The organism is Polaribacter sp. R2A056_3_33 (assembly GCF_019278485.1).
In the GTDB taxonomy this organism is placed as follows: Bacteria; Bacteroidota; Bacteroidia; order Flavobacteriales; family Flavobacteriaceae; genus Polaribacter.
Map to the genome: position 1 here is coordinate 3,948,086 of NZ_CP058984.1, position 57,671 is coordinate 4,005,756.

General features: G+C 30.5%; 46 protein-coding genes (2 of these 46 running past the window's edge). 19 read left to right on the top strand and 27 right to left on the bottom strand.

The features are described 5' to 3' along the window. Positions 1-645 carry the 3' end of a S41 family peptidase gene (locus tag H0I29_RS16680; protein ID WP_218753477.1) on the top strand. The gene continues 2,610 nt to the left of window position 1, outside the view, so only the last 645 of its 3,255 coding nucleotides appear in the window; its start codon lies beyond the left edge, outside the window; the stop codon is at positions 643-645. A 54-nt stretch (positions 646-699) separates the two neighbouring features. Here the strand turns inward: H0I29_RS16680 and H0I29_RS16685 are convergent, their stop codons facing one another. The 3 genes from H0I29_RS16685 to H0I29_RS16695 all read right to left on the bottom strand — a co-directional run bounded on the left by H0I29_RS16685 (position 700) and on the right by H0I29_RS16695 (position 2,943). Beyond that, positions 700-1,320 carry a trimeric intracellular cation channel family protein gene (locus H0I29_RS16685; RefSeq protein ID WP_218730652.1) on the bottom strand — a complete coding sequence of 207 codons (621 nt, stop codon included), beginning with the start codon at positions 1,318-1,320 and terminating at the stop codon, positions 700-702. Between the two features lie 75 nt (positions 1,321-1,395). Continuing rightward, on the bottom strand, positions 1,396-2,517 hold the full coding sequence (locus H0I29_RS16690) for a DEAD/DEAH box helicase (protein ID WP_218753479.1): 1,122 nt from the start codon (positions 2,515-2,517) through the stop codon (positions 1,396-1,398). 30 nt (positions 2,518-2,547) lie between these two features. Continuing rightward, positions 2,548-2,943, bottom strand: a complete 396-nt coding sequence (locus H0I29_RS16695; RefSeq protein ID WP_218753480.1) for a thioesterase family protein — start codon at positions 2,941-2,943, stop codon at positions 2,548-2,550. Positions 2,944-3,048: 105 nt separating this feature from the next. Here H0I29_RS16695 and H0I29_RS16700 point away from each other — a divergent pair, with 105 nt between their 5' ends. Next, positions 3,049-4,389 (top strand): MATE family efflux transporter, encoded by a 1,341-nt coding sequence (locus tag H0I29_RS16700; protein WP_218730655.1) that lies wholly within the window; start codon positions 3,049-3,051, stop codon positions 4,387-4,389. A 178-nt stretch (positions 4,390-4,567) separates the two neighbouring features. On the opposite strand, the gene H0I29_RS16705 is transcribed toward H0I29_RS16700, so the two are convergent. Next, the gene (locus H0I29_RS16705) at positions 4,568-5,239 is read right to left on the bottom strand and encodes a DUF2461 domain-containing protein (RefSeq protein WP_218753482.1); all 672 of its coding nucleotides are present in this window, start codon (positions 5,237-5,239) and stop codon (positions 4,568-4,570) included. A gap of 254 nt (positions 5,240-5,493) precedes the next feature. Between H0I29_RS16705 and H0I29_RS16710 the strand changes: the two genes are divergently transcribed. Next, on the top strand, positions 5,494-6,306 hold the full coding sequence (locus H0I29_RS16710) for a DUF1853 family protein (RefSeq protein WP_218753484.1): 813 nt from the start codon (positions 5,494-5,496) through the stop codon (positions 6,304-6,306). A gap of 1 nt (position 6,307) precedes the next feature. Here H0I29_RS16710 and H0I29_RS16715 read toward each other — a convergent pair whose 3' ends face one another. Beyond that, a complete protein-coding gene (locus H0I29_RS16715; protein WP_218753486.1) occupies positions 6,308-7,042 on the bottom strand; it encodes a head GIN domain-containing protein in 735 nt (244 codons plus the stop codon). 75 nt (positions 7,043-7,117) lie between these two features. Next, positions 7,118-8,071, bottom strand: coding sequence for a hypothetical protein (locus H0I29_RS16720; protein WP_218753488.1), 954 nt, complete (start codon positions 8,069-8,071; stop codon positions 7,118-7,120). A 59-nt stretch (positions 8,072-8,130) separates the two neighbouring features. On the opposite strand from H0I29_RS16720, the gene H0I29_RS16725 reads away from it, so the two are divergent. Beyond that, on the top strand, positions 8,131-8,802 hold the full coding sequence (locus H0I29_RS16725) for a class I SAM-dependent methyltransferase (protein ID WP_254712654.1): 672 nt from the start codon (positions 8,131-8,133) through the stop codon (positions 8,800-8,802). Here the strand turns inward: H0I29_RS16725 and H0I29_RS16730 are convergent. Beyond that, positions 8,792-9,166: a DUF2200 domain-containing protein gene (locus H0I29_RS16730; RefSeq protein WP_218753490.1), complete on the bottom strand. Its 375-nt coding sequence runs from the start codon at positions 9,164-9,166 to the stop codon at positions 8,792-8,794. The two genes, H0I29_RS16725 and H0I29_RS16730, sit on opposite strands and share 11 nt — an antisense overlap. 229 nt (positions 9,167-9,395) lie before the next feature. On the opposite strand from H0I29_RS16730, the gene lon reads away from it, so the two are divergent. Both lon and H0I29_RS16740 read left to right on the top strand, forming a co-directional pair. Continuing rightward, a complete protein-coding gene (lon, locus tag H0I29_RS16735; protein ID WP_218753492.1) occupies positions 9,396-11,849 on the top strand; it encodes an endopeptidase La in 2,454 nt (817 codons plus the stop codon). A gap of 322 nt (positions 11,850-12,171) precedes the next feature. Further along, positions 12,172-12,963 carry a sugar phosphate nucleotidyltransferase gene (locus H0I29_RS16740; protein ID WP_218753505.1) on the top strand — a complete coding sequence of 264 codons (792 nt, stop codon included), beginning with the start codon at positions 12,172-12,174 and terminating at the stop codon, positions 12,961-12,963. A 301-nt stretch (positions 12,964-13,264) separates the two neighbouring features. Here the strand turns inward: H0I29_RS16740 and H0I29_RS16745 are convergent, their stop codons facing one another. The 7 genes from H0I29_RS16745 to H0I29_RS16775 all read right to left on the bottom strand — a co-directional run bounded on the left by H0I29_RS16745 (position 13,265) and on the right by H0I29_RS16775 (position 21,135). Beyond that, positions 13,265-13,945 (bottom strand): hypothetical protein, encoded by a 681-nt coding sequence (locus H0I29_RS16745; RefSeq protein ID WP_218753507.1) that lies wholly within the window; start codon positions 13,943-13,945, stop codon positions 13,265-13,267. 172 nt (positions 13,946-14,117) lie between these two features. Continuing rightward, positions 14,118-15,392 (bottom strand): APC family permease, encoded by a 1,275-nt coding sequence (locus tag H0I29_RS16750; RefSeq protein WP_218753509.1) that lies wholly within the window; start codon positions 15,390-15,392, stop codon positions 14,118-14,120. A gap of 157 nt (positions 15,393-15,549) precedes the next feature. After that, on the bottom strand, positions 15,550-15,762 hold the full coding sequence (locus H0I29_RS16755; RefSeq protein ID WP_218753511.1) for a heavy-metal-associated domain-containing protein: 213 nt from the start codon (positions 15,760-15,762) through the stop codon (positions 15,550-15,552). A 12-nt stretch (positions 15,763-15,774) separates the two neighbouring features. Beyond that, complete coding sequence (locus H0I29_RS16760) at positions 15,775-17,988, bottom strand: cation-translocating P-type ATPase (RefSeq protein WP_218753513.1); 2,214 nt, start codon at positions 17,986-17,988, stop codon at positions 15,775-15,777. Positions 17,989-18,090: 102 nt separating this feature from the next. Continuing rightward, positions 18,091-18,660, bottom strand: coding sequence for an AraC family transcriptional regulator (locus H0I29_RS16765; protein ID WP_218753515.1), 570 nt, complete (start codon positions 18,658-18,660; stop codon positions 18,091-18,093). A 38-nt stretch (positions 18,661-18,698) separates the two neighbouring features. After that, positions 18,699-19,382, bottom strand: a complete 684-nt coding sequence (locus tag H0I29_RS16770; protein ID WP_218730667.1) for a TrkA family potassium uptake protein — start codon at positions 19,380-19,382, stop codon at positions 18,699-18,701. Positions 19,383-19,386: 4 nt separating this feature from the next. Next, positions 19,387-21,135 (bottom strand): TrkH family potassium uptake protein, encoded by a 1,749-nt coding sequence (locus H0I29_RS16775; protein WP_218753517.1) that lies wholly within the window; start codon positions 21,133-21,135, stop codon positions 19,387-19,389. Positions 21,136-21,685: 550 nt separating this feature from the next. Here H0I29_RS16775 and priA point away from each other — a divergent pair. Then, entirely contained in the window at positions 21,686-24,130 is a 2,445-nt protein-coding gene (gene priA, locus H0I29_RS16780; RefSeq protein ID WP_218753519.1) for a primosomal protein N', read from the top strand. Positions 24,131-24,278: 148 nt separating this feature from the next. Here the strand turns inward: priA and H0I29_RS16785 are convergent, their stop codons facing one another. Next, positions 24,279-25,454, bottom strand: coding sequence for a GlmU family protein (locus H0I29_RS16785; protein WP_218753521.1), 1,176 nt, complete (start codon positions 25,452-25,454; stop codon positions 24,279-24,281). 500 nt (positions 25,455-25,954) lie between these two features. On the opposite strand from H0I29_RS16785, the gene H0I29_RS16790 reads away from it, so the two are divergent. Continuing rightward, positions 25,955-26,503: an acyl-CoA thioesterase gene (locus tag H0I29_RS16790; protein WP_218730671.1), complete on the top strand. Its 549-nt coding sequence runs from the start codon at positions 25,955-25,957 to the stop codon at positions 26,501-26,503. Positions 26,504-26,649: 146 nt separating this feature from the next. Here H0I29_RS16790 and guaB read toward each other — a convergent pair whose 3' ends face one another. After that, positions 26,650-28,125: an IMP dehydrogenase gene (gene guaB, locus H0I29_RS16795; protein WP_218730672.1), complete on the bottom strand. Its 1,476-nt coding sequence runs from the start codon at positions 28,123-28,125 to the stop codon at positions 26,650-26,652. A 209-nt stretch (positions 28,126-28,334) separates the two neighbouring features. Between guaB and H0I29_RS16800 the strand changes: the two genes are divergently transcribed. From H0I29_RS16800 to H0I29_RS16810, 3 genes are all read left to right on the top strand, one after another. Then, the gene (locus H0I29_RS16800; RefSeq protein ID WP_218753523.1) at positions 28,335-29,552 is read left to right on the top strand and encodes an imelysin family protein; all 1,218 of its coding nucleotides are present in this window, start codon (positions 28,335-28,337) and stop codon (positions 29,550-29,552) included. An 85-nt stretch (positions 29,553-29,637) separates the two neighbouring features. Continuing rightward, the gene (locus tag H0I29_RS16805) at positions 29,638-31,047 is read left to right on the top strand and encodes a di-heme oxidoredictase family protein (protein ID WP_218753524.1); all 1,410 of its coding nucleotides are present in this window, start codon (positions 29,638-29,640) and stop codon (positions 31,045-31,047) included. 2 nt (positions 31,048-31,049) lie between these two features. Further along, on the top strand, positions 31,050-32,117 hold the full coding sequence (locus H0I29_RS16810) for an imelysin family protein (protein ID WP_218753526.1): 1,068 nt from the start codon (positions 31,050-31,052) through the stop codon (positions 32,115-32,117). Between the two features lie 122 nt (positions 32,118-32,239). Here the strand turns inward: H0I29_RS16810 and H0I29_RS16815 are convergent, their stop codons facing one another. The 6 genes from H0I29_RS16815 to H0I29_RS16840 form a co-directional block, all read right to left on the bottom strand. After that, a complete protein-coding gene (locus H0I29_RS16815) occupies positions 32,240-34,639 on the bottom strand; it encodes a TonB-dependent receptor plug domain-containing protein (RefSeq protein WP_218753528.1) in 2,400 nt (799 codons plus the stop codon). 4 nt (positions 34,640-34,643) lie between these two features. Next, entirely contained in the window at positions 34,644-36,047 is a 1,404-nt protein-coding gene (locus tag H0I29_RS16820) for an HTTM domain-containing protein (RefSeq protein ID WP_218753530.1), read from the bottom strand. Between the two features lie 71 nt (positions 36,048-36,118). After that, positions 36,119-37,228: an imelysin family protein gene (locus H0I29_RS16825; RefSeq protein ID WP_218753532.1), complete on the bottom strand. Its 1,110-nt coding sequence runs from the start codon at positions 37,226-37,228 to the stop codon at positions 36,119-36,121. A gap of 93 nt (positions 37,229-37,321) precedes the next feature. Next, a complete protein-coding gene (locus tag H0I29_RS16830; RefSeq protein ID WP_218730679.1) occupies positions 37,322-38,503 on the bottom strand; it encodes a DUF4856 domain-containing protein in 1,182 nt (393 codons plus the stop codon). Between the two features lie 123 nt (positions 38,504-38,626). Further along, a complete protein-coding gene (locus H0I29_RS16835) occupies positions 38,627-40,132 on the bottom strand; it encodes a bifunctional UDP-sugar hydrolase/5'-nucleotidase (protein ID WP_218753534.1) in 1,506 nt (501 codons plus the stop codon). A 109-nt stretch (positions 40,133-40,241) separates the two neighbouring features. Next, a complete protein-coding gene (locus H0I29_RS16840) occupies positions 40,242-41,099 on the bottom strand; it encodes a hydroxymethylglutaryl-CoA lyase (RefSeq protein WP_218753536.1) in 858 nt (285 codons plus the stop codon). Between the two features lie 86 nt (positions 41,100-41,185). Between H0I29_RS16840 and H0I29_RS16845 the strand changes: the two genes are divergently transcribed. Further along, positions 41,186-42,361 (top strand): MFS transporter, encoded by a 1,176-nt coding sequence (locus H0I29_RS16845; protein ID WP_218730682.1) that lies wholly within the window; start codon positions 41,186-41,188, stop codon positions 42,359-42,361. Positions 42,362-42,666: 305 nt separating this feature from the next. Here H0I29_RS16845 and H0I29_RS16850 read toward each other — a convergent pair whose 3' ends face one another. Beyond that, positions 42,667-43,734, bottom strand: a complete 1,068-nt coding sequence (locus tag H0I29_RS16850) for a Rossmann-like fold-containing protein (protein ID WP_218753538.1) — start codon at positions 43,732-43,734, stop codon at positions 42,667-42,669. 331 nt (positions 43,735-44,065) lie between these two features. On the opposite strand from H0I29_RS16850, the gene H0I29_RS16855 reads away from it, so the two are divergent. Continuing rightward, positions 44,066-46,963, top strand: coding sequence for an FAD-binding and (Fe-S)-binding domain-containing protein (locus tag H0I29_RS16855; RefSeq protein ID WP_218753540.1), 2,898 nt, complete (start codon positions 44,066-44,068; stop codon positions 46,961-46,963). A gap of 111 nt (positions 46,964-47,074) precedes the next feature. Further along, on the top strand, positions 47,075-48,073 hold the full coding sequence (locus H0I29_RS16860; RefSeq protein ID WP_218753542.1) for an aldo/keto reductase: 999 nt from the start codon (positions 47,075-47,077) through the stop codon (positions 48,071-48,073). A 177-nt stretch (positions 48,074-48,250) separates the two neighbouring features. Here H0I29_RS16860 and H0I29_RS16865 read toward each other — a convergent pair whose 3' ends face one another. Together H0I29_RS16865 and H0I29_RS16870 are read right to left on the bottom strand one after the other, a co-directional pair. After that, complete coding sequence (locus H0I29_RS16865) at positions 48,251-49,117, bottom strand: OmpA family protein (protein WP_218730686.1); 867 nt, start codon at positions 49,115-49,117, stop codon at positions 48,251-48,253. Between the two features lie 183 nt (positions 49,118-49,300). After that, positions 49,301-51,937, bottom strand: coding sequence for a valine--tRNA ligase (locus tag H0I29_RS16870; RefSeq protein WP_218753544.1), 2,637 nt, complete (start codon positions 51,935-51,937; stop codon positions 49,301-49,303). A gap of 123 nt (positions 51,938-52,060) precedes the next feature. Here H0I29_RS16870 and H0I29_RS16875 point away from each other — a divergent pair, with 123 nt between their 5' ends. Beyond that, a complete protein-coding gene (locus tag H0I29_RS16875) occupies positions 52,061-52,465 on the top strand; it encodes a DUF1573 domain-containing protein (protein WP_218753546.1) in 405 nt (134 codons plus the stop codon). A gap of 1 nt (position 52,466) precedes the next feature. Here H0I29_RS16875 and H0I29_RS16880 read toward each other — a convergent pair whose 3' ends face one another. After that, positions 52,467-53,687, bottom strand: a complete 1,221-nt coding sequence (locus H0I29_RS16880; RefSeq protein ID WP_254712655.1) for an aspartyl protease family protein — start codon at positions 53,685-53,687, stop codon at positions 52,467-52,469. 302 nt (positions 53,688-53,989) lie between these two features. Between H0I29_RS16880 and H0I29_RS16885 the strand changes: the two genes are divergently transcribed. Further along, positions 53,990-55,180, top strand: coding sequence for a pyridoxal phosphate-dependent aminotransferase (locus H0I29_RS16885; RefSeq protein WP_218730690.1), 1,191 nt, complete (start codon positions 53,990-53,992; stop codon positions 55,178-55,180). Positions 55,181-55,256: 76 nt separating this feature from the next. Here the strand turns inward: H0I29_RS16885 and H0I29_RS16890 are convergent, their stop codons facing one another. After that, a complete protein-coding gene (locus H0I29_RS16890) occupies positions 55,257-55,640 on the bottom strand; it encodes a Fur family transcriptional regulator (protein ID WP_218753550.1) in 384 nt (127 codons plus the stop codon). Positions 55,641-55,692: 52 nt separating this feature from the next. Here H0I29_RS16890 and H0I29_RS16895 point away from each other — a divergent pair, with 52 nt between their 5' ends. The 3 genes from H0I29_RS16895 to H0I29_RS16905 all read left to right on the top strand — a co-directional run. Next, the gene (locus H0I29_RS16895) at positions 55,693-56,718 is read left to right on the top strand and encodes an NAD(P)/FAD-dependent oxidoreductase (protein WP_368384543.1); all 1,026 of its coding nucleotides are present in this window, start codon (positions 55,693-55,695) and stop codon (positions 56,716-56,718) included. Between the two features lie 276 nt (positions 56,719-56,994). After that, entirely contained in the window at positions 56,995-57,501 is a 507-nt protein-coding gene (locus H0I29_RS16900) for a DUF421 domain-containing protein (protein ID WP_218753552.1), read from the top strand. Positions 57,502-57,625: 124 nt separating this feature from the next. After that, a protein-coding gene (locus H0I29_RS16905; RefSeq protein ID WP_218753554.1) for a PLD nuclease N-terminal domain-containing protein crosses the window boundary here: on the top strand, positions 57,626-57,671 show its beginning. It continues 182 nt past the right edge of the window; only the first 46 of its 228 coding nucleotides appear in the window; the start codon lies at positions 57,626-57,628; the stop codon falls past the right edge of the window.

Sequence of the window (57,671 nt, forward strand, 5' to 3'; positions counted from 1 at the left end):
ACCGTAAAACCAATTTCGTTAGGCTCAGAAAATAGATTGTTATATGACAGATGGGTAAAAATAAACGAAAAAGAAGTAGAAAAAGAAAGTAACGGAACTTTAGGTTATGTACACATTCCAGGAATGAGTGATGGGCCCTACAGAAGTATTTACCAAGATATGATGGGTAAATATTCTGATAAAAAAGGTGTTATTGTAGATACTCGTTTTAATGGTGGTGGAGATTTAGTAGCAGATTTAGCCATGTTTTTTACAGGAGAACCTTTTATAACTTATGCTACAGAAGCTAAAGTTGTTGGCGGAGAACCAACATCTCGTTGGACAAAACCAACTTTATCTATTTTTAATGAAAGTATGTATTCTGACGGACATTGTTATGCTTCTGGTTATACAGATTTAAAAATAGGTAAAACAGTAGGAATGCCAGTTCCTGGAACTTGTAGTTTTGCTGGTTGGGAAGGATTATCTAACGGAGCTAGATGGGGAGTTGTACCAATTAGTGCTAAAAATAAAGCTGGAGAATGGATGGAAAATAATCAAACAGAACCAACCATTATAGTGAAAAATATGCCAGGTTTAATTGACAACGGAAAAGATCAACAATTAATAAGATCTATACAAGAATTATTAAAAGATGTAAATTAAAAAATATATAATTTTAATAAAAAAAGCGAAACAAATGTTTCGCTTTTTTTATGTTTATTTTCCAAAAATATCTTCTTTAATCTTAGGCAATTCTAATTGATACCTCACGGAAACTACTCTAATAATAACAATTACAGATGCAGAAATTACAAATATGATATTTTCTGGAACATTAAATTGACTTATAGTTAAATACACAATTCCACCCGCTAAACAAGCAGAAGCATAAATTTCTTTTTCGAAAATTAATGGAATTCTATTAGTTAAAACATCACGTAAAACGCCTCCAAAAACGGCAGAAATCATTCCCATTATTAAAGCAATAATAGGATGTAAATTGAAAGACAACCCTTTTTTTAAACCTAATAAAGTAAAAACGCCAATACCAATGGTGTCAAACAAAAACATTGTTTTGCCTAAATAGTTTATTTTACTTTTAAAAAGAAAGGTAAAAATAACGGCTGCAAAAATGGTGTATAAATAATTTAAATCACCAATCCAATTTATTGGATGTGCGTCTATTAAAACATCACGCAACATACCACCACCAACAGCAGTAACAAACGCAATAATTAAAATTCCAAATAAATCTAATTTTTTATCATAAGCCACCAAAGCACCACTAATTGCAAAAGCAAAGGTTCCTAATATATCTAAAACATAAATAAGCTCCATCTATATCAATTTAATTACAATGATTAGTATTAAAACCGAAGTTTTTCTACTAAAAAAGCCTCGGTTTAGATAATGTTATACAGTTACTTCAGAAAACTTAATATTTAATTCTTTCTGAATTTCATGAATTCTCACGATTTCTGAAGGTAAAATAAAAGCAATGGAAACTCCTGTTTTTCCTGCTCTTGCAGTTCTTCCACTTCTATGGGTGTAGTATTCTAATTGTTCTGGTAATTGATGGTGAATTACAAATTCTAAACCACTAACATCAATTCCACGTGCAGAAACATCTGTAGAAACCAAATATTGTAAGTTTTCTTTCTTAAAAGCACGCATTACTTTATCGCGTTCTTTTTGTTGCATATCTCCTTCTAAAGCTGCTGTAGAAAAACCTTCTTCGATTAGAAGTGCCGCTAAATTCTGCGCACCTGCTTTTGTTCTACAAAAAATAATACCTCTTTGGTCTTGTCTCTTTTCTAAGAAAGTTACAATGTCTGCCGCTTTTTCTTTTAAAGTAGTTTTAGCAAAGTGATGACGAATATTTGCATTTACCAAAGAACTTCTATTAATTTCTACTCTAGGCGCATTAGCATCCATGTAGGTCTTAACAATTCTCTTAATTTCTTCTGGCATAGTTGCAGAAAACAACCATGTTTTACGATCGCCTTCGGTTGTAAACTTTAAGATTCTATTTAAATCTTGTTTAAAACCCATGCTTAACATTTCATCAGCTTCATCTAAAACAACTGTTTTAACATGACTGATATCTATGTTACCTCTTTCTATTAAATCGATTAATCTACCAGGAGTTGCTACAACAATATGTGTAGTTCTCTTAAGATTATTCATTTGTCTGTCAATTTTTTCTCCACCAAAAACAGCTTCTACAAAAATTTTATCTTCACTAAACTTCGTGAATTTAAATAATTGTTTTTTTATTTGCTGTACCAACTCTCTAGTAGGCGATAAAATTAACGCTTGTATATTGTCTGAACTTGCATCTATATGATGTAGAATTGGCAAGCCAAAAGCTGCCGTTTTACCTGTACCTGTTTGTGCTAAACCAATAAAGTCTGTATGCGAATCCAATAAAATAGGAATCGCTTTCTCTTGAATTTCTGAAGGCGTAGATATCCCTAATTCTTTAATTGCTTGTATATAATCTTTGGTAATTCCTAAGGAAGAAAAAGTTGCCATTTTGTGTCTTAATTTTGTGCAAAGATACTTTTATTTAGGAGGTTGTAATACTTTTAAAACATTTTCTCTAATTCTTGCAGGTTTAAAGGTTTTAGAATCTAACATTGCCCAAATTGTTTTGGCTTTAACCAATAGAATTTTCTCTTTATAAAACTCCATAAAACGGACAGAAGTAATCCCTCTTGTTTCTCCTACCCAAGTTTTTACAGTAATCACATCTCCTAAACTAGCTTGCTTTAAATAATCTATTTCGTGTCTCATTACCACCCAAACATACTGCGGTAGCGGGTGATCTTTGGTTAAGTGACTCCAATGAGTAGTTGCTATTTTGTCCATCCATTTTACATAGACCAAATTATTAACATGATCTAAATTGTCTATATCTTCGGATGATACTGTAATGGTTAATGTAAAAACGTTGTCCACTTTTATCAATTTTAGCAAACATAAAAATTTTAAGATATATATAACAATTATTGATCTGTAGATTTAGTCAAAACTTGGTCTTTATATCGATATTTGCAGAATATTATGACAGAATTAGCAAACAACCTAGGAACACAAAAAATTAGTACCTTATTAATAAAACAAGCAGCTCCAGCTACTATAGGAATACTTGTGATGTCTTTAAATATGATTGTCGATACAATTTTTGTTGGACAATGGATTGGAGTTTTAGCAATTGCAGCAATTACAGTGGTACTACCAATTGTTTTTCTAATATCTTCTATTGGTATGGGAATAGGAATTGGAGGAAGTTCTATTATATCTAGAGCATTGGGTGCAGAAAATTCTGAGAAAGCATTTTTAACTTTTGGTAATCAGGTTGCGCTAACTGTTATTTTAGCGATTATTTTTGTAATTATCGGAAACTTTTTTAGTGTACCTATCCTAAATTTATTTGGCGCCAAAGGCGATATTTTACCCATTGCATCTGAATATTTTAAAGTTGTAATCTACGGAGTTCCTTTTTTAGCCTTTGCAATGATGGGAAACCCAACGATTAGAGCTGAAGGAAAACCAAAATTTGCGATGTATGCAATGATGGTTCCCGCCGTTTTAAACATTGTTTTAGATATTATCTTTATCAAGTTTTTTAATTGGGGAATGTGGGGAGCAGGTTTAGCGACAACCATTTCTTTTATGAGTTCTGGTTCATATATTTTATATTTCTTTTTATCTTCTAAAAGTGAATTAAAAATTATTCCTAAAAACTTTAAATTAGATGGCAAAATTGTTAGAGAAATTATAGAGTTGGGAGGCGTTTCTATTGTAAGACAAGGCGCAATAAGTATCTTAATGATTGTATTAAATTACTCTCTTTTTAAATATGGTGGAGAAATATCTATAGCTGTTTACGGAATTATTAACCGAGTGATGATGTTTTCTCTTTCTCCGGTGATGGGAGTCTCGCAAGGTTTTTTACCTGTAGCAGGATATAATATTGGTGCAAATAAAAATGACAGAGTAAAAGAAACCATCAAAAAAGCGCTTTTATATGGATCTGTTTTAGGAACTCTTATTTTTATAGCAATCTTATTTTTTAAGGAAGAAGTAATTGGAATTTTTACCACTGATACAACTTTGTTGACAGAAACGCCAAATGCAATGTTAATTGTCTTTTTAGCAACTCCAGTAATTACCATGCAATTAATTGGATCAGCATATTTTCAAGCCGCAGGAAAAGCGTTACCTGCTTTGTTTTTAACTCTTTTAAAACAAGGAATTTTCTTAATTCCGTTAGCCTATTTTTTACCGAAGTATTACGGAATTAGTGGTATTTGGTGGTCTTTCCCTATTGCAGATGTTTTATCTACCATAATTACAGTTATAGTTTTAAAACGTGAGGTTGACAAGAATTTGAAGCATTAAAATTTCCATGTTATTCAGAATGACGTAGGAAGAGGAATCATAATTTTAGAAGCTCAGTGATTTATCAATCACCTAAAAAGGCTCATTTCGAAATGACATTCGTTCTTGAAACTTTAAACAAAAAAACTCAGCGAACCTCTGTAATTCCTCCGCGTAACAACAAGCTCAATCTCAACTCTTAAATAATACTCTCTCCATTTAAATTTGTCGTTAAAACATCACTAAACAAATTAAAAAACGGTCGTAAAGCTTTAAAACTTTTATCTACTTCTTCTAAAAAGTTAGGTGCTAAAACTTCTTCATCTGTAAAATTTCTAGTAGCAACAAATCCTTTTTTACGCAATAAGTCAATATCTTTATGTTCTTTGTCAAAACCTCTTGGAGCAGATTTTAATTCATCACCGCCAAATTTACCTCCAAAGTATTTTACAAAAGTTTCATCTTCTAAAATTTCTCTAAATTCTGTAGAGTCTTGTTCAATTTCTTTTCTTAATCGGTATAAATCGTCTTTTTCTGGTTGCCAAAATCCACCACCTAATAAATTTTCACCTGGTTTAATTTGTAAATAATAACTACCACGTAACTGTTTTCCTAATCTAGAAAACGAAACAGCAAATCTTGGATTATAAGGTGTTTTATCTTTAGAAAAACGAACATCTCTATAAATACGATAAATTTTCATTTTATCAATTTCATCATGCTTTTCTAAATTCGATTGCATTTTTAAAAATAATTCTTTTAGATTTTTTTGATGCTTTACAAAAGTAGGTTTATGCTCTGTAAACCATTCTCTATTGTTGTTATTTTGTAAATCTTTTAAAAATTGAAAGCTCGATTTTTCGAATTGCATTTTGATGAAAATTTTAGAGGTTAAACTTACGAAGTTTTTAGATATTATTGATGTGGATTTCACGAAGATTCAAAGAAACGTTTTTTCTCGTAAAGTCGAAAAGGTTGAATGTTCTTAAGTTTAGATTTAGGTAAGAAAATTGTTTTAAAATGAGCTTAGAAATTACAAAAATGATAAAATCGCTTTTTCTTTGTGTCCTTTGCAAAAAACTTAGTGAACTTAGCATTTAATTAATTTAAATTTGTTTCTCATATATGCATCCAAAAACAAAAGACATTCAAAAAAGGTATGAGGGATTTTTGCAAACACATTGTTTGTGGAAAGGAAATACTATTTATGGGTTACATCAATTTGAAATTGAGTCGAAATCGACAAAAATTGATATCGCAATTAATGAAAAACTACGTTTAGGAAAATATATAGAACGTTTTGTTTCTTATCAATTAACACATGAAAAATCGATTTCTATTATTTGTGAGAATATTCAAATTCAGAAAGAAAAAATTACGCTAGGTGAATTAGATTGTATTTTGTTAAGGGATGAACAACCGATTCATTTAGAAGTTATTTATAAATTTTATTTGTATGATCCTTCAGTAGGAAAAACAGAAGTAGAACATTTTATTGGTCCGAATAGAAAAGATTCTTTAGTGGAAAAATTAGATAAATTGAAAGGCAAACAACTGCCTCTTCTCTACTCTAATGAATGTGTTTCTTATTTAAAAACCATCAATTTACAAGCTTCAGAAATTGAACAACAAGTTTATTTTAAAGGACAATTATTTATTCCTTTCTCTAATAAAAATCTTCAGTTATCAACTTTAAACCCAAATTGTATTGTTGGGTTTTACATCAACAAAAAAGAATTAGAACAATTTAAAGATTGTAAGTTTTTTATACCGATTAAAAAAGATTGGATAACTATTCCACATAAAAATGTAGCCTGGTTAAATTTTAATGATTTTAGCCTTATTGCAGAGGAGTATATGCAAAGAAAATTCTCACCACTTTGCTGGTTGAAAAAACAAAACGGTGAACTTGTAAAAATATTTTTTGTTTGGTGGTAAGTTAATTTTTATCTACCACATCGCCAGAACCAACCGATTTACTATCAACCTTAGAAGGGTTTCCTTTATAATATACACTACCAGAACCAACTAATTTTGCTTTAATCTTAGATTTTACAGTTGTTTTTACACCTCCAGAACCCGCTATATTTACATAAATTTCATTGGTTTCTAAACCATAAGAATTAATGATTCCAGAACCAGCAATAGAGCAAGTGAATTCATTAGATTTTCCTTCTAAATTAATATTTCCAGAACCTCCAATAGAAGCTTTTATAGCGTCTGAATCTACTTTTAATGTAATGTTTCCAGAACCTCCTAAATTCACATTAAAATCGTTTGCTTCTATTAAACTTTCACTTAAAATATTTCCAGAACCTCCCAAAGCAATACTTTCTATATGCTCATAAGGCACTGTAACTGTTAGTTTTTTAGTAGTGCTAATATTTGTGTTGTTCTTAAATTTTACTTTTAAAAGACCATCAGAAACTTCAGTTTCTATAAAAGGAAGTATATTTTCTTCCCCTTCTAAAGTTATTTTACCTTCTTTTCCTTTTACAAGAACTACATCAAAAGATCCACCTATTGAAACTCCTTCATAACTCGAAGTAGATCTTGTTACAGTTACCACATTTCCATCTCCTTTTATTTTTTTACTATTCCCAAACCAACTTTGGGAATTTACAGCAAAAGTAATGGTTAAAATTAAGCTCGTTAAAAGTACTTTTTTGTTCATAATAGCTGTTTTTATTTGGGTTTTCTATAATTATAATTTACATTTTGTAATTTTAATTCAAGATTCTAAAAAACTTTATACATCTAAAGTATGTAAAATCTCTTTTAATTCACTGTAATTCTTAACTTTTTGTAAACTCCAACTTAAATTATATGTGATTTTTTCTCCGATTGACAACTTTCTTTCAGGACTCAAGCACTCTAATTCTGTAAACAAATGATTTCCAAAAATAGTTACAGATGTTCCGTTATCCGGATACGTCGCTTTTTCATCATACGTAAATTTCTCTATAAATAACGTGTCATTTAAATACCCTGCAACCCATTTTTTAGCATCTAAACCTATCTTTTGAGGAAATTCATCGGAAGACTTTAAGGATAAAATAGTGTTTTTTACAGATGCATTTTCTTCGGCATAATTTTTTGCATCTGGCCATTTAGAAATCGTAAATCCATTTTCAAAAATGCTGTTCTCTGAAATGAATGAAAAACTAACATTTGGTGTTTTAATTTTTGATAAACTCCAAATCGTTAAAGGGATATTTTCTAGTACAGTATTTTTTGCCTCTTGAATTTTCACCAATTCTTGCTGAATATCAACTCCCGCCCCAACTTCAGCAATTGTAATGGTTCTTTTTATTTGAATTCCTAAAATAGCACTAATCGGACTTTTTAAAACAACTCCGTTAACTAAAAATTCAACCGAATAACAACTAGCGTTTATAAAAGGATCTGGAATGTGTCTAGAACCTGTAATTAAATGATGATACTCTTCTGAACAAGGTAAAACTCTATTTCCACCAATATTTGGTGCTTTTTTCTCCTTATTTTCGGTAAAATATTCTCCAACTTTAAATTCAACTCCTTCTAATGCTTTATTTTCATAAAATAAATTTTCTCCATTTAAAAATCCGAAGTAAATAATTCTTCCTGTTTCTGGAATTACAATCAATTTAATTTCTAAATTTGAAATTTCAACAGCATTTTTCCAACCATTATAAGTAATTGTTTTAATTTGTATTGCTGACATCTATTTTATTTTAATACAAAAATGGCGAAAAAAACTGAAGTAGTTAAATATTAATCCATTTGAAAAACACGAATATCAAAAAGAACAAAAAACCTTGGCCTACAAAAGATGCTATGGATCAGGTTTATAAAATGAACCTTTGGGGAAGTAACAATACTGAGTTTTATTCTGGTTCAGGCTCTCATCAACCAGAAATAATTGAACCATATATAGAAACTATTAGCTCTTTTTTAACTTCTTTTAAAAACCCAATTACGGTTTTAGATTTAGGATGTGGAGATTTTAATATTGGTAAAAATTTCGTGAAACTTACTCAAAAATATACAGCTATAGACATTGTATCAGCATTGATAAAATACAATCAAGAAAATTTTAAAGCAGAAAATTTAAACTTCAAATGTGTAGATATTGCTAAGGATGATTTACCAAAAGCAGATTGTATTATTTTAAGGCAAGTATTGCAACATTTATCTAATGCAGAAGTACAAAGTGTTTTAGAAAAATTACCTAATTACAAATATGTTATTCTTACAGAACATCTTCCTTTAGGTGATTTTACCCCTAATAAAGATATTATTTCCGGACAAGGAATCCGAATTAAAAAGAAAAGCGGAATTGACTTATTAGCGACACCTTTTAATATGAAGGTTAAAGAAGAAAAAAAATTATTGTCTTATACTTTAGATGACGGAAAAGGGAATATTGTAACTACACTTTATACTATTTTTTAGGCGCTTTCCTTAGTATATTTTCCATCTTTTTCCCTTTAGCTAACTCATCGACTAATTTATCTAAATAACGCACTTGTTGTGTTAAAGAATTCTCTATTTCTTCTACTCTATAACCACAAATTACGCCCTTTATCAAATATACATTTGGATGTAATGTAGCATTTTTAAAAAAAGTTTCAAAAGTAACCTGTGTATCGATAAGTTCATTTAATTTACTTTCATTATACCCCGTTAACCATTCAATAACTTCTAATAGTTCAGCGATACTTCTTCCCTTTTTTTCCACTTTTGTTACGTAATGTGGGTACACAGAGAAAAACTTCATATTTGCAATACGCTCATCATGATGACTTGTATCTTTCATAATTGGAAATTAACTGTTTTATTCAATCAAATTTACTAAAATTATAATAAGTTAAATACTTTAAAAGGAATCTAAACTATTTTAACCTTGGCACAACAATTGTTTTTATATATTAGACATTAACAAAATAGAACTCTATTTTATTGATTACTAGTAAACTAAAAATAACGAATTGATGTTGATTTTACACTTTTTAAGAATCAATGTCAGTATGACAGAGATATAACACATGAGCAAACCAAAAATAATGCATTTAGACAATATGTCGCTACAAAATATGTTGAATGAAGATTCTGAATTAATTCCGTTAATGACCCCAGAAGATGAGGAAATTATTAACAAAGAAAGTGTTCCAGAAGTTTTAGCAATTTTACCATTAAGAAACACCGTATTGTTTCCGGGTGTTGTAATTCCTATTACAGCCGGTAGAGATGCTTCTATTCAATTAATAAAAGATGCAAACAAAGGCGATAAAGTAATTGGAGTTGTTGCACAAAGAAATGAAGACGAAGAGGAGCCAACTTTAAAAGACATACACACAACAGGTGTGGTTGCACAGATTTTACGTGTTTTAAAAATGCCTGATGGTAACACAACCGTTATCATACAAGGTAAAAAACGTTTCGAAATTGATGCCATTGTACAAGACAAACCGTATTTAAAAGCAACGGTAAAAGAAGCACTAGAAGACAGAAGTGTGGATGATGAAAAAGAATTTGAAGCAATTATAGAGTCTATTAAAGAACAAGCTTTAGAGGTAATTAAGGAAAACCCAATGTTACCAAGTGAAGCTTCTTTTGCAATTAAAAACATAAAATCAGATTCGTTTTTGGTGAATTTTATTTCATCTAACATGGATTTATCTGTAGCTCAAAAACAAGTAATTTTAGAAAAAGACAATCTAAAAGAACGTGCCTTATTAGCGTTAAAAAACTTAAACAAAGAGCTTCAGAAATTAAAATTGCGTAATGATATTCAGTCTAAAACTCGTGAAGATTTAGACCAACAACAACGTGAATATTATTTAAACCAACAATTAAAAACCATTCAGGATGAACTTGGAGGTGTTTCTAATGACGAAGAGTTAGAGGAAATGCGTAAGCAGGCTAAAACTAAAAAATGGAGTAAAGAAGTTGGTGAAACGTTTGAAAAAGAAATCAATCGTTTAAAAAGAATGAATCCACAAGCGGCTGAATATGGTGTTCAGAGAAGCTATTTAGAATTATTACTAGAATTACCTTGGGGAATTTACTCGAAAGATAAATTCGACTTAAAATTTGCGACTAAGGTTTTAGATAGAGATCATTTTGGTTTAGAAGAAGTAAAAGATAGAATTATAGAACACTTAGCGGTTTTAAAGTTAAGAGGAGATATGAAATCGCCAATTATCTGTTTATACGGACCTCCAGGAGTTGGTAAAACATCTTTAGGAAAATCTGTTGCAGAAGCATTAGGCCGTAAATACATCCGTATGTCTCTAGGTGGTTTGCGTGATGAAGCAGAAATTAGAGGACACAGAAAAACCTATATTGGTGCTATGCCAGGGCGTTTAATTCAGAACTTAAAAAAAGCTGGAACATCGAATCCTGTTTTTGTTTTAGATGAAATAGACAAACTAAGTAATAGCCATCAAGGAGATCCTTCTTCTGCAATGTTAGAAGTTTTAGATCCAGAACAAAATGAATCTTTTTACGATAACTATTTAGAAGTTGGATACGATTTATCTAAAATACTTTTTATTGCTACAGCAAATAACTTAGGTCAAATTCCTTGGGCTTTGCGTGATAGAATGGAAATTATAAATGTTACTGGATATACTATTGAAGAGAAAATAGAAATTGCTAAAAGACATTTATTACCAAAACAATTAAAAGAGCATGGTTTAACAACTACGCACTTAAAGTTAGGTAAAAAACAATTAGAGCAAATTGTAGAAGGATATACAAGAGAATCTGGCGTACGTGGTTTAGAAAAGAAAATTGCAAAAGTGGTTCGTTTCGCAGCAAAATCTATCGCTTTAGAAGAAGAGTACGACATTGCAATTTCTTCAGAAAAAATAGAAAAAATCTTAGGAACACCTAGGTTTAGAGATAAATTCGAAAATAATGAAGTTGCTGGTGTAGTTACAGGTTTAGCTTGGACAAGTGTTGGTGGAGATATTTTATTTATAGAATCTATTTTATCTAAAGGAAAAGGAAATCTTTCTATTACTGGTAATTTAGGGAACGTAATGAAAGAATCTGCAACGATAGCTTTACAATACATAAAATCAAATGCAGAAGAATTAGGTATTAAGCAAGAAATTCTAGAAAAATACAATGTACACATTCACGTACCAGAAGGCGCAACGCCAAAAGATGGACCAAGTGCAGGTATTACCATGTTAACTTCTTTAGTTTCTTCTTTTACACAACGTAAAATAAAAAACAAATTAGCCATGACAGGTGAGATTACTTTACGTGGAAAAGTATTACCAGTAGGCGGAATTAAAGAAAAAATATTAGCAGCTAAAAGAGCAAATATTAAAGAAATTATTCTGTGTAAAGAAAACGAAAAAGATATTTTAGAAATCAAAGAAAGCTACTTAAAAGGTATGACTTTCCATTATGTTTCTGAAATGAAAGAAGTAATAGAAATTGCACTTACAAAGCAAAAAGTAAAGAATGCTAAGAAATTAGTATAATTAAATATTTAGTTTAAACAAACCTCTATTTTACTGATATTCAATTGGTAATTAGAGGTTTTTTTATGCTTTCTTGCGAACACTTTTTATAGCTAATAAATTGTTAAATATAAATAGTACATTCCACCTTAGCATAGTAAATTTGCAAAAAATGGATTTTAAGGAACTATTTTTACAAGCCAATTATTACATTAACAGCTTTTATAAACGTTCTTTAAATTATCCATAAATAACATATTAAAAACATTCAATTTAGTAAACATAAAAGCTCTTAAAATTGCTTTTATGTTTTTTTTTGATAGAGCCCCCAAATTAATATTACATGACCATTACTTCAGAAAAACATACACATAACAATAGAATTACTACTGCATTATTATTGGCTGCCGGAACCGGAAGTCGTCTTTTTCCAATCACAAAAGATGCTCCTAAATGCTTAACTTTAGTCAGTAAAAAATCTATGTTAGCGCGTCTTGTAACCAATTTAAAAGAACAAGGTTTTACACGCCTTGTAATTGTAACAGGTTATAAACAAGAATGTATTGTAGATTTTTTAGGCAACCAAACAGACGGCTTAAGCATCGAGTATGTACACAGTCCGTTATACAAAACCACCAACAATATTTACTCACTTTGGATGGCAAGAAATAGTATAAAAGAACCTTTTGTACTTATAGAAAGCGACTTGGTTTTAGACACCTCTTTACTAAGCAATATGGTGTATCCAGATAGAATGGCAGTGGCAAAAATGCAACCTTGGCTCAACGGAACTACCGTAACGATTAACGCTCAAAATAAAGTGATGCAGTTTCAACCAGGCACCACAGAACCGAATACAGAAACGCGCTATAAAACCGTAAATATTTATAGTTTCTCTCTAGAATCTTGGCAAGAAGTCACCAAAAAACTGAATCAATATATTGAAGCCGGAAACGTAAACGCCTATTACGAAACTGTTTTTACAACCTTAGTAGCCGAAAAAACAATAGCATTCGATGCTGTTTCTTTCGATGAAAAACCTTGGTACGAAATAGATACCATTTTAGACTTGGCCGAAGCGGAAAAATTATTTCCAGTAGCTGCTGAAGAAGAAGTTACCTATGCTCTTTATTAATTTTTATTAGAAGCTATTTCCTGCTTTTCACTGTATCTTTTTTATTTCATTTCTTGCGAATGCAAAAATGAAAGAAAAAAGGATGCCGTTTCAATCAGGGCTAGACTTGTTTGTTTGAGTTATTGAGAAAATAAAGACTCTTCTCTTAATTGTAAAAAAAAATTATATAATTTGAATGAAATTAAGTTTATATAAGGTTTTCTCTTATAATTGATTTATTTGTAAATAAATCAGATACTTTCAATTTATCTTAAAAAAATAATTTTAAAGAATCTATTGTGATAGACTATATACTTTTCTCTTAAATATTTAGAATATTAATTAATACTTCAAATGTATCTGTTGACTTATAATCACCTCCTGGATCCATTCCAAAAACATTACCAGCATAATACTCATTTAACAAACCTAGTTTTGCTAATTTCGATAATGAAAAAATTATTTCAGAATTTGATAAATTAGTTCTTTCTTGAAAACATTTAACCGTAATTAAATCATAAATATTCTCTGTTTTTTCTGAAGCTTGTTTCTCATAAATAAAATCACTATTTATTTTTTCAATCTCTTTTATAATTAAAATATCTCGAGGGATTAACTCACTAATTATATAGGTAAAATCATCTGCTTCAAATTGACTAGAAAAATCTTTAGAAATTTTCGATTTTAAAAGTTTACTAAATAACTTAACTCTTTCTACATGTCTTGTTTTTACGCTATTTTCAATTAAAGAAATTATTAAGTCAAAAAACTCAGGCGTTTCCAAAAAATCTTTATTTATCTTATTTTCTTCAATAGAATCAAATTCCTCGTATGCGTATTCAATAAAAGTTTCAATTCTTGACTTATAATAAGATGAAGCTTTTCCGGTAAAGACATTATCAATACTGGAGCCTATAAATGGAATATTTGAAATTAAAGCTCTTTGAGCAATATCGTGTGTATAAGCTTCACTTGCTAATATTAATTCATTCTCAATATTCATAGTTTTTAATTTACTGCAGACATTATTAATGACACAACATCGAAACAATTAGCTAAGTTAGTTTTTTAACCATAAAAAATCAATTATTAAAGAACTGTTTATCAACATTTAAATAACACTTTTTTTAGGTAAATATATCGTTTTTACGAAGAAGTCTTTTTATCTTCCTTTATTATTTTTCCGTTTTTTTATAAATCCATTCTGCTATAAAACAAAACGCTATAATTGAAATAGAAATGAGTACGCCCAATAGGTTTGTTTCGTACTGTTGGTTTATTAAAATAATGGTAGCAACCATGCATAAAACAAAACCAACTAACGGAATTACTTTATTGCTTCCTGTGTTTTTAGACAATCTAAAACCAACAAAATTTACAATACCGAAAATAAGTAAAAACCCAACACTACCAGCTGTAGAGATACTTTCTAAATCTAGAATATTTACAAGAATTAAAGTAGCAATGGCGGTCACCATTAATCCTATAGGTTGGTTCCATAATTTTGCTAAAAAATGATGATCGAGCTCGTCATCTTCTGCAATTTCATAATTTACACGACCAGCACCTAATAAAGAAGCATTGATTGCCGAAAAGGTAGAAATTAAAGCTGCCACTGTAATTATAGAAAAACCAATTTGTCCTAACATTGGTTTTGCGGCTTCTGCCAAAACATAATCTTCTGCCGTAGCAATTTTTGAAAAAGGAAGTGAACCCACCGTAACAATGGCTATAATAATGTACAAAATAATGACAAAAATAACCGAAATGTAATAAGCTCTAGAAATATTTTTTTCTGGATTGATAATATCAGGCGCTGCATTTGCAATTAACTCAAATCCTTCATAAGCCACAAAAATAACCATTCCGCCAGCAAATAATTTAATAGGAGCTTCCCAATTAGTAACTGCCAATTGCGTTAGTTCTGGATTCCCTATTAATCCGTAACCTCCTATAAAAATAAAGGCAATTAAAATGATCAGTTTAATAACAACAGCATAAGCTTCTATTTTACCAACTACAGCAACACTATAATAATTTATTACAGTTGCCAAAACAATGATACCACTGGCATAAATATGAAAATCTATGGTTTTATGATGTGTTATTTCTAATAAATTAGGCGCATAAGAACCAAACGCAGAAGCATAAAGAGAAAGCATTATAATATAACTTACCCATAAAAGATTACTAATTGCACCACTAAACACCGTTTTACCAAACCCTTGGTTGATAAACTTTACCGTTCCTCCCCTATTTGGGTACGCTATTGAAAGTTTTACGTAACTGTAAGAGGTTATTAAAGCCAAAATTCCTGCCAATAAAAAAGCAATAGGTGTTCCGCCTTTTGCAAGTGATACCGCAAGACCAAGAACTGCAAAAATTCCACCACCTACCATTCCGCCTACGCCAATAGATATTGCTTCTTTTAATCCTATTTTTTTGTTCATTTATGGTGATTTAAAGTATAAAGGTAAATTTTATTAAAGGATTCTGTCTTAAGAATTCGTTATAAAAAATAAAAGCTCAAAACAACGTAATTGTGTTTTGAGCCTTTATGCTTCTTTGTACTATAAAAAGAACTTACTTGTTCTTCTTTTTAATTTATTATTGAATTTCTTCAATTTCGAAACCTGCACTTTTAACAGCCTCTACTACACTGTTTTTATCTTCATCATCTAAAGTTACTTCTAAAATTTTATCATTGTGCTCTAAATCTACTTTCCATAAATCTATATTGTCTAAATTGTTTAACACAGGCGTTACAGATTTAATGCAACTTCCACAATGGATATTTGTTTTGTATTTTACGGTTGTCATATTTTTTTATTTTTAATTAATGTTTTTATTTTTTAATCTTAAACTATTAGAGAGTACAGATATAGAACTCATAGACATTGCTGTCCCAGCAATCATTGGGTTTAATAAAAATCCGTTGATGGGATACAATGCTCCTGCTGCAATAGGAATGGCAATAAGGTTGTAAATAAATGCCCAGAATAAATTCTGTTTAATAGTTTTCATCGTCGCCTTAGATAATTGAATCGCTTTAGAAATCTGTTTTAAATCGGAATGCATTAACGTGATTCCTGCACTTTCCATAGCAATATCTGTTCCGCTTCCCATAGCAATACCAACATCTGCTTGTGCCAAAGCATGCGAATCATTAATTCCGTCTCCTGCCATCGCAACCACTTTTCCTTCTGCTTGTAGTTTTTTAACAAAAGCACCTTTATCTGCAGGCATTACATTGGCTTGATAGTTTTTTATCCCAACTTTGTTGGCAATTGCTTTTGCAGTTTGCTCATTATCGCCAGTTAACATATGTATTTCGATACCCATTTGTTGTAGTTTCTCAATCGCAGCAAGCGTTGTTTCTTTTACTTTATCGGCTACTGCAATAAGACCAACTACGGTATTTTTATGCGCTACATACACCACTGTTTTTGCTTCTGATTTTAAACTATTTGCTTTCGTACTCAATTCAGTAGGAATTGTAATTTCCTTTTGAATCATTAGACTCTCATTCCCTATTCGATACAATTCATTTTTAAAGGTTGCTTCCGCACCTAAACCGGTAATACTTGTAAAAGAATCGATGGGTACGCTTTCTGTATCTATCGTTTTTAAATGTGCTACAATTGCTTCTGCAATAGGATGCTCTGATTCTGATTCTATGGCAAATACTACTTTTTCTAGTTCGGTAGAAACTGTATTTTTATTCCAAATTAAATCGGTTACTTTTGGTTTTCCTTCGGTGATGGTTCCTGTTTTATCTAATATTAAAGTATCAATTTTATAAGCCGTTTCTAATGCTTGCGCGTCTTTAATTAAAATTCCTTGTTGTGCTCCTTTACCAATACCAACCATTAAAGCGGTTGGAGTTGCCAAACCTAATGCACACGGACAAGCAATAATTAAAACAGTAATTGGTGTTAATAATGCGTATGTTATAGAAGGATCTGGCCCTAAGAAATACCATAAAACAAAAGTTACAACCGCTAAACTAATTACAATAGGCACAAATATACCTGCAATTTTATCTGCCAATTTCTGAATAGCAGGTTTGCTAGATTGTGCTTCTTCTACCAATTTAATAATTTGAGATAGTAAAGTTTCATCGCCAATTTTAGTAGCAATAATTCTTAAAGAGCCTTTTTGATTAATGGTACCTGCAAAAACTTTACTTCCCTTCATTTTTTCAACCGGAATCGGTTCTCCAGAAATCATACTTTCATCTATAAAAGAAGTTCCTTTTTTTACTTTTCCGTCTACAGGAATTTTATCCCCAGGTTTTAAGATGATGAGTTCTCCTTTTAGAATTTCATCATAAGAGATTACTTTTTCTTCGCCATTTCTAATTGCCGTTACTTTTTTAGGTTTTAAACCCATTAATTTCTTAATAGCAGAAGAGGTTTTACTTTTTGCTTTTTCTTCAAAAAAACGTCCTAATAAAATTAAAGTAATAATAATTACTGCCGATTCGAAATACACATGAGGTACCAAACCTTTGCTTAAAAAATACTGCGGATTTACGGTATTAAACACACTAAATAAAAAGGCAATTCCGGTACTTAATGCCACCAATGTGTCCATATTTGTAGAAAAATTCTTTAACCTTTTCCACGCAATGGTATAAAACTCTGCACCACTATAAAATAGAACAGGTAGTGCAAGCGCCATCATAATCCAATTTTCATAAGGTATTTTACCCATTAAAAACATAGACATGATAAAAATAGGCACCGAAAAGATTGCCGCGAAAATCAACTTCTTTTTAAGGGTTGCTAATCTTTTTTCTTCTAAGGCTTCAAACTCTTTTTTAGTATCTTCTTTTGTACCTAAAATCAATTTAAAACCTATTTCTTTAACTTTATTCCCAATAGTTTCCAACGGAATAATATTCTCGTCATATGAGATGGTCACCGATTGATTTGGGTAATTTACAGCAACGTCAATAACTCCTTCTTGTGGTTTTAAATAAGATTCTATACTGATAGCACATGATGCACACGTCATACCAGCAACTTTATATTCTTCTTTCATGATATTACTTTTATTGTACTACAAAAGTACAGCGACTGTATATCTAATTTGTTACAGAATTATGAGTATCATTTGTATAATTCTGATTTAATGCTTTTTTACTTAAAGCGAATCTAATGGTTGATGCTTGGGATCTTTCATCTTTTTAAACTGAGAAGGAGACATACCTGTTTCTTTTTTAAATTGAGCAGAAAGGTGTGCTACACTGCTATAATTCATCTGAATAGCAATTTCTGAAAGCGAATATTCTTTGTAAAAAAGGAGTTCTTTTACATGCTCTATTTTCTGTTTTAAAATGAAACGTTCTATAGTAATCCCTTCTACAGAAGAAAAAAGCCTACTAAGAGAAGCATAATCATGATGCAATTCATCAGAAATATAATCTGAAAAATTGATGTTTAAAGATTCTTTAGAATGATGTACTTGTGCAATTATTAACGCTTTAATCTGCGTTATTATTTTTTGATTTTTATCCTCTAGCAGCTCAAAACCTCTTTCTTTTAAACGGCTACCCAATTCCAATTTTAAAGCATCATTTACTACGGTAGTACTTTCTAACTTCCCTAATTGAAGATGTTGAATAGAGATCTGTAAATCTTCACAAATTTCTTTTACCACATCCACACAACGCGGGCAAACCATGTTTTTTATATAGATTGTATTTGTGTCCATTTTTAGAATTTAAAAGAGCAATTAACGCTTCTTTTGGGTTATTTATTGGTGAATTTTCTTAAATCTTTATTAGCACCATAGATTACTAAAATATCATTTTCATTTAAAACAGTATTTGGTGCGATTACACCTTGTACTTGTTCTTCGTTTCTAGATTTACCAACAAGAGATTTTACTTTTGTTTTTTTAATGGTGGTTAGCGCTAAGATATTGTATTTTCTACGAAGCTGAATTTCCTTAATGGTACTTCCAATATATCTTTCGGGAATATTTACCTCAATAATGCTATAATCTGCACTTAACTCAAACGAATCTACCACATTTGTTAAACACAATTTTTTAGCCCAACGCTCTGCCGATTCTTCTTCTGGATGTACAATTTCTTCAATACCAATGGCGTTTAAAACCTTTTCATGTAAAGGATTTATCGCCCTACTAATTAATCGTTTTACTTGAAAATTTTTAAACAATGCAGTAGTCATTACATTAGCTCCTTGGTCTTGCCCAAAGGCGATAATAACCACATCGGTATCACTTAAAGGCAATCCAGAAACAGTAGATTCATCCGTAGCATCCATACAAATAGTATGAGAAATTCTTTCTTTATACAATTCTACTTTTGCCATATTGCTATCTATCCCAATAACTTCATTTCCTTGCGTAGTTAGTTTTTCTGCCAATGGACCTCCAAAATTTCCGAGTCCTACAATAATATATTTCATAATATTAGTTTATGGTTATTTCTTCGCTTGGGTAGCGATAATTTTTATGTTTAATTTTTCTAAAAACGGCTACCATTATAGAAAGCATACTTACTCTTCCTATAAACATAATAGCAATTACAACCAACTTACTTGCCGTCCCAAGACTAGACGTAATACCTAAACTTAAACCAACAGTACTGTAGGCAGAAAAACTTTCGAAAGCGATTTTTAACAGTCCTAGTTCAGGGTTAAATATGGTAATCAGCATAATACCAAAACCAATTACAATTAACGAAAGTGCTATGGTGGCAAATGCTCTTTTTACAGAAATATCTGCAACTTCTCTTCGGTATACTTCTATTCTATTTTTTCCTTTTGCCAAACTTAGTATGTTTAAAGTGGCAATAGCAAAAGTACTGGTTTTTATACCACCTCCGGTGGATGCTGGCGAAGCTCCAATCCACATTAATAAAAAGGTAATCATGATTGTGGGTAATGATAAAGCAGTCATATCTACCGAATTAAAACCTGCTGTTCTTGGTGTAGTTGCAATAAATAAAGCATTGACCATTTTACCAAAAAGGGAATGTTCTTCTAAAGTATTATGGTATTCTATAATAAAGAAAAGTATAAAAGCAATACCTGTAAGAGACAAAGTAGTTACTAAATTAATTCGACTGTTAATTTTTAATACCCAAGGTTTATAGGTTTTTCTATAAGATTGAAACTTAAAAAAATTGAGAATAACATGTTTTAAATATTTTAAGAGGTTTACTACAATAGGAAACCCTAAACTCCCAAGAAAAAATGTAGCAATAATTACCAGTTGTAAAGGATAATTAAAACGAAAACCAACCTCATAAATACTATTACTTAACGTAGAAAAACCTGCATTGCAAAAAGCAGATATAGCATGAAAAATAGAGAAAAATACTTTATCAAAAAAGCTCGTAACTAGCTTATCATCTAAAGAAACATAAATAAGTATGGCTGCAATTAACTCTACCGTTGCAGTAATTACAATAATATTTTTTAAGGTATTAAAAACCCCTCCAATTCTTTGTGAATTGGTCATTTCACTCAACGTTAATTGATTCTCATACGTGCTACCACCTTTAAAGAAATAACTAAAATAGCTCGCAAAAGTTAAAATTCCCAAACCACCAATTTGAATTAGAATTAAAAGTATAGATTGCCCAAAAACGGTAAAATAAGTCCCCGTATCTACTACAGCTAATCCTGTAACACAAACGGCACTTGCAGACGTAAACAAAGCATCTATAAAAGACAAACCGTTATACGTAGCTTTTGGCATCATCAATAATAAAGAACCTAAAAAGATGATGGTTAAAAAACTTAAAATAAATAACTGAGCAGGATTAAAATAAATTCTATTTAGGTTTAATTTCAGTTCAGAAAACTCTCTTATAAATGATAAAATAACCGCAAAAACCAACCACAACGGATTCTCTAAAACTAAATCTGTCTGAAAGGATTCACCAACAAACAAATACATATAAATAATACCTAATAAATATCCGATAGAAAGGAGATCAAAAACAACAACATTTCTTTTTAAAAGATGCGGATTTTTATAATACCGCACAAAAGTAGACGTTAAGCCTAATGCAATTACTATAAAGTAAAAGCCATCTATAAGCTGCTGAACAAAAATAGATTGCTCAAAACCAAAATGAAATATAAAAGCAAACAGTCCTAAAACACTTGCCCAAAATGCAGTTTTATATATTTTTTTAAAAACAATATTCATTTGGTAAAAGTAGTCTTCATAATTAGTATTCTTATTCAGTTATTAATATTTGCCTTCATTGGCAGAAGTTAATGTAGTAGTAAATTATAACCAATAAATCTATCTGATTATATTGATGAATAGAAAGCTGTTAAAATAAGTAATTTCTATATTTACTTTTAACAAGAGCCTTTTTTAAACTTTAGTTTTTTTTAATGCTAACAGAGATTAAATTTAGGTATTAATTTGAAATAAGTATCAAAGTTACCTCTTTAATAAAATCGTTTTTATGATAAACCTCAGTAATAAAAAAATAAGCTTAAAAAGAGCTACAAAGTTATCTTTTTAAAGCTCAGAAAAAAACTAGAACCTCAACAGAAATAAAGATTTATCATTCTAACAATTCTAAAATAGAACTTTAGCTATTTATCAAAAAAATGTATTAAATTTTATGTAATTTTGATTATTAATGTCTTTCCGAAATAAGAATAACGAGAGATCTAGATGTCTTTTATCAAAATTTAAAGACTTCATTTAACAAGAGAATTACAAATACCTAAAAATAAGTCAATTGCTACATTTTATAGACGTCATACTACCCATTCCTATACAGAAAACATTCACGTATTCTGTTACTGAAGACGAAGCTAATTTTCTAAAAAAAGGAATGCGTGTTGCGGTTTCTTTTGGAAAATCGAAAATGTATTCTGCCTTGGTTTTAAACATCCATCAAACAAAACCGGTTTTGTACGAAGCCAAAGATATTCATCAAATTTTAGATGAAGTTCCATTGGTAAATGAATTACAACTAAAACATTGGCAATGGATTTCTAGTTATTATATGTGTTCTTTGGGTGATGTATACAGAGCTGCATTGCCTTCTGCCTTTTTGTTAGAAAGCGAAACCATTATCAATAAAAATGAAGATTTTACTGATGATGCGATTTTAGCAGATGATGAATTTTTAATTTTTGAAGCATTACAACATCAATCTCAACTAACCATTCATCAAGTAATTGCTATTTTAGGAAAGCAAAAAGTAATGCCTATTATAAACTCTTTAATTAAAAAAGAAGCAATTATAATTAAGGAAGAAATTTACGAACAATACAAACCAAAATTGGTTAAATATGTTCGCTTGCATGCAGATTATTCTTCGGATGATTCTTTAGGGAAATTATTAGAAGAATTATCTAGAGCCAAAAAACAACGGGAAGCCGTTTTAGGATTTTTTCAACTATCAACTTCTAAAAAACCTATAAAAGCAAAAGATCTAGAAGAAAAAGCAAGTGTTTCTGCTTCCATTTTAAAGTCTTTGGTCGATAAAAACATTTTTGAATTTTATCACATTCAAACAGATAGAATTGAGTTTAATGGAGATACTAATGATTTAAAAGTGCTGAATGAGTTTCAAGAAAAAGCACTTACAGAAATTAAAGAAACCTTTAAAGAAAAAGACGTTACGCTTTTACACGGAATTACAAGTTCTGGAAAAACAGAAGTCTATACAAAATTAATTCAAGAAGTATTAGACCAAGGGAAACAAGTAGTATTCTTGTTGCCAGAAATTGCATTAACCACACAAATAATAACGCGTTTACAGTTTTATTTTGGAGAACAAATTTCTGTTTTTCACTCTAAATATTCTATGAATGAGCGTGTAGAAGTTTGGAATAACGTCTTAGAAAACAAACCGAAAGCACGCATTATTTTAGGTGCTCGTTCTTCTATATTTTTACCTTTTTCTAATTTAGGTTTAATTGTAGTTGATGAAGAACACGAAACTTCTTACAAACAGTTTGAACCTTCACCAAGGTACAATGCAAGAGATTGCGCTATTGTTTTAGCGAAACTTCATAATGCTAAAATATTATTGGGTTCTGCTACTCCATCCTTAGAAACCTATTTTAATGCACAACAAAATAAATATGGTTTTGTAGCATTAAATCGTCGTCATGGAAATGTGCAACTGCCAAAAATTGAATTGATAGACGTAAAGGAAAAGCAGCGAAAAAAGGAAATGAAAGGTCATTTTTCTGATAGATTACTGAAACTGATTCAGGAAGCTTTAGACTTAAAAGAGCAAGTAATCTTGTTTCAAAATAGACGTGGATTTTCGCCAGTTGTAGAATGTAATACATGTGGAGTATCACCAGAATGTCCAAATTGTGATGTTAGTTTAACCTACCATAAATTCAGGAACGAATTGCGTTGCCATTATTGCAACTATCAAAGATCCATGCCAAATAGCTGTGGTGCTTGCGGAAGCAATACTTTAGACAATAAAGGTTTTGGAACTGAACAGATTGAATTAGAGTTGACCACGTTATTTCCAGATTTTAAGATCGGAAGAATGGATTTAGATACTACTCGTGGAAAATATGGATATCAAAAAATAATTGGTGCTTTTGAAGCTAAAGAAATAGACGTACTAGTAGGAACGCAAATGCTTTCTAAAGGTTTAGATTTTGAAAATGTAACTTTGGTAGGAATCATAAATGCAGATTCTATGCTAAATTTTCCAGATTTTAGAGCACATGAGCGTGCATATGATATGATGGTACAGGTTTCAGGAAGAGCAGGAAGAAGTAAAAAACAAGGAAATGTAGCCATTCAAACCTATAATCCGCATCATCAAATATTACAACAAGTTTCTACCACAAATTACGCAGAAATGTATAAAGAACAATTGCAGGAACGTTGGCAATATAAATACCCACCTTATTATAGATTGATAAAAATTACGCTAAAGCACAAAGATTACAACAAAGTTGATAGTGGTGTAAATTGGCTATTTAAAGCTTTGTATAGTTCTTTTGGTGAAAATGTTTTAGGTCCAACTGCACCAGCTGTTTCTAGAGTTAGAAATCAATATATTAAAAATATTGTCATTAAAATTCCGCCAAAACAAAATTTAGCACAAACAAAAAAACAACTTCAAAAGATTAAAGATACTTTTGAAGCTGTTAAAGATTTTAGACCAATCCGATTTATTACAGATGTGGATGCGTATTAAATACTAGACAGTATTCAGTCTCTATTTTCAATTAGAAAACAACTCATATTCGAGAGTGAGAGCATCCCGAACGTAAAAAAAACAAGCAATAAGTATAATTTTTCAATATAAACTAACTGCTTGCTATTACTGAAAACTGTAATTTTTTTTAATAATTTCTATATTGTTTCGTTTCTTCAAAAACGTGCTCTAGAATTCTTTTATCGATTTCTTCAAAAAATAAATCTTTACGTTTCATAACAACTTCTGCTACTTCAAAAACTTTATCGGTTTTATATTCCGTAAATCCAGAAGCTCCTCCCCAACTAAAAGACGGAATAAAATTCCTTGGAAATCCGCTTCCAAAAATATTGGCACTTACACCAACTACGGTACCAGTGTTAAACATGGTATTAATTCCGCATTTAGAGTGATCTCCCATCATTAAACCACAAAACTGTAAGCCTGTTTTTGCGAAACGACCTGTTTCATAATTCCATAATTTTACTTGAGCGTAATTGTTTTTAAGGTTAGAGTTATTTGTATCTGCTCCTAAATTACACCATTCTCCTATTACAGAATTTCCTAAATAACCATCGTGACCTTTGCTTGAATATCCAAATAAAACAGCATTGCTTATCTCACCTCCTACTTTACAGTAAGGTCCTAAGGTAGTAGCTCCAAATATTTTAGTCCCTAATTTTACAACGGCATTTTCACACATTGCAAAAGGACCTCTAATTGCAGAGTTTTCCATAATAACAGCATCTTTACCAATATAAATTGGTCCTGTAGATGCATTTAATGTTGCAAATGTAATTTCTGCTCCTTCTTCTATAAAAATATTTTCTTTATTCAAATACCTTGTTCCTTCTGGTATTGGTTCAGACTCTCTTCCTTCTGTAATTAAATCGAAATCTTGCTGAATAGCTTTTTCATTTAGAGAAAAAATATCCCATGTGTTTTTAACTTGTATCAAATCTTCATCAAATTCAATTTGAGTGTATTCATCAAAGTTTACTTCTTCTTGAGAATCTGAAGTAAAAAAAGCAATGACATCATCACCTTTAAAAATAGCTTCATTTTTTGATAAATTCTTTACTTTTTCAATTAAATTTTCTGTAGGACAAAAAGAAGCATTGATTAATATATTCTCTTCCATTTCTACCATCGGATATTTTTCTTCTAAATATTCCTGTGTAATAGTCGTGGTTGTTAAACCTAAATATTTTTCCCATTTTTCTCGAATGGTTAATATTCCTATTCTAATGTCTGCAACTGGTTTTGTATATGTAAAAGGTAATAGAGCGTCTCTAACATCTCCATCAAATAGAATATAATTCATTTTTTCTTTTTAAAAGTGCTACAAATTTAATTTAAAATGAGCATAAAAAATACGAATTTTATTAATTACAATTCGTTTTTATCAAGTCTCAAATAAAACAGCACTTTTTTTATACTATTCTAAAACTTTATTTCTTCGGACATTAACATATCATAAAATTTAGATGCTGATTTTTTATATAATTCTATAAATTCAAGTAAATTTTAACTTCAAAATCAGTTTTCTCAGCATTTTTTATCAAAAATAACTTAAATACGGATTTCTAAAGTTCTTTAAAATTATCATGACACAACAAGTTATTGTATAATTTTATATATTTGAAATAAATAATCCGTAATAATTATTCAATTTCACTAAGAAATACCTAATAATATATAATAAGTAGTCTTTTTTATTTAATAGCGTAAATAAAATGATAATTTCGCTTTCATAAATAAAAATGGGTTACGATAATATTTAAGTTATAAAAAACCTATTACTGATAAGCATAAAACTAGATTATGATTAAACAATTTAAACATATTAAGGAATCACAAGTAAAAATTATGGAGTTGATGAAACCATCCAACTCTAATTTTAGCGGTAAAATTCATGGAGGTTATATTTTAAATTTGATGGATCAAATAGCATTTGCTTGTGCTTCTAAACATTCTGGAAATTACTGTGTTACGGCTTCTGTAAATAAGGTTGATTTTTTAAACCCTATTGAAGTTGGCGAATTAGTAACCATGAAAGCTTCTATTAATTTTACAGGAAGAACCTCTATGGTTGTAGGTTTACGTGTAGATTCTGAAAATATTAGAACTGGAGAAACAAAGCATTGTAACTCTTCTTATTTTACAATGGTTGCAAAAGATGATGATGGAAAAAGTACACCTGTACCCGGAATTGTACTAACAACTAAAGACGAAGTTAGACGTTTTGCAAGAAGTATTACTAGACAAAGTGAAGGAAGAAATAGAACTTCTCGTTTTCATAGCAAAGTTTTTAAAGTAGATGAGTATATTCACTTACTAGAGGAAAGCAATGCTAAAATTGACTTAAAATAAGATTTACATAAAGGAATAAGACCTTCTCAAATACCTAAATTTAAGCGTTAAGAAAACTATATAAAACCTACGTTGTACTATTAAAAAATAAAAAAAACCGAGTAAAATTAATTTTACTCGGTTTTTTAATATTTTAAAATGTCTAATTATCTTCTACTGTAATTAGGAGACTCTTTAGTAATTGCTACATCATGCGGATGACTTTCATTAATTCCACTTGCCGTAATTCTTACAAATCTACCCGTTTCTTTTAATGTTTCTACATCTTTTGCGCCACAATATCCCATTCCAGCTCGTAAACCTCCAATAAATTGGTGAATACTTTCTGCAAGCTCTCCTTTATAAGGAACACGACCTACAATACCTTCGGGTACTAGTTTTTTAATATCATCTTCTACATCTTGAAAGTATCTATCTTTAGAGCCTTGTTTCATAGCTTCTACAGATCCCATACCTCTATAAGATTTAAATTTTCTTCCTTCGTAAATAATAGTTTCTCCTGGAGATTCTTTTGTACCCGCTAAAAGAGAACCTAACATTACAGAATCTGCTCCTGCTGCAATAGCTTTAGGTATATCTCCTGTATAACGAATTCCTCCATCTGCAATTACTGGCACTCCACTACCTTTAATAGCTGCTGCAACTTCTAAAACTGCAGAAAACTGAGGAAAACCAACTCCTGCAACTACTCTGGTAGTACAAATAGAACCTGGTCCAATACCTACTTTTACAGCATCTGCTCCTGCTTCTACCAAATATTTAGCCGCAGCTCCTGTTGCTATATTACCAACCACTACATCTAATTCTGGAAACTTTGCTTTTACAGCTTTTAAAACTGCAACTACACCTTTGGTATGTCCGTGAGCTGTATCTATAATTACAGCATCTACACCAGCATTTACTAATGCTTCTGCTCTATCTACTGCATCTCCTGTAACTCCTAATGCCGCTGCAACTCTTAATCTACCAAAAGAATCTTTGTTAGCAATTGGTTTCTGAGTTACTTTAGTGATATCTCTAAAAGTAATTAATCCTTTTAATTTATAATTTTCATCAACAATTAAAAGTTTTTCTATTTTATAATTCTGAAGAATTTTTTCTGCATCACTTAAAGAAGTTCCAACATCTCCAGTTACTAGATTTTCGCTAGTCATTACTTCTACAATAGGTCTTTGGCTATCATGCTCAAAACGTAAATCTCTATTAGTAACAATTCCTTTTAAGATGCCATTGTCATCTACAATAGGAATCCCTCCAATACCATGTTCTTTCATGTTTGCTTTTGCTTCAGCAACCACAGCCGTTAAAGGCAATGTAACAGGGTCTAAAATCATTCCGCTTTCTGCACGTTTTACTTTTCTAACTTCTTTAGCTTGTTGCTCAATAGTCATATTTTTATGTAAAACACCAATACCACCTTCTCTTGCAATAGCAATTGCTAAAGCAGATTCTGTAACGGTATCCATAGCAGCAGATGCAATTGGAACGTTGATTGTAATGTTTCTAGTAAATTTTGTTTGAATACTTACTTCTCTTGGAAGTACATCGGAAAAGGCTGGGACTAAAAGAACGTCGTCATATGTTAATCCTTCTCCTAAAATTTTGTTGTCGTGTGCTGTCATGTTGCAATTAAGGTATAATTGCGTGCAAATTTACAAATAATATATGAATTTTATACTATCAAGAACCTAGTATCTATAATGATAACAATTAGTTTACATTTTAAGTTATTTTTATTTATTCTAAATAAGATTTGCGTAATTACAATTGAATTGTATATTTGCGACGTAAAAACACACTATTTTAAATCAATCTAAATAAATTTAACAAAATGAAATTTAACTTTACAAAACTACCTTTACTATTATTAACAAGTATTTTAGCTATTTCTTGCTCTAATAATAATGAAGATGAAATACCAACAGAACAAATATCTAAAGCGGATTTTATAGAAAACTATGCAACAATAGCATCTACAAATTATTCAGACACATACAATACTGCTGTAGCAATGCAAACCAAAATTAATGCTTTTATTGCAGCACCTACAGAAACTACTTTAGCAGAAGCAAGAACTTCTTGGTTATATGCTAGAGATTTTTATGGACAAACAGAAGCGTATAGAGAAGCGAACGGACCAATTGATAACGAAGATTTATTAGCAACCGAAGGACAAATTAACGCATGGCCTTTAGATGAAGGGTATATTGATTATGTTTTTAATAGTACTGGAGGAACTGTACAAAATGGCTTAATTGGTGATACTACTGTTGAATTAACAGCAGCAAATCTTATAGCTAAAAATGAAGATGGTGGTGCAGACAATATTGCTACAGGATGGCACGCTATTGAGTTTTTACTTTGGGGGCAAGATTTAAACTACGACCCTATTAACCATACCACAGATAATTATGCTGTTTCTGGAGATAGACCTTACACAGATTATACAACGGCAGACTTTGCTGATAGAAGAGCTACTTATTTACAAGTTGTTACAGATTTATTAATTAATGACTTAAATGATTTGAATACTACTTGGGCAGTTGGCGGTACCTATAGAACAACTTTTGAAGCATTAGAGGAAGATGTTGCCTTAACAAATATCTTAAATGGTATTGGTTTTATTTCTAATGGAGAAATTGCTTTAGAGCGTTTAGACCCAGCAATTGATGAAGGTCAAGAAAATGAACATTCTTGTTTTTCTGACAATACAAACCAAGATATGTGGGCAAATGTACATGGATTAAATAATATTATTATCGGTAGTTATACAACAGAAAGTGGAGCAATTATTTCTGGGGTTTCATTAATAGAATTAGTAAACCAAAGTAATATCACTATTGGTTCTACCTTAAATACAAAAGCTTCTGAAACAATTTCTAAATTAAATACTTTGTTAGGTTTAGGTAAAACTTTTGATGAAATTATTAGTGAAGAAACTTTAGGTTCTAATGGTCCTGCCGGACAATTATCTTCTGCTTTAAAAGCACAAGGAACTGCTATTTCTGATGCTGCAAGTACTTTAGGAGTTAATATTACAATTAACTAAACTAGTTTAAAAAAACTATTATTTTTAATAAAACTGAAGGCTTTTTATAGTCTTCAGTTTTCTCTATTTTATAAATAAAAAGTAAATGAAGTATTTTTATTACGTTTTAATTTTTTTCCTTTTTTCTTGTACTACTAATGAGTTTTCTGAAGAAGAATATATTGACATGAATTACGAACCTGACGAAGAAAATCTAGTATCAGGTTTATCTGTAGAAGCTTTTACAGCAGAAAAAGCTTTTGGTAGAGGAATTCCTGGTTTATCTGATTTAGAATTATCTTTTTTTGGTGTTGGTAATGCCATGTTTGAGCAAAGTTGGGTTTCTGCTCCGGCAACAACCACTTCTAGAGATGGTTTAGGCCCTATATTTAACGCTAGAGCTTGTGCTACTTGTCATTCTAATGATGGTAGAGGAACTCCTTTATTAGAAAACGGTGCCGTTTCCGAAGGATTTTTAATCCGTTTAAGTTCTGGAAACGATTTAATTACAGGCCCAATTGGTATTGCTAATTATGGAGGTCAATTACAAGACAATTCTAATTTAGGTATAACTAAAGAAGCAACAATTAATGTGCATTTCGAAACAATTACAGGTACTTATCCTGATGGAGAAACTTATGAGTTAAGAAAACCAATTTACACAATTGTAAATGAAAATTATGGTTCTTTAAATAATGCCAAACAATCTCCACGCGTTGGCCCGCAAGTAATTGGTTTAGGTTTTATAGATGCTTTAAGCGAAGCTAGTATTTTAGCAAACGAAGATATTAATGATATTGACGGAGACGGAATTTCGGGAAAAGCAAATTATGTTTGGAATGTTAGAGCGTCTAAATCTACCATTGGTAAATTTGGATGGAAAGCCAATCAACCAACACTAGAACAACAAGTTGCTGGTGCTTTTAATGGAGATATGGGTTTAACTTCTTCTTTATTTCCGGATGAAAATTGTCCGCATGGTGTAGATTGTAGCAAATTAAATAATGGTAATAATGTTAATGAAACAGTAGAAGTACCAGATACTCAAATGAGTAGAATAATGGTATACCAAGCAGCTATTTCTGTACCAAAAAGAAGAGATTTTAAAACGGTAGATGTCTTAGAAGGGAAACAGTTATTTAATGATTTAGCTTGTGTTACTTGCCATGTAAACAATTTTACAACAGGCAATGACTACTCATTATTAACGCAACTAGAAAATATAACTATTAGACCTTATTCAGATTTTTTATTGCATGATATGGGTGATGAATTAGCAGATAATAGTGCCGATTTTTTAGCTGATGGAAACGAATGGAGAACACAACCTCTTTGGGGTTTAGGCTTAATCGAAGAAGTTAATAAACATACTTTTTTATTACACGATGGTAGAGCAAGAAATATCGAAGAAGCTATTTTATGGCATGGTGGCGAAGCAGAAAATGCTAAGAATAATTTCAAAAATTTATCAAAAGAAAAACGCGAACAACTACTTAAATTTTTAAATTCATTATAATCATGAAAAAGCATATTTTATTTTTTCTATCTGCAATAATATTCCTTTCTTCTTGTAGTAAAGAAAACTCAAATTCATCATCTGCAATAGCTCTTTTTCACGAAGAATATTACAGCGTAAATATATTGCCGTCTTTAAACAATTTTAAGGCAGCTATAGAGAAACAAATAACACTTACAGAAGATTTTAAAACCAATACAACGCAAGAAAACTTTACTTTATTACAAACACAATGGGTAAATTGTGCAAGTTCTTTTTCTAAAACGCGTGTGTATAATGTAGTAGATGTAAAGTCTTTGTATTATGATATTATAATTTATAATTTCCCTGTAAATCCAAGTCTTATAGAAAATAATATTTTAGAAAAAACAACTTTTAATACCGATTATATTAGCAATAGCAGTACGGTTTCTAAAGGATTGGCAGCAATGGAATATTTACTTTATAATGAAAATGGCTCAGAAAACAGCCTTACTCTTTTGCAAGAGGATACCTTTAGGGTAAATTATTTATTAGCCATTACAAAAGAAAATTTAAGGCAAATAAACCTATTAATCGATTTTTGGGAACAAGGTTACAAAGACACTTTTAAGAGCTACAAAAGCTTGTCTTGTATAGAAAACGCACGTTGTTTGGCATTTAATCAACTTATAAATATTATAGATATTATTAGAGTTACCAAAATAGGAAAGCCAGCAGGATTAGAAAAAACACCTAATACAGATGTAGAACTTTTAGAAGCATATAGAAGTAAAAGTTCTTTAAAATTGATACAAAGTACTTTAGAGGAAATACAAAATGCCTATGCTTTAAGTAGCGTTAATTTTGCCAATATTGTTGATGAAATATCAGATTCATCAGAAATATCTTCGGAGATAAATAATAGTTTCAATACCGTTTACAATAATATAGATGCTATTGATACCGATTTGTATACGGCTATTCTTAATGGAGATCAAAGTGTAGCAACTTTACATACATCTTTACTAACTTTATTACAATATTTCTCTGTAGACGGAGCAAGTATTTTATCTGTAAATGTTTTACCTACGGATAATGATGGAGATTAAGAACAATCATTCTTTAAAATAAGTAATACAAACTCCATTGTATTTCAACAAAAAAAAAATCAACCTATATGTAAAGTATAGGTTGATTTTTTATATAAATAAGTTACATCAATCTAAGCATCTTAAAACTTAAACTCTAAAGTAACATAGTAGTTTCTTGGTGCAGAAGGTATAATTCCTGGTCCTGGATAACCAGTTGCTCTACGTGTAAAATAACTGTTATCTAAAAGGTTGTTTACACCGGTTTCTATCTTCATAAACTTGTATTTATAAGAAGCAGAAAAATCTAAAATATCATAGGCAGGTATTTCTCCTGTAACTCCGCTAATACTTCCGCCAATTGCATTGGTAGCATCAGAAAATTGACGCGATAAATAAGAGTATTGAATGCTTGCTAAAAAATCTTTATAACCAAACTTCATACCTGTTTTAATATTAACGTTTGGTATAAATTCTACCTCATTCCCTTCTACTCCATTAATATCAGATTCGGTATATTCTGATGTTATAAAAGAAGAATTGATAAAGTAATTTAACACATAATCAGAATCATTTGTAAAAAACTTTTTCAGGTTAAAATCTATCAAACTTTCTACTCCTAAAATTCTTGCATCACCAATATTATCTCTTTCTGCTTTACCATCATCTCTTGTGTAAATATTAATTCTATCGTTATAAAACAAGCCAAAAACATTGGCATCATAAGAAAAGAAGTTTTTATAATTTCCACGAAAACCTGCATCAATTGTAAACCCTTTTTCATCAGAAATATCCGGAGAAATTTCAAAAGCTGGGTTTGCAGTACTAATATCCGAAAAGGTTACAGAACGGTAATTCTGAGAAATATTACCGTAAAATTCTGTTGTTCTATTCAATTTATAACTAGAACCTAAACCTAATAAAACAAAACTTCTTTCGTTGGTTTCTTCTTCATCTCTTAAGTTTTCATTAATTACATTTCCGGCAGCATCTGTTACAATATCCTTTATAATCTCGTCTCTTTTGGTATTAATATATTCTAATCTAAAACCTGGTGTAATCGATAATTTATCGTTTACATAAATAATATTCTCACCAAATAAAGACACATTTAGATTTGGAAATTTACTATCCGATTGTCTTGGATAATCTGGATATTCCTCTAAATACATATTAAAATCTGCATCCGACCCATCAGAACCAGGTCCTTGCATATTGGTGTTGTTTGCTTTATAAAACTTGGTACCAATTAAAAAGGTAGATTTTTTATCGAACAACGTGTAATTACTTACCAAACGCGACTCAAAACCATAGTTTTTAAATGTCCCTTTTATCAAATCTCTTTCCTCACCAGAATCTACCTGACTTACTCTATTGGTTCTAAAACCCAAGGCATCTCTAGAGGCATCTAAACCAAAGAAACTAAAAGAAAAATTGGTGTCATCAGAAAAAGCGTGTTCCCATTTTAAATTGTACAAAAACCATTTTACCTGAAACCAATTACGTTCTCTATTACTCTGTAAAGGATCTTCATTAAACATTTGGTCTGTTAAACCTCCTGCTTGTTGTGCCAAATATTTTAAAACGGTTACCTCTGCAGATAATTTACTTTTATCATTAATTTGATATCCTAAATGTGCAAATACATTGGTAGATTCAAACTCAGAATTGGGTCTAAATCCATCTCCTTTTTTATAGTTGACATACGTGTAATAACTAAATTTACCGTGTGTATCGCTTAAACTGGTAAAGTTAGTGTACAAACCATTACTACCTACCGTATTTCTAAAAACGATTTCTTGATCTTCTGTTGGTTTCTTGGTTACAAAATTTACCAAACCACCAAATTGCGTTCCGTATTGCAAAGAAGCTGCACCACGAATTACTTGTATTTCATCTAATCCTTCGGATGCTGGCGTATAATAACTTTCTGGATATCCTAAAACATCTGCGCTAATATCATATCCATTCTGACGCGTATTAAAATTAGCAGTTCTGTTAGGGTCTAAACCTCTACCACCAATATTTAATTGCAAACCTGCATCATCATTCTGATAAATATTTAAACCTGCAACTTGATTAAAAATCTGACGTGCATTGTTTGTTGATAATGCTGCCGCAGATTGATTTACCAAAACTACTTCTGTTTTTTTACCTGCAAAAATCGAGGTTCCTTCTACATCTTTTAATCTTTTTAGCTCAAAAACCTTACGTTTTCTTGCCTTTATCTCTATTTCTGATAATTCTTCTGAAAACGAGTTTAAGACAATTTTTACATCAACGTAATTATCAGATTTTAAAACGATTCTTTCTACTTTAAAATTATCAGTATAAAAAACCAATGAAATTGTTTCTGCATCAATAGAAAATAAAAATTTACCTAAAGCGTCTGTTTCTGCTAATAATCCGCCAGATTCATTATAAATCTGTACTTTTTTTAAGGACTTGTTCTCTTCAGAAACTACGGTTCCAGAAACTTTATATTGACTATAAATGGCTGTTTGCAATAAGGTAAGAATGATAAAAATGATTCTAAATTTCATATATTTAAATTCCTTTAATTTTTATTTTTGACGAAAATGGAACAATCCAATCTTTGTGTTTAAAGTTTTCTTTTTGTTGATATAAATCTACTTTTGGGTTTACATATCTTGTACTTAACCTTCCGTTTAAAGCCACGTAACTATCTGCAAAAATAGCAATATTTTTATGGCCCTGACTTTTAAAGTGATTTCCTAAATAATGCGCATATTCTAAGATAAAATCTGGCTGATAACTCATTTGCTTTTCTTGAAACGTGGTTAAAAAATCTTTATTGTCAACCATAAAAGAACTACCTGTTTTAGTGTTTACAACTCTAAAGTTTGTAAACCCTGCTTTTTCCATTAACATAACGCGCCAAGAAAAACGGTAGCCTTCTTCTGTCCAAAATAATTCTCCTGGATATAATAACGATCTAAAAGGCAATAACAATTGTATAACAACAAACACACTTAAAATGGGTAATGCTATTTTTCTTTTGGTTGATGAAAATGTATAGTTTTGGTGGATAATTAAAGGTTTTTTCGATACTCTTTTTTGTCTCTTTAAATCATTAGAACTAACATTTAAAATATATTTTTTTATAAAATCTATTATTTTCTGATGAAACGATGCTTCAAAGAAAATAAGCGTAGAAACAATCATAATAAAAGGAAACATACCAATTGGGAACAAAACTCTTGTAAAAACATGAAAAAAGACCACAATTACAAAAGCAAAAACTCGTGTTCTTTTATATAACAGTAAAAACGGAATACTTAAATCGTACAACATACCAGACCAAGCCATTGCAAAATGAAACCAATCTTGTTGCATTAAAGTGTTTCCTATTAAAGGAAGATCGTACTTAGAAGGTAACCATATTTTTAAAGGCATTGCTCTAAACAACCAATCTGAATTTAATTTTGCCAAACCTGCATAAAAATAAACAACACCTAAAAGGACTTTAATAATATCTATAGTCCATTTTGGAATGTTTAGGTACTTCTTTTTAGCCCGTAAATTATCAACAGAAAAAACCGCACTTGCGGGTAAAAAAATAAGCACAAAACTAATAACACTTATAAAGTAATAATGATTTAAGTACGTGGTTTTATCCATAAATTCTATATAACCAAAAGATAGAAAAAAGATAATAATTGCCATTCTGTACTTATAACCAAACGCTACAAATAAGGCAGATAAACCACAAATAATAAACAATAAGTAGGTGTAATTGCCAATAGGTTTTATCCAGCTAAGTCCGTAATAAGAAAAATGAAATTTTGGTGTTAAGTACAGTTTTTCTATCCATCCGTTTGCCCAAAAACGTACGATACTTGCAAACATCATTAAACCAAAAAACAAACGAAAAACAGCTAAAGGAGCTGCATTTGTTTGTTCTTTAAAATTGTACTTTAAAAATTTCATCAAAATAAAAAAACCTGAGTACTTATTTTATCAATAAATACTCGGGTTTATGTTAGTTTATATTATAGGTATTAATCTCCATCTGCATCAATATAATCTACACTAATATTAAAAGTTTGTAACATATCTGCTTTTAAATGTTGTACTACATCTTGTAACCTATCAAAAGATAATGTTACCTGTGTTTTGTCAGTCATTATTTGCTCGTAAAAATTGGCATTTAATGTATTAATCTGCGTCTTAGCAATTGCTAATTTATCAATAATAGCTGTAGAAACATCTGCTCTATCAAGCTCTAATAAATAATCATTAAAACTTAGTCCTTTTGTAGTAGCATTGTAATGTTTACCTTCAAAGAAGTTTATTGCACCATTTAAAGCTTCTAATGCCAATTCTTTAGAATAGATTCTACTATAAAAACCTTCTACTTTTTCTGGTAAAGGTTGATTGTTATTACCAGAAAAACTACCTCCTGGTATTCCAAATTTATTTGTTCTTAATCCTTTTTCAAAGTAAAAAACGTAATCATTTACCAACTTATTTCCTGGGCTTGTTGCTGTATTAGAAACACCTACAACAAACTCGTTTCTATAAGAAGCCCAATCTGTAACAACTTGTGCTGTTAAAGTGCTCATTTGGTTTAAAACGTCTGTTATATAATTTTGATAACCAACAGCATTTGCATCTGTAGTATATTTTGCAAGAATAGCAGTATCTGTATCTGCAACACCGTATAATAAATAATCTAATGCTGGGAAACCTTGTGCATCGTGGTTGTTAGCGCTATCTAAATCGTAGCTTCCGTTAGAAATATTGTTTTCTACATCTGCAACCGTTAAAGGATAAATATTCATAAAAAAAGAATATTGTAATTCTTCTGCTTTACCAATATTAAACATTTCTACTTGTTGCCAAGTGGTATATGCTGCTAACCAAGATGTTCTTAAGGCATCTAAATTTGTTTGGTCTGGAGTGGTAGTAAATGTTTCTCCTGCCGTTTTTAATGTTGCTAATTTAGTACTAAAATCATTATAAGCAGGTACAATAATATTATCTGCAAAATTAGTTAACATTGCTGCTCTATCAAAACTATCTACTGCTACTTCTTCTCCTTCACCAGAAGAACTACAAGAAGCTAAAAGAGCTATTGATATAAAAAGGATACAAAAATTTTTAATCATCTTATTTTTATTAAATCTAAATATAAAGCAAAAATAGTAAAAAGCATTTAAACAAATACTTTTTACTATTCTTAAAACTAAACAAGTAAGGTGTTAACTAGCTGCTTGTAAAACTGTAAAATTGAATTTTGCTGCGATTGTTTCTGATATCTCCTCTAAAGTAGCTTCAGTAACATCCCAAAAACCATTACCAGATTGTAGTGCATTTAAAATAGTATCTACTTCTGTTGCTGATAAATAAGGTTCTGTAGAGTTTGGTTGTCTTGTAAACTGTAAGCTATAAATAAAACCAACTGCTTCTGATAATGCATGAAAAGCAGATGCATCATCTACACTTAAAGAATTTTTACCTTGTTGTAAATAGTAAATACCTCTTACAGCAATTACTTCAGAAATTTTTTCTTTAATAATTTCTGCTTGGTTATCTCTTGTAGTATAATCTTTATTTACAATTGCTGCTCTACCTGTAGTAAATGCATTGTAAATATCGTCTGCAATACCTGCAAAGTCAGCATCGTCATTTACTCTACTTAAATATTCGTTTAAAAAACTATCGTTATTTAAAACTGGAGAAGTAGCATCTGGCTCTAAAGCGTATAAATAACCAAAAGCTTCATCCCATTTATGCTCCATAGTGGTGTAGTTATTATCACCATCTAAAGTTTCATTATCGTTATCTGTTCTGTTAGAAGCTTCATCTAAAACAGCAGTACTTAAATAATTGTTTAAAATTTGATCTGCAACTAAAGCTCCAATAAGACCTTTATTAATTGCTTGGTTATATTCTAACCCTTTTGCATTAATATATCTTACAGATCCACCACCTGCTTGTTGTATTTGTCCCGCAACACCTGCAGATGCATCTACAGACCAACTAGGAAAAACCTCATCTACTTGCGCAGAAATCCAAGAATCAAACTGTTCTTTTATAACAGCAGCACCTGTTGAGTTTGCAGAGAAAAAATCTGAAGAAGCAGCTGTTTTACTTCTAATACTTTTATCTGACGCATTTAAATTAGCATCTGTAAAATCTGCATCTCCTTCTGAATGTGCAAATTTACCTGTTAAAGAAGCTAAAGTTTCTGTAGGTACTTTTAAAGCATCTAATAACTCTTCTCCCATTTGAATTCTAGTAGTTTGACCACCATAACTTACTGTTGATGTTCCGTTTCTAGAGAAACTATAATTTGAAGGTGAAACCGTTGGGTTATCATCATCACTACTACAAGAGATTAATGTTGCTACGACTGCTAACGATAATATTACTTTTTTCATTTTTATTTAGATTAATTACAAATAATTAAATAATTCTCGTCAAATATAAAATTGATTTTTACATTGGCAAAGTTTATTTAGATTTAATTTAAATAAAAACAAGGTTTAACATATCTTTAAAAATTAGATGGTTTTTAAATAAGCAACCACAGATTTTCTAATATCTACAGCCAATTCTTTATCATTTGGACTATAGACAGAAAGCACTTCTTTACTTTCCGCAGATAAAAAAGGAATATCAAACCCTTTTAATAAATAATCAGAAAAGGCAACGGTATAGGTTTTATTGATATCTAACTCTAGGTTTTTAATCATCCACTTTTCACCTACTTTTTCGGCATTATAGCGTTGTAAATAAGCGCCGTTTCCTGCAGCCAAAACACCATAATCTAACACTCTTTTTAATAATCTTCCTTTAATTTCTACTTTTAAAACAGCTCCTCCGTAAGGCAATACTCTAAAAATATCTACTGCTGTAATATGACCACTTAATTGATCATCTATTCTTATAGAACCACCATTAACCAACGCACAATCTACCTCATCTTTATACCCAAAAGACATCGCTTTTGTAATCAGTACACCTAAATTAGTTTGTGTACTTCTAATTGGAGTATCTCTGCCATCTAAAGGAATTTTAGCTTCAAAAATAACTTCTGCTGGATTTGCAATTACTTCCTTAATTTTTGCAGTTAAAATGGTTTGCCAGTTGTTTACAATTTCGGCTATATTTTTATCCGATTTTATCGTTGCATTAATTTCTTTTAATTCAGATTTTACACTCGTTTTATTTGTTTTCTTATCATAAGAAATTCTATGTACATATACTGTTTTTGCATTAGCGTCTGCTTTAGCAATACGTACGTTTCCTATTGTATCGTAAGAATTGGTATGCTCATGACCGCCCATTATTAATGGTAAATCTGGTATTAACCCTGCTATTCTTTTATCATTATTAATTTTAACATGTGTTAAGCCAAAAACAACATCTACAGAATCTTTTATAGCTGCATACGATGCTCTTGCTTTTACAAACATATTACCATATTCTACAAAATCTTTTGGATTAGACGGAATGCAAACACTTATAAAACCTACTTTTATTTTGGTGCCATCTTCATCAGAAAGTTCTTTTATAAATGTTTCCCCAACATGTTCTTTATGACCGTTAATTTCTTTGTAAAAAGGAATTGCTGCTTCTTTTGTTTTTAGCTTTACATTGGCTGAAATCCAAGGAAAATTACTTTCATTTAATCTTTTTTGAAGATCTACTAGCGGAATATCAAACTCATGGTTCCCAAATGCCACCAAATCGAAATTCATAGCATTCATTACCTCCACCATTTGTTTTCCTCGCACTCTTTCTCCATCAACTTTTACGGTACCGATTAAAGACGGATTTAAAAAATCTCCAGCCATAAAAAGCATGGTATTTTTATTTTCGGCTAACAATTCTTTATGCACCGTTTCCACTCTTGCCATTCCACCATATTCTCCTCCTTGAATTGGAGCAATTTCATAAACATCATTCAATTGTAGGAAAGTAAAGTCTATTTTCTGATCGTCTTTAGAACAAGATGCTAAAAAGATGATTGATAAAAAGTATAAAAGTGATTTTGTGAATTTCATTTTGATTCAGTTATAATTTGTAATGAAAGATAGCAATAACCTTTCTACTGCACTCAAGGTGACATTTTAAAATTTGACAAAACATTGAGATAAACGAACTCTGGTTACTCTAAATAAAAGTCTCTAAAGCCTTGTTATAAGCACTTTCAAAACTCATTGGTTTTAAATTAATATCTGCTTTTTGGGCTGTAAAATAACTCAATAATTTTTCTGTCGGCATATTGCCAGTCAATTCTTCTTTTGCCATTGGGCAACCACCATAGCCCTTAATAGCTCCATCAAATCGATTGCAACCAGCCTTAAAAGCCGCATCTACTTTTTCGTGCCATTTGTCTGGGGTTGTGTGTAAATGTGCACCAAATTCTATAGTTGGATATTGCGGTATTAAATTCTTAAATAAATAATCTATTACTTCTGGCGTAGAAGTCCCCACAGTATCTGAAAGCGATAATATTTTAACACCCATTTTAGACAATTTTTCTGTCCACTCACCTACTATTTCTACATTCCAAGGATCTCCATACGGATTACCAAAGCCCATCGATAAATATGCAACGACTTCTTTATTCGTCTTGTCTGCAATGTTTAAAATTTCATCTAACGTTTCTATAGATTCTTGTATTGTTTTATGCGTATTACGCATTTGAAAGTTTTCTGATATTGAAAAAGGATATCCTAAATAATTGATTTCTTCAAATACAGAAGCATCATTAGCACCCCTAACATTGGCAATTATTGCCAACAATTTACTTTGAGTTCTAGACAAATCTAATTTTGATAAAACTGCGGCAGTATCTCGCATCTGCGGAATTGCTTTTGGTGAAACAAAGCTGCCAAAATCAATAGTATCAAAACCCACTTTTAATAATGAGTTTATATACAATGCTTTTTGTTCTGTAGAAATAAAATGACTTTTTATTCCTTGCATCGCATCACGAGGACACTCTATGATTTTTACTTTTTTCATCAATATCAAAGATAGATATTCTATTGAAGTGGCAAAACATTTTTTAATTGATTATTACATGATTTTTGGTACTTTCGCCTTTATATATGAGCAAATCAAAATACATTCTTCCAATAATCATTATTTCTCAATTTTGTTGCACCTCTTTGTGGTTTGCAAGCAATGGAGTAATGACAGATTTAATCACTAGTTTTAACTTAGATGAAATTGCGTTAAGTTATTTAACCTCTTCTGTGCAATTTGGCTTTATTATAGGAACTTTGTTATTTGCTTTATTTACTATTGCAGACAGATTTTCGCCATCTAAAGTGTTTTTTGTATGTGCTGTTTTAGGCGCTTTTTTTAATTTGAGACTTGTTTTTGAAAATCAAACTTTTTTAACCTTAATAGGTATGCGGTTTTTAACCGGATTTTTCCTAGCAGGAATTTATCCTGTAGGGATGAAAATTGCTACAGATTATTATAACAAAGGCTTAGGTAAATCTTTAGGATATTTAGTTGGAGCTTTGGTTTTAGGCACTGCTTTACCACATTTATTGAAAGATTTAATGCAAGGATATTCATGGAAAACAATTATCATTTCCATCTCTACCTTAGCAGCTTTCGGCGGATTATTAATGTTGCTTTTTGTACCTAATGGACCTTATAGAACTGCCGGAAAAAAGCTAGATATTACCATCTGTTTTTCAATATTTAAAAACACAAAGTTTAGAAAAGCTGCTTTTGGTTATTTCGGACACATGTGGGAACTTTATACCTTTTGGACTTTTGTCCCGATTCTTTTAAAAATATATGAAAATTTGCATTCAGATGTTTCTTTTAATATTCCTTTACTATCCTTTTTTATTATAGCAATAGGAAGTTTGTCTTGTGTAGTAGCAGGTTATTTATCCGAGAAATTTGGCACTAAAAATATCGCTTATTTAGCTTTGCTTTTCTCTTGTATCTGTTGCCTTATTTCTCCGTTGATATTTCAATTATCTAATGAAAATCTTTTTATTGCTTTTTTACTCTTCTGGGGAATGGTGGTTGTTGCAGATTCTCCGTTATTTTCTACTTTAGTGGCACAAAATGTAGCATCAGAAAACAAAGGAACCGCATTAACCATTGTTAATTGTATTGGCTTTACCATTACTATTGTTAGCATTCAATTGATAAGTAGCTATACAGAAACTACGGATTCTAACCTTATTTATCTGCTACTGGCAATTGGTCCTATTTTGGGTTTACTTACTTATTCGAGAAAAAAAGTTATTTCGTAATCTTAAAAACATCTCGATACAATTTTTCGAAAGCAACATCGATCGATGTACCAATTCTATATTAAATTTAGTAACGCAAGATGTCTGGTTGAGCGCAGTCGAAACCTAATTTAAAATTCAAATAATTCTCGACTGCGCTCGAATAGATAAAAGAGAATTTTATAACTTCTAATCAATAAAAAAGGACAGTAAAACTAATTACTATCCTTATATTCTTATTCTACTCTACTAAAGTTCAAACTGATCAATTTAGTGCGATCACTGTAATGTGATTTCTTCCTTTGGTCGAAATGACAAATAATTCACTAAACCTTAGTCAAAACCCAAAGTTGTACTTCTTCTAGAGCAGACTCTTTTTTGTTTCGTTTTGTTTTATCAACCGTAGGTTTTATGGTTTTCTTTAAACATTTTTCTAGTTTAAAACGAATCCCTTTTGCCAATTCTTTTTCTATCGGATTTTCTTTAGTTAGCTTTTTTATTTGTGCTGCATTAGAAAATAAAATTACTATTTTTCCATCTTCAGACAATCTGTTATTTGCTTCTGCAAAAAACTTAGAAAATAAGTTTTTATTATAATAAACAGCTTCATCTATATTTTCTTCACTAGAAATGGCAGGTAACCAAGGTGGATTAAAAACAATTAATTCAGTTTCTTTTTCCCATTTACCAAAAAGGTTTCCGTAATCTAATTCTATTTTACGGGACAATTTGGTCTCGCCCATAAATTCTTTTAAACCTAAAATTGCATTTGGGTTTGTATCTGTACCAAATACTTTCTGAAAACCATGTTGCACCATTTGAAATGCCAAAACACCACTACCAATTCCAACATCTATAGCAGATTTCTTAGGTCCTTCGTAACGTTTTAACCAATTATCAAACAACGTTAAATGATCGAATCGAGTTGGAAAATATGTACCTAAATAAGGGTGTACTTTATTTCTTAAAACAGGTACTTTAACTCCTTTGTTATATTTTTGCCAAGCACTGTTTAGTCTTTGAACTTCTGGAAACGTTAATAAAAAATTATTTTTGTTTGCAAACATTTTAGCAAACCAACCAATTTTTGGAGCTTTATCTACAACCAATTTTTGATTTTTAATTTGTAATAATATTTGATTAGAAAGCTTATGGTATTCTGCACGAAATGCATGTTGCTCTTTAATTGTTTTGTTTGGCAAACGGATTTTTAAATGTTTTTGCAACTCTTTTAAAAGCAACATTCCGTTGCTATAAAACTCTGTAATTAAAACAGATTGCCCTTCCCTCATCGCATAAAGCGTTTCTCTTACATCTGTATTACTATCGAATTTTATTAAATCATCACCTGGGTGAATTGGTGTTGGTTTGTTTATTTTTAGCGCTGAACTCATTTATTTATGTTGTATTATATAGAATTGCAAATTATTAATGTTTGCAATTCTTGGTATTAAAAATAGTATTAGAAATAGAATTTAGCAACAATCTGTATTCAAATCTTTGCTAAATAATATTTTGCAAAGATACTTTTTAAAACCTAGTATAAATACGATTCATAGAAATAGCGTAGATTAATAAATATCACATTTTTCGCCATATAAATTATCAGTATTATTAGTGCTTTTTTATAGAATCCATAAAAATAAACAAAGAAGTTTTTTGATATAGAAATAATGAGTTTTTTATTCAGATATTTGTGTACCGAATTCTTATTTACAAAACAAAATGATTCAAAATACTGTTTTAGAACAACTTCATAACTCACTTTCTGGTGATGTTCTTTTTGATAATTTACATAAAACTTTATACGCAACTGATGCTTCTGTTTACAGGAAAATTCCATTAGCGGTTGCTTTTCCAAAGGATGAAAAAGACTTAAAAACCTTAATTGCCTTTGCAACTAAAAACAATATTACTTTAATCCCAAGAACTGCAGGAACTTCTTTAGCGGGACAATGTGTTGGTGATGGCCTTGTAGTAGATGTTTCTAAGCATTTTACCAATATTATTTCTTTTGATGAAAAAGCAAAGACAATTACACTACAACCAGGTATTGTTAGAGATTCTTTAAACGTATATTTAAAACCTTTTGGTTTGTTTTTTGGACCAAATACATCTACTTCTAACAGATGTATGATAGGTGGAATGGTTGGTAACAACTCTTCTGGAAGTACCTCTATAAAATACGGAGTTACAATAGATAAAGTATTAGAAATCGATGCGATTTTAAGTGATGGAAGCACTGCTGTATTTAAAGAAATTAGCTCTGCAGATTTCATCAAAAAAACAAAAGAAAAAACCCAAGAAGGTCAGATTTATAAAACTCTTTTTGACGAACTTTCTTTAACTGAAAATCAACTAGAAATAAATAATGAATTCCCTAAAGAAAGTATTCATAGAAGATGTACGGGATATGCGGTTGACGTGTTGTTAAGATCAGATTTATTTGGAGGAACTTCTCCAACTATAAATGTTGCAAAATTGCTATCTGGAAGTGAAGGAACCTTGGCTTTTTCTACGGCAATCACCTTGCAATTAGATCTGCTTCCTCCTACTCAAAGTATTATGGTTTGTACGCATTTTAAAACCATAAACGAAAGTTTAAAAGCTACAGTAGTTGCCATGAATCACAATTTATATAATTGTGAATTAATGGATAAAACCATATTAGATTGCACCAAAAACAATAGAGAATTAGCTAAAAGTCGTTTCTTTTTACAAGGAGATCCCGGAGCTATTTTAATGCTAGAAGTATCTTCTAATTCCATTGAAGAAACAGAAATTTTAGCAGATAAATTAATTGCTGATTTAGAGAAAAATAATTTCGGTTATCACCACCCAAAAGTATACGGAGCAGATATTGCTAAAGTGCATTATTTACGTAAAGCAGGTTTAGGTGCTTTGGGTAATATTATTGGCGATAATAAAGCGGTAGCTTGTATAGAAGACACTGCAGTTGCTTTAGAAGATTTGCCAAATTATATTGAGGAATTCACTCAAATTATGGCTAAATACCAACAAAATGCGGTCTATTATGCCCATGCTGGAGCTGGTGAATTGCATTTACGTCCGATTCTAAATTTAAAGAAAAAGGAAGATGTTGTTTTATTTAGAAAAATCACAACCGAAACGGCTGAGTTGGTTAAAAAATATAAAGGTTCTTTTTCTGGTGAACATGGAGATGGAATTGTGCGTGCAGAATTTATTCCGTTAATGATTGGTGATAAAAATTACCAATTATTAAGAAGAATTAAAAAAGCATTTGACCCGAATAATGTTTTTAACCAAGGAAAAATAACGGATGCTTTTGCTATGGATGAAAGTCTTAGATATGAAGTTGATAGAATTGAACCAGAGATTAAAACCATTCAAGACTTTTCTGATAACGAAGGAATTCTAAAACTCGCAGAAAAATGTAATGGTACTGGAGATTGTAGAAAACCTGTAGAAGCTGGCGGAACCATGTGCCCTAGTTATAGAGCTACTAAAGATGAAAAAGACACTACAAGAGCAAGAGCAAATACGCTACGTGAATTTTTAACAAACTCAGACCAAGCAAATAAATTTAATCATAAAGAATTAAAACAAGTTTTCGATCTTTGTTTAAGCTGTAAAGCCTGTGCATCAGAATGCCCAAGTAATGTGGATATTGCAACAATGAAAGCCGAGTTTTTATATCAATATCAAGAAGCTAACGGATATTCTTTTAGAAATAAAATGTTTGCTAATAATGCAAAATACAATAAACTAGGAAGTGCATTTCCTTCAATCACCAACTTTTTCACAAACTCTACACTTGCTAAAAAAGTTTTAGGAGTTGCTGTAGAACGTTCTGTACCTAAATTAGCGAATCAGACTTTAGAAAGCTGGTTAAAGAAACATCACCCAAAAACATCTAAAAAGTCCCTTTATTTATTTAATGATGAATTTACTAATTTTTACGACTCAGAAATTGGACAAGATGCTGTTATTGTATTAGAAAAATTAGGCTACGAAGTAAAAACCGTAAAACATGATGAAAGTGGAAGAAGTCATATTTCTAAAGGATTTTTAAAAGAAGCAAAAGCCATTTGCAATAATAATGTTACTATTTTTAAAGATCTTATTACAAACGAAACTCCTTTAGTAGGAATAGAACCTTCTGCAATTTTAGGTTTTAGAGATGAATATATTCGTTTAGCTGATGATAAAGCATCTGCAGAAAAAATAGCGAAAAATAGTTTTACATTAGAAGAGTTCTTGGCTAAAGAGTTAGAAAAAGGAAGTATTGATACTTCTTTATTTACAAAGGAGTCTAAGACTTTAAAAATACACGGGCATTGTCATCAAAAAGCATTGTCTAGCACACAGGCTAGTTTTCAAATTTTAAATATTCCAGAAAATTATAAAGTAACAATTATTAGTTCTGGTTGTTGTGGAATGGCAGGTTCTTTTGGTTATGAAAAAGAGCACTATAAGGTATCTATGCAAGTTGGTGAAGACACTTTGTTTCCTAAAATTAGAAATTGTAGTTCTGATACTGAAATTGCTGCTGCAGGAACAAGTTGTAGACATCAAATTTTTGATGGAACTAAACGTATTGCAAAACATCCGGTTACGTTGTTAAGAGAAGCGTTGGTTTAATTAATTAAGTAAGCCGTTTTTAGTTTCAGTTTCCAGTCACGCTTCTAACCACTAAAAAAGTTCTTATTTTTTTTAGCAACTTTTTGGTTTAAAAAAATCTTTATAAAAGTTATGAGTAAAAAACAAAAATACATAGCTGATGAAAATCGTTATGAGAAAATGAATTATAGAAGAACAGGAAATAGCGGTTTGCTTTTACCTGAACTTTCTTTAGGTTTATGGCATAACTTCGGTGAAAATGATGATTTTGATAATGCTCGAGATTTATTAAAATGTGCCTTCGATAACGGAATTACACATTTCGATTTAGCAAACAACTACGGACCTCCTTATGGTTCTGCGGAATCTACTTTTGGAAAAATATTAAAAAAAGATTTCAAAAAACACAGAGATGAATTGATTATTTCATCGAAGGCTGGTTATGATATGTGGGAAGGCCCTTATGGAAATTTTGGTTCTAAGAAATACCTAGTTTCTAGTTTAGACCAAAGTTTAAAAAGAATGAATTTAGATTATGTAGATATTTTTTATCATCACAGACCAGATCCAGACACGCCTTTAGAAGAAACTATGGGTGCTTTAGATTTAATGGTAAGACAGGGAAAGGCATTGTATGTTGGTATTTCTAATTATCAACCAAAAGAAGCAGAAAAAGCATTTAAAATATTAAAAGACTTAGGTACTCCGTGTTTAATTCACCAACCAAGATATAGTTTATTTGATCGTTGGATAGAAGATGGATTATTAGATTTATTAGGAAATTCTGGTGTTGGAGCAATTTGCTTCTCTCCTTTAGCACAAGGAATGCTAACTGATAAATATATTAACGGATTGCCTAAAGATTCTAGAGCAGTAAAAGATGGTCGTTATTTAAAAACGGATAAAGTACTAGAAATGCTTCCAAAAATTAAAGATTTAAATGAAGTTGCTAAAAGCAGAAATCAGAATTTAGCACAAATGGCAATTTCTTGGATTTTAAAAGATGAGAGAATTACGTCTGTTCTAATTGGAGCAAGTAAAACTGAGCAAATATTAGACAGTATAAAAGCTACTGAAAACACTACTTTTTCTGAAGAAGAATTGACTAGAATTAATTCCATTTTAGCTTAAAATAAATTATAAAAGCTCCTTCATGTTTTATAAACCTAAAGGACTCTTTTTTTTTATTATCTACGAACAAAAGTGGATTATTTATTATATAAAAAAAGCTCCTTTAACAAGGAGCTTTTCACTACTAATACTATACTCTTCCTTTTCCTAAACTCTTCCTTTTTCATATAATTTTTATTATTCTTTTAATTGATCATCTGAAAGTAAAGCAAAGAATTTATCTAAATTAGGTAGAATTACAATTCTTGTTCTTCTATTTTTTGCTCTATTATCATTAGTAGTATTTTCTACTAAAGGCATTGTAGAACCTCTACCTGCAGCAATTAATCTACTTCCATCAATATTATATTTACTTTCTAAAAGACGTACAATAGAAGTAGCTCTCTTTACGCTTAAATCCCAGTTATCTTGTACAACTGCATTGTTAATGGTTCTAGAATCTGTATGTCCTTCAATCATAACATCCATACTTGGTTCAGATTTTATAACTGCCGCTAATTTTTCAATTAAACCATAAGCACCATTTTTAACTCTATAACTTGCGTTGTTAAATAATAATTTATCAGAAACAGAAATCATTACTACCGTTTGATCAATGTCTATATTTAAATCATCAGAATCTGTTAAATCAGAATTATCAAACTTATTTTTTAAATTATAAGAGATGGCAAGGTTTAAAGAATCTTTTAAAGTTTTAGCTTTTGCTAACTCTGCCGGATCTACTTTAGATAAAGTTTCTCTCATTCTTTCTCTTGTATTATTAGAAATTACAGCTGTTTTACCAACCATATCTAATTTTACGTCATTGGCATCTTGTAAGCTTGAATTATCACTTTTTAGTGAATTAATTTTTTCATTATAGTCTGCTACCCTACTTTCAATTTTAGCAAATTTCCCCTCTAGTGCTTCTTTTTCTAAAGTAGTTTTTTGAAGCGTCCCTTTTGTATTAATATACTGATTTTCTAGCGTTACATACTTTTTTTTAGAAACACAAGATGTTGCCATTAACGATATTGCTACAACAGGTATAATAAATTTTTTCATAATTAATTAGTTTAAATGATATAACCTATAGCGGTTATTTAGTTATTTAATGTTACTTCTATTAGTTAAACAACTCAGTTTATAAATACCCTACCTTAAAAATTCATTTTTTTTTATAAAAACAAAAAAAGCCCATAAAAACTTAATTTTCATGGGCTTATAATATTTAAAAAAAATAAAATTTTATTGTAGCGAACTCAAACTACTTTTAATAGTTTCAATTTTTGCTACTGTATCTGCTTCTTTTTTACGTTCTAAAGCCAACACTTTTTCTGGTGCATTAGACACAAAACGCTCGTTAGACAACTTCTTTGTAATACCAAATAAGAAACCTTCTGCTCTTTTAAGCTCTCCTTCTAATTTCTTAATCTCTGCTTCAACATCTATGTTTTCTATAGAAATTGGTACAAAGTATTCATTAGATTTTACTCTAAATGATGCTCCTTCTACTTTTTCTGAAACATAGTTTATTGTTTCTGTATTTGTTAATTTCTGAATAACAGCATCAAATTGTTTTGTGCTTTTATCATTATCGATAACAAATAATTCTACAGCATCTTTAAAAGAAATATTCTTATCTTTTCTGATGGTTCTAATTCCTGATACAACTCCTGTAGCAAATTCAAAATCTTCTATAATTTTTGCATCAAAATCTTTAATTACAGGATATTTTGCTATAATCAATGCTTCTTCTGGTGTTCTATCTGCAATATATTGCCAAATATCTTCTGATAAAAATGGCATAAATGGATGCAGTACTTTTAAGTTATTTTCTAAAACTTCTATAATAGCATCAAATGTAGTTTTATCTATTGGTTGCTGATAAGCAGGTTTTACAATTTCTAATAACCATGAAGAAAAATCATCGTTAATTAACTTGTAGATTGCCATTAAAGCATCAGACAAACGGTATTTAGAAAAATGATCTTCTATTTCTGCCAACGTTTTTTGAAACTTAGCTTCGTACCATTCTAAACCAATTTTAGATGTTTCTGGTTGTGGTAAAGTAGCATCAACTTCCCAACCTTTTATCAAACGGAAAGCATTCCAAATTTTATTTGCAAACCCTTTTCCTTGCTGACAAAGATCTTCATCAAACATTAAATCGTTTCCGGCTGCAGAACTTAATAAAAGCCCTACTCTTACTCCGTCTGCTCCATAATCAGAAATTAATTTTAAAGCATCTGGCGAATTCCCTAAAGATTTAGACATTTTACGTCTTTGTTTATCTCTAACTAAACCTGTTAAATAAACATTATTAAAAGGTTTTTCGTCTTTATATTCATATCCTGCAACAATCATTCTTGCTACCCAGAAAAATAAAATATCTGGTCCGGTAACTAAATCGTTTGTTGGGTAATAATATTTAATTTCTTCGTTTTCTGGATTTCTAATTCCGTCAAACACAGACATTGGCCACAACCAAGAAGAAAACCAAGTATCTAGTGCATCTTCATCCTGACGAAGGTCGGACGCCGACAGCGAAGTGTTTTTAGTTCTTTCTTTTGCTAAAACTAAAGCATCATCAATATTTTCAGCTACAACAAAATCTTCTTTTCCGTCTCCGTAGAAAAATGCAGGAATTTGTTGTCCCCACCAAAGCTGACGAGAAATATTCCAATCACGCACATTTTCCATCCAATGACGGTATGTGTTTTCAAATTTCTTTGGATATAAATTGATTTCTGCATCTTCACCTAAAACTGCATCAATTGCAGGTTGTGCAAGATCTTTCATCTTTAAAAACCATTGATCTGACAATCTTGGTTCTATAACAGCTTTTGTTCTTTCTGATGTTCCTACTTTATTTGTATGAACTTCTGTTTTTACTAAAATGCCTTTTTCTTCTAATTCTATTGCAATTTCTTTTCTTACAACAAAACGATCTTTTCCTTGATAATGTAATCCGAAAGAGTTTAAAGAAGCATCATCATTAAAAATATCAATAACTTCTAATTTGTGCTTGTCTCCTAAATTCTTATCATTCTCATCGTGTGCAGGCGTTACTTTTAAACAACCAGTACCAAATTCTAAATCTACATATTCATCCTCAATAATAGGAATCACTCTACCACATAAAGGAACAATTGCTTTCTTCCCTTTTAAATGTGTAAAACGTTCATCATTTGGGTTGATACAAATTGCAGTATCTCCAAAAATAGTTTCTGGTCTTGTAGTTGCAATTGTCAAAGTATCATCAGATCCTTCAATTTTATATTCTAAATAGTACAAGTTTCCTTGTCTTTCTTCGTGAATTACTTCTTCATCAGAAAGCGTCGTTTTAGCTTCTGGATCCCAGTTTACCATTCTGTATCCTCTATAAATTAAACCTTTGTTGTATAAATCAACAAAAACCTTAATTACAGATTCAGACATTTCCGGGTCCATTGTAAATGCAGTTCTTTCCCAATCGCAAGAAGCACCTAATTTTTTTAATTGTTCTAAAATAATACCTCCGTATTCATCTTTCCAATCAAAAGCGTGTTGTAAAAATTCTTCACGAGTTAAATCGCTTTTTTTAATTCCTTGCTCTTTTAATTTAGCAACCACTTTTGCTTCTGTAGCAATAGATGCATGATCTGTACCGGGAACCCAACATGCATTTTTACCTAATAAACGTGCACGTCTTATTAATACATCTTGTATGGTATTATTTAACATGTGCCCCATGTGTAAGACACCTGTAACGTTTGGCGGCGGAATTACAATTGTATAAGGCTCTCTTTCATCTGGTGTAGAATGAAAATAGTTGTTTTTCATCCAGTAGTCGTACCATTTATCTTCTACTTGGCTTGCATCATATTTAGATGGAATTGTCATACTTTGGTATTGTTTTTGTAATATAGTTAGCAAAAGTACAATTATCTATTTTGTAGAGAAAATTAGTAGTTGATTTTTTAAAACAAATTATTAGTCTTAATTTTACAATATAAAATATTTATTATGAAAACCTTCGGAACATTATTAGTAGTATTCTTTATTTCTTTTTCAATAAACGCACAAGAGTTTAAATTTGAAAAAGAGACCATTAACTATGGAAAAATTGAAAAAGGATCTGATAAAGAAAGAGTCTTTGTTTTTTCTAATGTTGGTGATGAACCAATAATTATTAGTAGAATTCAATCTTCTTGTGGTTGTACAATTCCTAAAAAACCAGAAGCACCAATAATGCCAGGAGAAAAAGGAGAAATTAAAGTATCTTATGATACGAACAGAGTTGGTGGTTTTTCTAAATCTATAACTGTTTTTTCAAATGCAAAAGAAGGAAATAAAGTAATTAGAATTAAAGGAGTAGTAACTAAAGAACTTTCTTTAGAAAAAGAGAAAAGTATCTTAACAGATATTTAATCTATATTTTTTTTATCAAACGAAATTCGAATTTCATTTGTACGCCATTGCGTTCAACTGTAATTCGAATTTTCTTTTTATCCCTTTCTTGAAATTTATAGATAATATCTTCTATCTTTAATTCATGGGCATGTTTTCCGTTGATTCTTAGAATAACATCATCTTTTAACAAACCTGCTTTTTCCGCTGCTGAGTTTTTAACAACACGACGGATAATAAACGATGGTTTAAAATTAAAAGAATACCTAGTAACAAAACTAATCGAGTTTTTATTTGGCATTTGGTTATTATAGGCATTTTTGTACTTATCAACAATCTCTTCTTTTACCAATTTCTTACCATTATATACCACATCTAAACCACTCATATTATAATTAAACCCTGCACTAAGAGAACCATTCTTTTTTAGGGTGATTTTTTTATTAGGATAATCAATCCAAACTTTAAATCTGCTTAAAATACCGCCACCAACACTACCATTTCTTTCTTTAAATTTTCTTGCATTATGTGTAGAAAGGGAATCTAAAAAAGAAACAGTAGGGCCTTCAATAACAAAACTCCCCATTTTAAATTTAGAAACTCTACTTCTATTTCCAAAAATAGGTCCGCTTAAACCTTCTCCTAAAATATCATTAAAAAAACGTTTAGGTGTTCTAATTGATTTTTTAGAATTTTCGAAAAGCCACATAGCATCACTTCCTCCTAAATCTACTAATAATTTTACATTAATAAACGCACTACCAACAGTATCTAAAAGCACCGAAGCATCTATAAATGGTTTTTTCCTATAAAACTGAAACGGAAAAGTTTCGCACTTTCTACATTTTTTATAGCTGTATGTTTTAGGATTGTAAAAATTTATTTTTTTTGTTTTGTAGTTAATCTTTACAATTACATTTTTTAATAAATTATAACCAATAATTCCGTGTATCGTTGTGCCCATTTTGCTCGATAAATCGAAGTAATCTTTTAAAATAACATAAACTGTTTCATTCTTACTTATTAAGTTCTTTACTTTAAAAATATTCTCTTTAGAAATAATTGCATCTACCCCACCACCGCTACCTAAACCACGCAACCTCAATCGTGTAGTATTTAACAATTCTATACTATCTTTTTCTGATAAATTAAATAGAATCGTTTTATTAACTCCCGTGTCTAGGATAAAGGATAATTGTTTTCCGTTAATTTCTAAAGGAATTACAATTAAATTATTAATCAATCTAAAACTTATTTGTTGACTATGCTTATTTTTTTCATTAAAAGTAAACCCTGTTTGAGAATTTACGATGAGTGAAAATAAAAATGATATTATGATAAGAGCATGTGATTTTATCAAACTAATTGTTTTTAGAACCTATACAATATACAACAAAACAAAACAATTAAAGAATTTCTTAAAGTTCAACTAAAATATATCACATACCTATTTGACAATAAACCACCTGCAAAGTTTCTTTAATATACTCTTTTAAATAAAATATATTTCGGAAATTCGCAATTACAAATATTTAAAACATAATTATGCCTGCAATATCTAAGAAAGGATTAAAAATGCCAGAATCACCAATTAGAAAATTGGTACCGTATGCTGAAGACGCTAAAAAAAGAGGTGTTAAAGTATTCCATTTAAATATAGGTCAACCAGATATAAAAACACCACAAGTTGCCTTAGACGCAGTAAAAAACAATACAATTACAACATTGTCTTATGCTCGTTCTGAAGGTTCTGAAGAATATAGAAACAAATTAGTTAGTTATTATAAAAAACATCAAGTTAACGTAACTGCAAACAATATTGTTATTACCACAGGTGGTTCTGAAGCATTGCTTTTTACGATTGGTAGTATTACAGATCCGGGAGATGAAATTATTATTCCAGAACCTTTTTATGCAAATTACAACGGATTTTCTACCGCATCTGGAGTTACCGTAGTACCTGTTATTTCTAAAATTGAAGACAATTTTGCATTGCCTAAAATTGAAGATTTCGAGAAGTTAATTACAAAGAACACCAAAGCAATATTAATTTGTAACCCAGGGAATCCTACTGGATACTTATATTCTAAAGAAGAGATTCAGAAATTAAAAGAGATTGTTTTAAAACACGATTTATTTTTAATTGCTGATGAAGTGTATAGAGAGTTTACCTACGATGGTTTACAACATACCTCTGTAATGGCTTTAGATGGTTTAGAGCAAAACTCTATAGTTATAGATTCTGTTTCTAAGCGATACAGTATGTGTGGTGCAAGAATTGGTTGTATTGTTTCTAAAAATGAAGATTTTATAAAAACGGCTATTAAATTTGCACAAGCACGTTTAAGTCCACCAACATATGCTTTAATTGCTAGTGAAGCTGCTTTAGACACTCCACAACAATATTTTGATGATGTAAAAGAAGAATACGTAGACAGAAGAAACACTTTAATTGCAGAATTAAACAAAATTGAAGGTGTAAAAGTAGCCAATCCAAAAGGTGCTTTTTACTGTGTTGCGCAATTGCCTGTTAAAGATTCAGATCATTTTGCAAAATGGTTATTAGAAGACTTTAATTTAAACAACGAAACCGTTATGGTTGCTCCTGCAAGTGGTTTTTATTCTACTGAAGGTGAAGGAAAAAACCAAATTAGAATGGCATACGTTTTAAACAAAGAAGATTTAATTAGATCTGTAGAGATTTTAGGAGAAGCTTTAAAAGTTTATAAGGATTAGTTATAACTGTTTATTAAGTACTATTATCCTAACGTATTTACGGGATAATAGTACTAAAAGTTACTATATAATCTAGTTATGTGTAACTCGCACAATCCATACATAAACCTGATAAAACACAATTTACACCTTTAACTTGATAGCCTTTTGGAATTGAAAAATTGACAGGAATAGGCATACACTCAATAGTTTGACAATTAGTACAACGAAAATGAAAATGATGACCTTTTAATACTTCATCATCACAATTTACACAAACTGCAAAATACTGTTTTCCATCATCTGCGACTACTCTATGAACTATACCATCTTCATAAAAACGATTTAAAATTCTATAAATAGTAGCTCGATTAATATCTGAATTAACCTTATTCTGAATTGCATCTCGACTCATTGCTTTTCCCGTTTTCGTCAAAATATCTAAAACTGCTTCTTTAGTTTGTGTATTTCTTCTTTCCATTTGAATCTTTATTAATGCAACTAAGTTGCAATAATAAATAAATTATCTATCTTTGTCAAAAAAACAAAAGGAAAATCTAACAAGAAGAAAGTTTATAAAAAGAAGTAGTTATGCTATAACAGCTTTAGCCTTGCCTTTTCCAATAGTATCATTTTCAAAATTTAAACCAATGATAGACAAAAACAAATTTGAAGTAATTATAATTGGAGGAAGCTATTCGGGACTTTCAGCAGGAATGACTTTGGGTAGAGCATTAAGAAATGTTTTACTTATAGATGCTGGACAACCTTGTAACATTCAGACTCCTCATTCACATAATTTTATCACTCAGGACGGAAAAACACCTAAAGAAATTTCAAGTCTTGCAAAAGAACAAGTTCAAGAATATAAAACAATTAAATTTTATAAAGGACTTGCTATAAATGCAAAAAAAACATCAAATGGATTTGAAATAACCACTCAAAACAACGACACTTTTTTAACTAAAAAAGTTATTTTTGCTACAGGTGTAAAGGACATAATGCCTAATATAAAAGGTTTTTCAGAGTGTTGGGGTATATCTGTTATTCATTGCCCTTATTGTCACGGTTATGAAGTTAAAAATGAAAAAACAGGTATTTTAGCCAATGGTAATATTGCTTTTCATTATGCCCAACTAATTAGCAATTGGACAAAAAAACTGACCATATTTACCAATGGAAAATCTACATTAACGGAAGAGCAAACCAATAAAATAAAGAAACATAACATTCCTATTGTAGAAAAAGAAATTGTCTCTTTAAATCACAAAAATGGTAGTCTAAAAGAAATCATTTTTACGGATAGTTCCGTTTTTCAACTTAAGGCTATTTATGCAAGACCAGACTTTAAACAGCATTGTCTAATACCTGAAAAACTTGGATGTGAATTGACTGAACAAGGTCTTTTAAAAGTCGATATGTTTCAACAAACAACAGTAGAAAACATATTTGCTTGTGGAGATAATAGCAGTCCATTACGTGCTGTATCATTAGCAATTGCAACAGGTAATATAGCAGGTTCAATTCTTAATAACGGATTAACGGAGGAAGAATTTTAAATAAATCAAACGCTACACATAACACCATATAAAAAACATAAGGTGGCTTTCTAGTTCTATTGAGTGAAGAAAACAACGAAACACCGCCAAATATAAAATTTGGCTTTTAGACATAAAAAGATAAAATCAAAATGTTTATATTTGGCTAGTAGAAACCTAAAAACGAACTACCAACCGAAACCCTACGTTTCTTATATTAACCGTTATGTGCAAGGCTAAAACCAACTGTAAAAAGTTTATAAATACGAAACCTTACTTAAACCTAATACAAAAGTTATGAATCAAGAAACTGCCATTTTAGTAGTTATTTCAGTCCTCGGAATTTTTTCAGCAATTATGGTTATAACCAGAATATTTGGGTTAAGAACATTTGCAAAAATGTCAAGTTTTGATTTTGCATCAACTATTGCGGTAGGTTCAATATTAGCCTCAATTGTACTAAATAAAGACCAAGTAATCTTAAAAGGTATTTTAGCCCTTTTTTGTGTAATAGGATTTCAAACACTATTCTCTTTTTTAGTCAGAAAAAATGATTTGTTTAAAAAGCTATTTACCAACAAACCACAATTCCTAATGAAAGATGGCAAAATACTGTATGATAATCTGAAAAGATGTAACGTTGGAGTGAGTGACTTGATGGCAAAATTAAGAGAAGCTAACGTACATAAATTATCAGAGGTTCAAGCTGTAGTCTTTGAAAGTACTGGGGATATTACTGTATTACATAGTTCAGAGATTAATGAAGTGGAAGATATAATTTTGAGAGATGTAGACAGTAAATAATTCTATCAAAGAAAATTTCTCTCAATCGTACAAAAAATTAAATAGTTCAATGAAAAAATGATACTGAACGTTATTAGGGACAACCGTTCAGCTTTAATACTGATTAAAAATTAAAACAAAAATTATGAACTCTTTTTTATTTATCGGAGCTTTCCAACTAATTATAATAT

What these genes read in the sequence shown, in the direction of transcription:
- H0I29_RS16750 (WP_218753509.1), bottom strand. Translation starts at nt 15,392, where the DNA reads ATGAACAAAAAAATAGGATTAAAAGAAGCAATATCTATTGGCGTAGGC.
- H0I29_RS16685 (WP_218730652.1), bottom strand. Translation starts at nt 1,320, where the DNA reads ATGGAGCTTATTTATGTTTTAGATATATTAGGAACCTTTGCTTTTGCA.
- H0I29_RS16760 (WP_218753513.1), bottom strand. Translation starts at nt 17,988, where the DNA reads ATGAAAGAAGAATATAAAGTTGCTGGTATGACGTGTGCATCATGTGCT.
- H0I29_RS16690 (WP_218753479.1), bottom strand. Translation starts at nt 2,517, where the DNA reads ATGGCAACTTTTTCTTCCTTAGGAATTACCAAAGATTATATACAAGCA.
- H0I29_RS16835 (WP_218753534.1), bottom strand. Translation starts at nt 40,132, where the DNA reads ATGAAATTCACAAAATCACTTTTATACTTTTTATCAATCATCTTTTTA.
- lon (WP_218753492.1), top strand. Translation starts at nt 9,396, where the DNA reads ATGAGCAAACCAAAAATAATGCATTTAGACAATATGTCGCTACAAAAT.
- H0I29_RS16785 (WP_218753521.1), bottom strand. Translation starts at nt 25,454, where the DNA reads ATGAATTATATTCTATTTGATGGAGATGTTAGAGACGCTCTATTACCT.
- H0I29_RS16715 (WP_218753486.1), bottom strand. Translation starts at nt 7,042, where the DNA reads ATGAACAAAAAAGTACTTTTAACGAGCTTAATTTTAACCATTACTTTT.
- H0I29_RS16860 (WP_218753542.1), top strand. Translation starts at nt 47,075, where the DNA reads ATGAGTAAAAAACAAAAATACATAGCTGATGAAAATCGTTATGAGAAA.
- H0I29_RS16830 (WP_218730679.1), bottom strand. Translation starts at nt 38,503, where the DNA reads ATGAAAAAAGTAATATTATCGTTAGCAGTCGTAGCAACATTAATCTCT.
- H0I29_RS16865 (WP_218730686.1), bottom strand. Translation starts at nt 49,117, where the DNA reads ATGAAAAAATTTATTATACCTGTTGTAGCAATATCGTTAATGGCAACA.
- H0I29_RS16875 (WP_218753546.1), top strand. Translation starts at nt 52,061, where the DNA reads ATGAAAACCTTCGGAACATTATTAGTAGTATTCTTTATTTCTTTTTCA.
- H0I29_RS16845 (WP_218730682.1), top strand. Translation starts at nt 41,186, where the DNA reads ATGAGCAAATCAAAATACATTCTTCCAATAATCATTATTTCTCAATTT.
- H0I29_RS16730 (WP_218753490.1), bottom strand. Translation starts at nt 9,166, where the DNA reads ATGAAAGATACAAGTCATCATGATGAGCGTATTGCAAATATGAAGTTT.
- H0I29_RS16870 (WP_218753544.1), bottom strand. Translation starts at nt 51,937, where the DNA reads ATGACAATTCCATCTAAATATGATGCAAGCCAAGTAGAAGATAAATGG.
- H0I29_RS16710 (WP_218753484.1), top strand. Translation starts at nt 5,494, where the DNA reads ATGCATCCAAAAACAAAAGACATTCAAAAAAGGTATGAGGGATTTTTG.
- H0I29_RS16885 (WP_218730690.1), top strand. Translation starts at nt 53,990, where the DNA reads ATGCCTGCAATATCTAAGAAAGGATTAAAAATGCCAGAATCACCAATT.
- H0I29_RS16800 (WP_218753523.1), top strand. Translation starts at nt 28,335, where the DNA reads ATGAAATTTAACTTTACAAAACTACCTTTACTATTATTAACAAGTATT.
- H0I29_RS16815 (WP_218753528.1), bottom strand. Translation starts at nt 34,639, where the DNA reads ATGAAATTTAGAATCATTTTTATCATTCTTACCTTATTGCAAACAGCC.
- H0I29_RS16705 (WP_218753482.1), bottom strand. Translation starts at nt 5,239, where the DNA reads ATGCAATTCGAAAAATCGAGCTTTCAATTTTTAAAAGATTTACAAAAT.
- H0I29_RS16840 (WP_218753536.1), bottom strand. Translation starts at nt 41,099, where the DNA reads ATGAAAAAAGTAAAAATCATAGAGTGTCCTCGTGATGCGATGCAAGGA.
- H0I29_RS16700 (WP_218730655.1), top strand. Translation starts at nt 3,049, where the DNA reads ATGACAGAATTAGCAAACAACCTAGGAACACAAAAAATTAGTACCTTA.
- H0I29_RS16820 (WP_218753530.1), bottom strand. Translation starts at nt 36,047, where the DNA reads ATGAAATTTTTAAAGTACAATTTTAAAGAACAAACAAATGCAGCTCCT.
- H0I29_RS16890 (WP_218753550.1), bottom strand. Translation starts at nt 55,640, where the DNA reads ATGGAAAGAAGAAATACACAAACTAAAGAAGCAGTTTTAGATATTTTG.
- H0I29_RS16775 (WP_218753517.1), bottom strand. Translation starts at nt 21,135, where the DNA reads ATGAATATTGTTTTTAAAAAAATATATAAAACTGCATTTTGGGCAAGT.
- guaB (WP_218730672.1), bottom strand. Translation starts at nt 28,125, where the DNA reads ATGACAGCACACGACAACAAAATTTTAGGAGAAGGATTAACATATGAC.
- H0I29_RS16745 (WP_218753507.1), bottom strand. Translation starts at nt 13,945, where the DNA reads ATGAATATTGAGAATGAATTAATATTAGCAAGTGAAGCTTATACACAC.
- H0I29_RS16755 (WP_218753511.1), bottom strand. Translation starts at nt 15,762, where the DNA reads ATGACAACCGTAAAATACAAAACAAATATCCATTGTGGAAGTTGCATT.
- H0I29_RS16805 (WP_218753524.1), top strand. Translation starts at nt 29,638, where the DNA reads ATGAAGTATTTTTATTACGTTTTAATTTTTTTCCTTTTTTCTTGTACT.
- H0I29_RS16740 (WP_218753505.1), top strand. Translation starts at nt 12,172, where the DNA reads ATGACCATTACTTCAGAAAAACATACACATAACAATAGAATTACTACT.
- H0I29_RS16855 (WP_218753540.1), top strand. Translation starts at nt 44,066, where the DNA reads ATGATTCAAAATACTGTTTTAGAACAACTTCATAACTCACTTTCTGGT.
- H0I29_RS16900 (WP_218753552.1), top strand. Translation starts at nt 56,995, where the DNA reads ATGAATCAAGAAACTGCCATTTTAGTAGTTATTTCAGTCCTCGGAATT.
- H0I29_RS16850 (WP_218753538.1), bottom strand. Translation starts at nt 43,734, where the DNA reads ATGAGTTCAGCGCTAAAAATAAACAAACCAACACCAATTCACCCAGGT.
- H0I29_RS16790 (WP_218730671.1), top strand. Translation starts at nt 25,955, where the DNA reads ATGATTAAACAATTTAAACATATTAAGGAATCACAAGTAAAAATTATG.
- H0I29_RS16770 (WP_218730667.1), bottom strand. Translation starts at nt 19,382, where the DNA reads ATGAAATATATTATTGTAGGACTCGGAAATTTTGGAGGTCCATTGGCA.
- H0I29_RS16765 (WP_218753515.1), bottom strand. Translation starts at nt 18,660, where the DNA reads ATGGACACAAATACAATCTATATAAAAAACATGGTTTGCCCGCGTTGT.
- H0I29_RS16810 (WP_218753526.1), top strand. Translation starts at nt 31,050, where the DNA reads ATGAAAAAGCATATTTTATTTTTTCTATCTGCAATAATATTCCTTTCT.
- H0I29_RS16825 (WP_218753532.1), bottom strand. Translation starts at nt 37,228, where the DNA reads ATGATTAAAAATTTTTGTATCCTTTTTATATCAATAGCTCTTTTAGCT.
- H0I29_RS16720 (WP_218753488.1), bottom strand. Translation starts at nt 8,071, where the DNA reads ATGTCAGCAATACAAATTAAAACAATTACTTATAATGGTTGGAAAAAT.